Origin of the sequence: Empedobacter stercoris (assembly GCF_020281205.1) — a bacterium.
Taxonomy (GTDB): Bacteria; Bacteroidota; Bacteroidia; order Flavobacteriales; family Weeksellaceae; genus Empedobacter; species Empedobacter stercoris.
The window spans coordinates 1-55,215 of sequence record NZ_JACXZC010000020.1 but is presented as its reverse complement, the minus strand read 5'-3'; the positions used below and the strand labels follow the sequence as shown (position 1 = coordinate 55,215).

At 33.4% G+C, this 55,215-nt stretch carries 47 protein-coding genes and 1 rRNA gene; 13 read left to right on the top strand and 35 right to left on the bottom strand.

What is annotated here, in order from left to right:
- From IF125_RS10085 to IF125_RS10060, 6 genes are all read right to left on the bottom strand, one after another.
- Nucleotides 1-645, bottom strand: a 16S ribosomal RNA gene (locus IF125_RS10085); the annotation flags it as partial.
- Nucleotides 646-1,397: 752 nt separating this feature from the next.
- On the bottom strand, nucleotides 1,398-4,478 hold the full coding sequence (locus IF125_RS10080; protein WP_225542388.1) for a hypothetical protein: 3,081 nt from the start codon (nucleotides 4,476-4,478) through the stop codon (nucleotides 1,398-1,400).
- 20 nt (nucleotides 4,479-4,498) lie between these two features.
- Complete coding sequence (locus IF125_RS10075; protein WP_225542387.1) at nucleotides 4,499-5,188, bottom strand: hypothetical protein; 690 nt, start codon at nucleotides 5,186-5,188, stop codon at nucleotides 4,499-4,501.
- Between the two features lie 156 nt (nucleotides 5,189-5,344).
- Nucleotides 5,345-6,565: a bifunctional folylpolyglutamate synthase/dihydrofolate synthase gene (locus IF125_RS10070; RefSeq protein ID WP_225542386.1), complete on the bottom strand. Its 1,221-nt coding sequence runs from the start codon at nucleotides 6,563-6,565 to the stop codon at nucleotides 5,345-5,347.
- 102 nt (nucleotides 6,566-6,667) lie between these two features.
- Complete coding sequence (gene nhaA / locus IF125_RS10065) at nucleotides 6,668-7,828, bottom strand: Na+/H+ antiporter NhaA (RefSeq protein ID WP_225542385.1); 1,161 nt, start codon at nucleotides 7,826-7,828, stop codon at nucleotides 6,668-6,670.
- Between the two features lie 108 nt (nucleotides 7,829-7,936).
- The gene (locus tag IF125_RS10060) at nucleotides 7,937-8,995 is read right to left on the bottom strand and encodes an anhydro-N-acetylmuramic acid kinase (protein ID WP_225542384.1); all 1,059 of its coding nucleotides are present in this window, start codon (nucleotides 8,993-8,995) and stop codon (nucleotides 7,937-7,939) included.
- Between the two features lie 446 nt (nucleotides 8,996-9,441).
- On the opposite strand from IF125_RS10060, the gene glyA reads away from it, so the two are divergent.
- Nucleotides 9,442-10,716: a serine hydroxymethyltransferase gene (gene glyA, locus IF125_RS10055; RefSeq protein ID WP_171623947.1), complete on the top strand. Its 1,275-nt coding sequence runs from the start codon at nucleotides 9,442-9,444 to the stop codon at nucleotides 10,714-10,716.
- 277 nt (nucleotides 10,717-10,993) lie between these two features.
- Here the strand turns inward: glyA and atpG are convergent, their stop codons facing one another.
- The 8 genes from atpG to IF125_RS10015 all read right to left on the bottom strand — a co-directional run bounded on the left by atpG (nucleotide 10,994) and on the right by IF125_RS10015 (nucleotide 16,755).
- Nucleotides 10,994-11,866 (bottom strand): ATP synthase F1 subunit gamma, encoded by an 873-nt coding sequence (atpG, locus tag IF125_RS10050; RefSeq protein WP_188319249.1) that lies wholly within the window; start codon nucleotides 11,864-11,866, stop codon nucleotides 10,994-10,996.
- Nucleotides 11,867-11,936: 70 nt separating this feature from the next.
- The gene (gene atpA, locus IF125_RS10045) at nucleotides 11,937-13,511 is read right to left on the bottom strand and encodes a F0F1 ATP synthase subunit alpha (RefSeq protein ID WP_171623383.1); all 1,575 of its coding nucleotides are present in this window, start codon (nucleotides 13,509-13,511) and stop codon (nucleotides 11,937-11,939) included.
- Nucleotides 13,512-13,522: 11 nt separating this feature from the next.
- Nucleotides 13,523-14,083 (bottom strand): ATP synthase F1 subunit delta, encoded by a 561-nt coding sequence (gene atpH, locus IF125_RS10040; protein WP_225539663.1) that lies wholly within the window; start codon nucleotides 14,081-14,083, stop codon nucleotides 13,523-13,525.
- Between the two features lie 2 nt (nucleotides 14,084-14,085).
- Nucleotides 14,086-14,580 carry a F0F1 ATP synthase subunit B gene (locus IF125_RS10035; protein WP_171623381.1) on the bottom strand — a complete coding sequence of 165 codons (495 nt, stop codon included), beginning with the start codon at nucleotides 14,578-14,580 and terminating at the stop codon, nucleotides 14,086-14,088.
- 96 nt (nucleotides 14,581-14,676) lie between these two features.
- Nucleotides 14,677-14,886, bottom strand: a complete 210-nt coding sequence (gene atpE / locus IF125_RS10030; RefSeq protein ID WP_013598300.1) for an ATP synthase F0 subunit C — start codon at nucleotides 14,884-14,886, stop codon at nucleotides 14,677-14,679.
- Nucleotides 14,887-14,939: 53 nt separating this feature from the next.
- Nucleotides 14,940-16,076, bottom strand: coding sequence for a F0F1 ATP synthase subunit A (atpB, locus tag IF125_RS10025; RefSeq protein WP_225542383.1), 1,137 nt, complete (start codon nucleotides 16,074-16,076; stop codon nucleotides 14,940-14,942).
- Between the two features lie 78 nt (nucleotides 16,077-16,154).
- A complete protein-coding gene (locus IF125_RS10020) occupies nucleotides 16,155-16,535 on the bottom strand; it encodes a hypothetical protein (RefSeq protein ID WP_225542382.1) in 381 nt (126 codons plus the stop codon).
- 4 nt (nucleotides 16,536-16,539) lie between these two features.
- The gene (locus tag IF125_RS10015; RefSeq protein WP_171623378.1) at nucleotides 16,540-16,755 is read right to left on the bottom strand and encodes an AtpZ/AtpI family protein; all 216 of its coding nucleotides are present in this window, start codon (nucleotides 16,753-16,755) and stop codon (nucleotides 16,540-16,542) included.
- Nucleotides 16,756-16,787: 32 nt separating this feature from the next.
- On the opposite strand from IF125_RS10015, the gene dusB reads away from it, so the two are divergent.
- Nucleotides 16,788-17,786 (top strand): tRNA dihydrouridine synthase DusB, encoded by a 999-nt coding sequence (dusB, locus tag IF125_RS10010; RefSeq protein WP_171623377.1) that lies wholly within the window; start codon nucleotides 16,788-16,790, stop codon nucleotides 17,784-17,786.
- A gap of 58 nt (nucleotides 17,787-17,844) precedes the next feature.
- Here dusB and IF125_RS10005 read toward each other — a convergent pair whose 3' ends face one another.
- The 9 genes from IF125_RS10005 to folE form a co-directional block, all read right to left on the bottom strand.
- Nucleotides 17,845-18,141, bottom strand: a complete 297-nt coding sequence (locus tag IF125_RS10005; RefSeq protein WP_225542381.1) for a hypothetical protein — start codon at nucleotides 18,139-18,141, stop codon at nucleotides 17,845-17,847.
- A gap of 89 nt (nucleotides 18,142-18,230) precedes the next feature.
- Nucleotides 18,231-18,614 (bottom strand): hypothetical protein, encoded by a 384-nt coding sequence (locus IF125_RS10000; protein WP_225539666.1) that lies wholly within the window; start codon nucleotides 18,612-18,614, stop codon nucleotides 18,231-18,233.
- Nucleotides 18,614-19,678: a DUF2891 domain-containing protein gene (locus IF125_RS09995; protein ID WP_225542380.1), complete on the bottom strand. Its 1,065-nt coding sequence runs from the start codon at nucleotides 19,676-19,678 to the stop codon at nucleotides 18,614-18,616. The genes IF125_RS10000 and IF125_RS09995 overlap by 1 nt, the downstream gene beginning before the upstream one ends.
- Nucleotides 19,679-19,699: 21 nt before the next feature.
- A complete protein-coding gene (locus IF125_RS09990) occupies nucleotides 19,700-20,734 on the bottom strand; it encodes an alpha/beta hydrolase (RefSeq protein ID WP_225542379.1) in 1,035 nt (344 codons plus the stop codon).
- 110 nt (nucleotides 20,735-20,844) lie between these two features.
- Nucleotides 20,845-22,809 carry a putative porin gene (locus IF125_RS09985; RefSeq protein WP_225542378.1) on the bottom strand — a complete coding sequence of 655 codons (1,965 nt, stop codon included), beginning with the start codon at nucleotides 22,807-22,809 and terminating at the stop codon, nucleotides 20,845-20,847.
- A 96-nt stretch (nucleotides 22,810-22,905) separates the two neighbouring features.
- The gene (locus IF125_RS09980) at nucleotides 22,906-24,366 is read right to left on the bottom strand and encodes a RagB/SusD family nutrient uptake outer membrane protein (protein WP_225542377.1); all 1,461 of its coding nucleotides are present in this window, start codon (nucleotides 24,364-24,366) and stop codon (nucleotides 22,906-22,908) included.
- Between the two features lie 18 nt (nucleotides 24,367-24,384).
- A complete protein-coding gene (locus IF125_RS09975) occupies nucleotides 24,385-27,531 on the bottom strand; it encodes a SusC/RagA family TonB-linked outer membrane protein (RefSeq protein ID WP_225542376.1) in 3,147 nt (1,048 codons plus the stop codon).
- A 152-nt stretch (nucleotides 27,532-27,683) separates the two neighbouring features.
- Complete coding sequence (gene cysS, locus IF125_RS09970; RefSeq protein WP_171623368.1) at nucleotides 27,684-29,156, bottom strand: cysteine--tRNA ligase; 1,473 nt, start codon at nucleotides 29,154-29,156, stop codon at nucleotides 27,684-27,686.
- Between the two features lie 18 nt (nucleotides 29,157-29,174).
- Nucleotides 29,175-29,852, bottom strand: coding sequence for a GTP cyclohydrolase I FolE (folE, locus tag IF125_RS09965; RefSeq protein ID WP_171623367.1), 678 nt, complete (start codon nucleotides 29,850-29,852; stop codon nucleotides 29,175-29,177).
- Nucleotides 29,853-29,950: 98 nt separating this feature from the next.
- On the opposite strand from folE, the gene hutH reads away from it, so the two are divergent.
- The 3 genes from hutH to IF125_RS09950 all read left to right on the top strand — a co-directional run bounded on the left by hutH (nucleotide 29,951) and on the right by IF125_RS09950 (nucleotide 35,270).
- Nucleotides 29,951-31,498 carry a histidine ammonia-lyase gene (hutH, locus tag IF125_RS09960; RefSeq protein ID WP_394369886.1) on the top strand — a complete coding sequence of 516 codons (1,548 nt, stop codon included), beginning with the start codon at nucleotides 29,951-29,953 and terminating at the stop codon, nucleotides 31,496-31,498.
- A 121-nt stretch (nucleotides 31,499-31,619) separates the two neighbouring features.
- Nucleotides 31,620-33,599 (top strand): urocanate hydratase, encoded by a 1,980-nt coding sequence (locus IF125_RS09955; RefSeq protein ID WP_225542375.1) that lies wholly within the window; start codon nucleotides 31,620-31,622, stop codon nucleotides 33,597-33,599.
- A gap of 6 nt (nucleotides 33,600-33,605) precedes the next feature.
- Nucleotides 33,606-35,270 carry a hypothetical protein gene (locus IF125_RS09950; protein WP_225542374.1) on the top strand — a complete coding sequence of 555 codons (1,665 nt, stop codon included), beginning with the start codon at nucleotides 33,606-33,608 and terminating at the stop codon, nucleotides 35,268-35,270.
- A gap of 251 nt (nucleotides 35,271-35,521) precedes the next feature.
- On the opposite strand, the gene IF125_RS09945 is transcribed toward IF125_RS09950, so the two are convergent.
- Both IF125_RS09945 and IF125_RS09940 read right to left on the bottom strand, forming a co-directional pair.
- Nucleotides 35,522-35,773 (bottom strand): hypothetical protein, encoded by a 252-nt coding sequence (locus tag IF125_RS09945; RefSeq protein ID WP_171623364.1) that lies wholly within the window; start codon nucleotides 35,771-35,773, stop codon nucleotides 35,522-35,524.
- 71 nt (nucleotides 35,774-35,844) lie between these two features.
- Nucleotides 35,845-36,003 (bottom strand): hypothetical protein, encoded by a 159-nt coding sequence (locus tag IF125_RS09940; protein WP_171623363.1) that lies wholly within the window; start codon nucleotides 36,001-36,003, stop codon nucleotides 35,845-35,847.
- Between the two features lie 213 nt (nucleotides 36,004-36,216).
- On the opposite strand from IF125_RS09940, the gene IF125_RS09935 reads away from it, so the two are divergent.
- Both IF125_RS09935 and IF125_RS09930 read left to right on the top strand, forming a co-directional pair.
- Complete coding sequence (locus tag IF125_RS09935) at nucleotides 36,217-37,089, top strand: pirin family protein (RefSeq protein WP_225542373.1); 873 nt, start codon at nucleotides 36,217-36,219, stop codon at nucleotides 37,087-37,089.
- Between the two features lie 24 nt (nucleotides 37,090-37,113).
- Entirely contained in the window at nucleotides 37,114-37,395 is a 282-nt protein-coding gene (locus tag IF125_RS09930; protein ID WP_225539677.1) for a GNAT family N-acetyltransferase, read from the top strand.
- A 44-nt stretch (nucleotides 37,396-37,439) separates the two neighbouring features.
- On the opposite strand, the gene ggt is transcribed toward IF125_RS09930, so the two are convergent.
- The 6 genes from ggt to IF125_RS09900 form a co-directional block, all read right to left on the bottom strand.
- A complete protein-coding gene (ggt, locus tag IF125_RS09925; RefSeq protein WP_225542372.1) occupies nucleotides 37,440-39,107 on the bottom strand; it encodes a gamma-glutamyltransferase in 1,668 nt (555 codons plus the stop codon).
- A 76-nt stretch (nucleotides 39,108-39,183) separates the two neighbouring features.
- Nucleotides 39,184-41,985 (bottom strand): TonB-dependent receptor, encoded by a 2,802-nt coding sequence (locus tag IF125_RS09920; protein ID WP_225542371.1) that lies wholly within the window; start codon nucleotides 41,983-41,985, stop codon nucleotides 39,184-39,186.
- Between the two features lie 240 nt (nucleotides 41,986-42,225).
- A complete protein-coding gene (gene infB, locus IF125_RS09915; protein WP_171623358.1) occupies nucleotides 42,226-45,306 on the bottom strand; it encodes a translation initiation factor IF-2 in 3,081 nt (1,026 codons plus the stop codon).
- A gap of 63 nt (nucleotides 45,307-45,369) precedes the next feature.
- Complete coding sequence (gene nusA, locus IF125_RS09910) at nucleotides 45,370-46,605, bottom strand: transcription termination factor NusA (protein WP_171623357.1); 1,236 nt, start codon at nucleotides 46,603-46,605, stop codon at nucleotides 45,370-45,372.
- A 15-nt stretch (nucleotides 46,606-46,620) separates the two neighbouring features.
- A complete protein-coding gene (rimP, locus tag IF125_RS09905; protein ID WP_225542370.1) occupies nucleotides 46,621-47,082 on the bottom strand; it encodes a ribosome assembly cofactor RimP in 462 nt (153 codons plus the stop codon).
- Between the two features lie 110 nt (nucleotides 47,083-47,192).
- Complete coding sequence (locus IF125_RS09900; protein ID WP_171623355.1) at nucleotides 47,193-47,678, bottom strand: DUF456 domain-containing protein; 486 nt, start codon at nucleotides 47,676-47,678, stop codon at nucleotides 47,193-47,195.
- A 68-nt stretch (nucleotides 47,679-47,746) separates the two neighbouring features.
- Between IF125_RS09900 and IF125_RS09895 the strand changes: the two genes are divergently transcribed.
- The 3 genes from IF125_RS09895 to IF125_RS09885 are packed head-to-tail and all read left to right on the top strand — an operon-like array spanning nucleotide 47,747 to nucleotide 50,524.
- A complete protein-coding gene (locus tag IF125_RS09895; RefSeq protein WP_171623354.1) occupies nucleotides 47,747-49,006 on the top strand; it encodes a mechanosensitive ion channel family protein in 1,260 nt (419 codons plus the stop codon).
- Nucleotides 49,007-49,017: 11 nt separating this feature from the next.
- Entirely contained in the window at nucleotides 49,018-49,743 is a 726-nt protein-coding gene (locus tag IF125_RS09890; protein WP_225542369.1) for a pyridoxine 5'-phosphate synthase, read from the top strand.
- 4 nt (nucleotides 49,744-49,747) lie between these two features.
- Complete coding sequence (locus IF125_RS09885; protein WP_225542368.1) at nucleotides 49,748-50,524, top strand: alpha/beta fold hydrolase; 777 nt, start codon at nucleotides 49,748-49,750, stop codon at nucleotides 50,522-50,524.
- A 97-nt stretch (nucleotides 50,525-50,621) separates the two neighbouring features.
- Here IF125_RS09885 and IF125_RS09880 read toward each other — a convergent pair whose 3' ends face one another.
- Nucleotides 50,622-51,584 (bottom strand): ABC transporter ATP-binding protein, encoded by a 963-nt coding sequence (locus IF125_RS09880; RefSeq protein WP_225542367.1) that lies wholly within the window; start codon nucleotides 51,582-51,584, stop codon nucleotides 50,622-50,624.
- Between the two features lie 145 nt (nucleotides 51,585-51,729).
- Between IF125_RS09880 and IF125_RS09875 the strand changes: the two genes are divergently transcribed.
- From IF125_RS09875 to IF125_RS09865, 3 genes are all read left to right on the top strand, one after another.
- Nucleotides 51,730-52,416 (top strand): YceI family protein, encoded by a 687-nt coding sequence (locus IF125_RS09875; protein WP_225542366.1) that lies wholly within the window; start codon nucleotides 51,730-51,732, stop codon nucleotides 52,414-52,416.
- A 161-nt stretch (nucleotides 52,417-52,577) separates the two neighbouring features.
- Complete coding sequence (locus tag IF125_RS09870) at nucleotides 52,578-53,078, top strand: hypothetical protein (protein WP_171623350.1); 501 nt, start codon at nucleotides 52,578-52,580, stop codon at nucleotides 53,076-53,078.
- Nucleotides 53,079-53,131: 53 nt separating this feature from the next.
- Entirely contained in the window at nucleotides 53,132-53,692 is a 561-nt protein-coding gene (locus IF125_RS09865) for a cytochrome b/b6 domain-containing protein (RefSeq protein WP_188319272.1), read from the top strand.
- Nucleotides 53,693-53,739: 47 nt separating this feature from the next.
- Here IF125_RS09865 and IF125_RS09860 read toward each other — a convergent pair whose 3' ends face one another.
- The 3 genes from IF125_RS09860 to IF125_RS09850 form a co-directional block, all read right to left on the bottom strand.
- Nucleotides 53,740-54,123: a DUF423 domain-containing protein gene (locus tag IF125_RS09860; protein ID WP_171623348.1), complete on the bottom strand. Its 384-nt coding sequence runs from the start codon at nucleotides 54,121-54,123 to the stop codon at nucleotides 53,740-53,742.
- 17 nt (nucleotides 54,124-54,140) lie between these two features.
- Nucleotides 54,141-54,812, bottom strand: coding sequence for a tRNA (adenosine(37)-N6)-threonylcarbamoyltransferase complex dimerization subunit type 1 TsaB (tsaB, locus tag IF125_RS09855; protein ID WP_171623347.1), 672 nt, complete (start codon nucleotides 54,810-54,812; stop codon nucleotides 54,141-54,143).
- Between the two features lie 70 nt (nucleotides 54,813-54,882).
- Entirely contained in the window at nucleotides 54,883-55,143 is a 261-nt protein-coding gene (locus tag IF125_RS09850; RefSeq protein ID WP_225542365.1) for a hypothetical protein, read from the bottom strand.
- Between the last annotated feature and the right edge of the window lie 72 nt (nucleotides 55,144-55,215).

The following is a 55,215-nucleotide window of genomic DNA, read 5'->3' as shown; positions in this document are numbered from 1 at the left end:
CTCAAGACTAACAGTATCAATGGCAGTTTCATAGTTAAGCTATGAGATTTCACCACTGACTGATTAATCCGCCTACGGACCCTTTAAACCCAATAAATCCGGATAACGCTTGCACCCTCCGTATTACCGCGGCTGCTGGCACGGAGTTAGCCGGTGCTTATTCTTCTGGTACCTTCAGCTATCTACTCGTAGATAGGTTTATCCCCAGATAAAAGTAGTTTACAACCCATAAGGCCGTCTTCCTACACGCGGGATGGCTGGATCAGGCTTCCACCCATTGTCCAATATTCCTCACTGCTGCCTCCCGTAGGAGTCTGGTCCGTGTCTCAGTACCAGTGTGGGGGTTCACCCTCTCAGGCCCCCTAAAGATCGTCGACTTGGTGAGCCGTTACCTCACCAACTATCTAATCTTACGCATGCCTATCCTACTGCGATAAATCTTTCAAAATTCCATAATGCTATGAAATCTATTATAAAGTATTAATCCTCCTTTCGAAGGGCTATCCTTTTCAGTAGGGCAAGTTGCATACGCGTTACTCACCCGTGCGCCGGTCTCTAATTCCCGAAAGAATTATACCCCTCGGCTTGCATGTGTTAGGCCTCCCGCTAGCGTTCATCCTGAGCCAGGATCAAACTCTCCATTGTAAATTATTTTGTTTAGTCTATAAGACTTATGTTTTTACAACTTCGAATTTCCTTAAGCTCCATTATTCAAGGATTGACTTCGTTTTATTCGGCTATTTTTTCTTCTGTATATTTTATAATTTCAAATGAACTTCTCATCTTAGCAAAACCTCTCGGTATTTGCGGTTGCAAAGGTAATACTTATTTTTTAACTAACAAATTTTATTTAGAAAATTTTTAAAGTTTTTATTTTAATAAGTCAATTTTACTTTCACTCTCAAACTCCTTTCGGAATCGGTTTGCAAAGGTAATACTTATTTCTAAACTCGCAAATTTATTTTTAAATAAATTTTGTCGATATATAAGTCCCTATGTCAATTTCAATACTACTCGTCTTTCGTATTGAGGTTGCAAATATACGCCTGCATTATTCGTTTTTCCAAACATAATTTACATTTATTTTACATTCTTCTCTTAAGTTACTGGTATGATGAGAAATATTTTTTGAAATGTTTGGATTTAAAACGATAGATCGATAATTTTAGACGGGAAAAGCCCGTTTTTAACGCACAAAATGATTAGACGTTTTGCTTTTCTTGAACAAAAGAAAAGTAAAATGGATACTTTTGAAGGAGCGACTCGGGAGAAATTCTACGAAGTAGAATCTATTCTATATAATAAAGACCACCCAAAATGAATAGTCTTTATTATTAGGAGTTATCAAATTAATTATTCAATCAAATGATTTGACTAATAATACTGTCTAATATTCCTTATTTTAAACGAGTTCTTATCATTGGGTTTGCAATCATATTACAAGCAGCTATTTTTACTTTTAGATACTGTGCATCGCCAAACGTACATTCGCTACGTGTTGACTGAATTTTTAGATATAAAGCATCTCCATAACTAGAATAAGTTTCTGTCAAGGTATATTTAATGATTCCATTTTGATCAGAAATAATTGTTAAGGCAGATCCTGGTATATCCACATAACTATCCACTCCTGCTGTTGTCACTTTATGCGCGAATGACACAATATAACCAGTACAACTATCTAACTTTTGTATAGATAATGGTTGAGATACGCAAATTTTTGCTGCACTACCGTCTGTATTAATGATATTGTCAAACTCTAAATTAGGTACTACAGCCACGTCATAGATATAAGTATACTCTCCAAGCAATTCTACAGCTGCCAGTTTGGTATGGCTAATTTCCACACGATCAAAAGGAACATCTATTGCAGATATAATAATTGCTTTTCTAGAAGGATTACTTCCCAAAAGACCTAATACATTTAAGTCAACAAGGCTAAAATTCTGATTCGTTAACAAATCTCCTACAGGAGCATTTCCCATGTAGCGCTGAATTTTAAAATCAGCAAGCAAGTTCAGATTCAATACTCCGATATTCTGACTACCTATAATGATACGAACCTCATCTCCTGGTCGTGCTACTTGTTTGAATTTTGCTGTAAGTGTTTGTTTATTTAATACGGAAACAGCTGTATTGAATACCGCATATGTATCAAGATTATTATCTACTGCCTGATATGGATATAAGACAGAAGACAAAGAAGGTGCCACCCCTAATCCAGGATCTTCAACACCCCATAATACATCTTGAGCTGTATTGTTTAAAGTTAAGGTAGCCTCAGTATTTCCAGGAATAACAGCTCCTTTTACTACTACATTCGGATCAATTGTACAGCTTCCATTATCCTGTACAGGAACATTTCTGTTGATATATGCTCCGTAAACGTTCATATTATTAGCAACACCTAAAACACTTCCTAGTAATACTCTTACCCCTTGATAATCTGGTTGTGAACCATTTGTAGCAGTAGGTGTAAAAGTATATTCAAAAACATTGTCTCCTACTAATAAATCTAGTAAAGCAGCATCGCCTACTGATTGTAAATTACCTATCGGATTTCCGCTGGCATCTAAACCGATCACTGTAATACCTCCTATTACTTGAGTAAGGCTAAAGTTTTGTCCTATTTTTATCGTAACTGGTGTTCCTCCTGTTACAGGTGCTGCAAATTTCAAATCCTGATAAGTAGTACCAATTCCAACTAAAGACACTATATTAGAAATCGTAGCAAAGCTAGATAGATCACCGTCTCCTGCTTTCGATCGATCATTTATAGCCCCTAGAGGAATTCCTAATAAGGTAACAGTACCCCAATCTGTTGTATTCGTTGCGTGGTATTTTTCATATCTGAAACCACAAGTTGCCTGATCGTAAACATATACCGTTAGCCTTTTTATTACTTCACAGGTTCCTGCATTATTAATTGCTTTTACTGTATAATAATAAGTTCCAAGCTGTGGAAATGAAACAGGTCCATTTACCACATTTCCATTAATATCATAAATTTTGATATTAGCAGCGCTAACATTAGGTAAATTTGTTGTGTATTGTGTAAACGTTAAACTTGCTCCCTGAGCTACACTGTAATTAGATTTTCCTGTTATAAAGTACTGCTCTGTTTGAGTAGCGGTAATATATACATATTGATTTGCACAATATCCTGCTGCAGTAACACCCTTCACTAAGTAAGAACCTGGTTTTACTGCTGTCGGATTTGTAACTTCCACTCCTTGGTAAGTATAATACTTATAAGTATTTGAAGCTGAATAACCCGGTACAATAGTATTTAAATTAAAAGTACCATTCACTGTGCAGACTGTCTGATTTACATCTGGATAAGAATTTACAACAGCAACATCATATACATCTACTGTTTTAGCTATACCTACATTTGCTAAACCTTTTACAGTAACTTTCACTTCATCATAAGATCCGGTTGGTTTATAGCGTACGAGTATTTTCTGTCCCTGATTTACCAACCCCAACAAATCTGCTCCTAAAAAGGCACTGTTTACTTGTTGTGATGAAACCAAAACTCCATTGTTGTAAGCTTCAATAAAAACACCTTCAGCAACACCAACACTTAATAGAGCTGGGTTTGCCATATGCAGCATCACCTGAATATCTTTAGTATTATCAGTTGTTGTTGGTAAAATAAAAGATTGTGAAACACTACCTGCTACAGACAAAACTCCCATACCAATATTAGAGGCGGTTGTAGTACTGTCGTCAATAGCGTTCTGAGCATTTGTAACACCAGTAGTTCCCAAACCAGCAACGCCTAATGTTAATAAATTACTACTCACATCATAATAGGTCATCATATCTATACAATTGGTACTACCCGTAAAATAGAAACCATTGTACACATTAGTACTATTGCTCACCCCTAAAAGTACCGCATTGGTCACATCTTTTAGTACTACTCTGTTATAAGCAGAAGGAGATTTGATACGCATATAATAATTTCCTGCTTTATCCTGTACAATACGCATTCTATCTAATGTATTGCTATAGGTAGTATTGGTCAAAGCAGTTAACAAAGGTGTTGTGGTACTTACACTGGTATTATATAAATCTACCTGCATATAGTGATTTCCTAATACCAGCCCTCCAACAACAGTTGATAATAATTGTCCTAATCCACCACCTAATAAACCGCCAAGCAAATTATTACCTGTAGTTGTTAACCTAAGGTAATATTCTTCTGTCGCAGCTATGGGTGTTGTATAATTAAGTGTCAGATCTCCGGTATAACTACCAATACCTACAGCAACTCCTCCATAGGAGTTTAATTTGGCAAATGTTTCATTTCCATTGAGTGCTTCGGTTGGAGTATCTACGTGACTATTACTGCCCGTAGTATTGTTTGCATACACTTTTATTTGAGCATCAGCTGTATATGTTCCGACTCCTAACAAAAAGACTCCAATCGGAATTGCCTTGCTAAAAAAATTAAATATATTCTTTTTCATTGTTATCAGCTTTAGGTTAATTATTTAACAACGAAAACAATGTTGACAAAAGAATAATCGGTACCTGTACCTATTACATCATAAGTTAAAACGCCGTTAGCATCAATTGATAAATTAGCTAAAGATGTCGTGTCGTAATCTGTAATATAGTAATAAAGATCTGTTGCTGACGGAACATTTGGAATTGTTATAGGAGCACCATCACTTTTAATAAATTTGGGACTTGGTGTATTAACATCCACAGTTCCTCCATCATTATCCATTACAAATGTTTTTCCAGTAAATTGAGCCACATATTCTGCATGCAAATTTCTCTTTAAACCAGTTGCTGTTACAGAAGTATTAATGACAATAGATGGCATATAAAAAAATTGGGTTGAAGCGCTTGTTGATGAAGCTAACTTAACCCAAATTATACCGTTATAATAATAAAAACCTTCTGTATTAATATCTATCGCTGTTCCGGTGTTAGTTCCTGTCGAAACATCATTAACATAAATCATTGTAGATTTTTCAACATCTTTCATTGATTGAGCTCTTTCTCTATCAACTCTCGGAATTAAAACGCCTTGAACGTCTGTAGATGTTCCTGTTGCATTAACTGCTGTCACATCTAAAGTAGCTTTTGGATTCTCTGTTCCAATACCTACTTGTGCATAAGTAAGAGAAGCAAAAACTCCAAATACTATGATAAGTAAACATTTTTTCATAAATTTTTAATTAACTAAATCATTACGAATATAATCTGTTTTACAAACATTTACACGTTTTGTTTAAAAAAAAATGAATAAGATTTTATTAATTTTATTTAAATCAGATGTTAAATGGAAAAATTATTAATTAAAAATTGTTAAAGTATAAAAATGTTATATCACTTCAGCGACAACGAATGTACTCCCTCCAATATAAATCATATCATTCACAGAAGCATTATTTTTGGCTGCAAGCAATGCTTTTTCTACAGAATCGAAAAAATGTTTGTCCTGTATATCTTCTGGAATTATTTGATACAGCTCATCAATATCATATTTCCGTGGAACATTTGGTTGACAAAAATAATAAGTTGCCTTTTTTGGAAAAAACTGAAGAATTGACAAAACATCTTTATCGTTGACAAATCCCAAAACTAAATGCAATTGATTATATGGTTGTTCATTAATTTGTTTCGAAACTTCTGCTAAACCATGGGGATTATGCGCCGTATCAGCTACAATAAGCGGATAATGACCAAGAATATCCCAACGACCACGAAGGTTTGTGTTTTTTACAACATTCAATAATCCATTAGTGATATTATCTGTAGAAATCGTCCACCCTTGTTTTTGTAATTGTTCTATCGCTGCAAGTACAGCCCGTTTATTTTTGATTTGATACGAGCCTTTCAAATCTGAAGTTAAATCTTGAAAATGCTTTTCTTCGGCTAAAATAATTTCTGCATTTCGTTCTTGGGCAACTTTCATAAAAACTGGTTTTGTTTCGGCTGTTGTTTCTCCAATGACAACCGCTGTATTTGGTTTAATAATTCCAGCTTTTTCAAATGCAATTTTATCCAAGGTATCCCCTAAAAACTGTGTATGATCTAACCCAATATTTGTAATAATTGAAAGTTCTGGTAAAATAATATTTGTTGAATCTAAACGTCCTCCTAAACCTGTTTCAATAATTGCAATATCCACTTTTTGTTGAGCAAAATACTCGAAAGCCATTGCAATAGCAATCTCAAAGAAAGATGCTTTTTGATCGATTATTTTTTGTTCGTGTTTATTGACAAAATCCACTACAAATTCTTCTTCTGCCATCACACCATTCACACGAATACGTTCTCTAAAGTCTTTCAGATGTGGAGAAGTGGTTAATCCAGTTTTGAAACCTGCTTCCTGAAAAATAGAAGCCAACATATGAGACGTACTTCCTTTACCATTTGTTCCTGCAATATGTACTGTTTTAAACTTCGTTTGAGGATTTCCTAAATAATTACACAAAGCTGTAATATTAGTCAAATCAGCTTTCATAGCAGAAGCTCCTACACGTTGAAACATGGGTAAATTTGTAAACAACCAATCGATTGTTTCTTGATACGTTCTCATTTATTTAAAATTTTATACGAAGATACAATCTAAGTCAATAAAAAAATCGAATTTCTCTGAAGAAAAATTCGATTCTATTTGTTCTTATTTTGATTGATTTAATTAATCTGAATAATCTTGTTTCGTTGTTAATAAGATTTTTAAAAGTACAAAACCAACTATTGCAGCTGTCAAAGAAGCTACCAAAATCATCAGTTTTGCTTCTTTTACATAGCTTGGATCTTTGAATGCTAACATCGAAACAAAAATCGACATTGTAAATCCAATTCCTCCTAAAATTCCTACACCAAAAACTCGTTTAAAATTGACTGCTGTTGGTAATACACATAATCCTAATTTTACTGCAATCCATGTAAATAAAGTAATTCCAACTGGTTTTCCGACCACTAAACCTAAGAAAATACCTGTAGCTAATGGAACACTAAAATGTGAAAAACCTCCAGCATCTATCGTTATTGCGGTATTTGCTAAAGCAAATAATGGTAATATAACAAATGCTACAGGAATATGTAAAGCATGCTCCATTTTAGCTGAAAGTGATTTAGAATCATCTTTATCAAAAGGAATTGTAAATGCAACCAAAACTCCCGCAATAGTAGCATGAATACCCGAATGCAACATAAACCACCACACAGCAATTCCTCCTATAATATACGGAATCATTGATTTTACTTTCATTTTATTCAGCGCAAAAAGACCGAACAAAATAGCCATTGCAATTCCGAATTGTGTAAAATCTAAAGGCATTTCTGGATTTGGATAAAACAACGCAATCACGATAATTGCACCTAAATCGTCAATTACTGCCAAAGCAGTTAAAAATACTTTTAGGGACATAGGAACACGTTTACCCAGCATCGTAATAATTGCAACAGCAAATGCAATATCAGTTGCCATCGGGATTCCAAAACCATGAATGGTATCTGTACCTTTATTGGTTAAATAAAAAATAAAAGCTGGCATAACCATTCCACCAATTGCTGCAAACACTGGTAAAATCGCCTTTTTAGTATCGGATAATTCTCCTACAAATATTTCTCTTTTCAGTTCTAAACCTATCAAGAAAAAGAATACTGCCATTAATCCATCATTTATCCAATGTTCGAATGAATGTCCAAACATGTCCATCTTCCAAATAGCAACATACGATTTTGTAAACTGTGAATTGGCTAAGAATAAAGAAAATGCTGTACAGAATATCAAAAATATTCCTCCAGACGTTTGGCTATGAAAAAATTTATTAAAAAGTTTAGTAACAATCATTGTATTTTTTTTAGTTCGGTAAAATTAATGAACTCGTTTTTAACTGCCTAATTATAACTTAAGAATTGAACTTTATTTAAAACTAAACTTCCTTTTGATATTATTGCTTTAAATCGCTTCGAAAATAACTCCTGAGCAATGATCTTTACTCGCACCAGTTACAGAAGACAAGCAATTAACTTCGTTCTTAATTCGTTTATATCCAAGAAAAGCAAAGATTAAAGCTTCTTTAAAATCGATTAAATTATCGTTTGGAATGATGATTTCAACATCAGATAAATCTCGTAATCTATTGATAAAAAACACATTTCGTACGCCTCCTCCAGTTATCAACACATTGTTAATATCATAAAAAGAAAAGACTTCTTGAATTTGAAACACGAAGTGCTCTACACAACTTCTCAACTTATCTTGTGTCGAAATAGCATACTTATCAACAATTGTTAAGAACTCTGATTCGATCCATTCGTATCCCAAAGATTTTGGATAAGACAATTGATAAAATGCAAGCTGATTTAACTCTTCAACCAACGCGTGATTTACATTTCCTTGTTGTGCAATTTCTCCATTTTTATCATAATCAACTCCTAATTGATTTGCATAATGATTCAGAACAATATTAATCGGACAAATATCAAACGCAATACGTTGTTGGTTTCTATTCAAGGAAATATTAGAAAAACCTCCTAAATTGAGACAAGCATCATATTGATGAAACAACAATTCGTCACCAATCGGAACCAAAGGCGCACCTTGTCCTCCTAAAACAACATCTTGTGTACGAAAATCACACACTACTTTTTGTTGACAACGAGAAGCTATTGCAGCACCATTTCCGATTTGTAAAGTAAATGATTTCTTCGGTTGATGAAAAATAGTTTGTCCATGCGATGCCACAAAATCCACGTCTTTTATTTCATATTTTTGCATGAACTTTTTTACTTGTTCTCCCAAAAAATAACCAAAATTAACGTCTAATTCACACAAATTCATTGCAGAATATTGGTAAGCCTCGGAGAGATTTTTTCGCCAATCTGCTGTATAATTGATGGTTTCGGCATGTAAAATTTCGAAAGTACCTGCATCATCAAACCGAACGTAGCAGATATCCAAACCATCTAATGATGTTCCAGACATCAAACCAATATAAAAAGTAGCATTTTTCATGAGGTAAATTTAATGAGAGAATTTGATAGTTAATGAGTCTTTAAGAATATTATAGATTAAAAATCTTTTGTTTGGATTTGTTAAACTCCTCCAAAGATTCGGAATAAGAAAAGAATTATCTTATATTTTTTTAGCGCCTTTCTATTGAAAAATCAATTTGAATTCGTTTGAAAAATAAATTATTTTTTAGATTAAAATAAGTAGACTTTATATAAAATCACAACTACTCTTTTCTCAATCTGCGTTAGGGATAGTAGTGGAAATCCTTTTTTGGTGTGGAGCTTGTCTACACACCAAAAAAGATTGCAACGGATAGCCCGCCCGAAGGGAACGCCCAAAATAAATAAAACATAGTGTTGATAATTCTTATTTTATAGCGAAAACATCGTATAGAAATTAGACGATAAAATCTTATATTTGAAACACAATAAATACAAACAAAAAACATGGCACAAGATGTAATCTTTGATTTGATCGAAGAAGAAAAAGAAAGACAATTAAATGGAATTGAACTAATCGCGTCAGAAAACTTTGTTTCTGACAATGTAATGCGTGCGATGGGTTCTGTTTTAACGAACAAATATGCAGAAGGCTACCCAGGAAAGCGTTATTATGGCGGGTGCGAAGTTGTAGATGAAGTAGAAACTATTGCAATAGAACGTTTGAAAGCATTGTTTAATGCAGAATATGCGAACGTACAACCGCACTCTGGTTCTCAGGCAAATGCGGCAGTTTACTTAGCTTGTTTGAAACCTGGAGACAAAATTTTAGGCTTCGATTTATCGCATGGTGGGCACTTAACACATGGTTCTCCCGTTAATTTTTCGGGAATGACTTACCAAACTTCTTTCTACGGTGTAGACAAAGAAACAGGATTGATAGATTACGAAGCAATGGCAGAAACGGCTCGCAAAGAGAAACCTCAAATGATTATTTGTGGTGCATCGGCTTATTCTCGTGATATTGATTACGCAAAATTCCGCGAAGTTGCAGACGAAGTTGGCGCTTTGTTATTAGCAGATATTTCTCACCCAGCAGGTTTGATTGCTCGTGGCATTTTAAACGACCCAATGCCTCACTGTCATATCGTAACAACTACGACACATAAAACGCTAAGAGGCCCAAGAGGTGGCGTAATTATGATGGGAAAAGACTTCGAAAATCCTTGGGGATTAACTACTCCGAAGGGAGAAATTAAAATGATGTCTCAAATTTTGAACGGAGCAGTCTTCCCAGGAACACAAGGAGGTCCTTTGGAGCACGTTATCGCATCAAAAGCAGTTGCTTTCGAAGAAGCGTTATCTGATGGATATATGGACTACATTGTACAAGTTGTGAAGAATGCAAAAGCATTAGCTGCAGCGTTGGTTGCAAAAGGATATAACATTGTTTCGGGCGGAACAGACAATCATTGTATGTTGATTGACCTAAGAAACAAAGGAATTTCTGGTAAACAAGCAGAAAATGCCTTGGTATTGGCAGAGATAACTTGCAACAAAAACATGGTTCCTTTTGATGACAAATCACCTTTCGTAACATCAGGAATTCGTTTAGGTACAGCGGCAGTTACAACACGTGGTCTTGTAGAAGCAGACATGCAAACAGTAGCAGATTTGGTTGACGAAGTGTTAATGAACATCGATAATGAAGAGGTTATTGATAATGTAGCAGATCGTGTAAACGAGTTTATGTCGTCACGTCCATTATTTCAAATGAAGTAATTCACAATTAAATCTAAGCAATTAGATTATAGTAAGCCTTGACATTTGTTCAAGGCTTTTTTTGTTCATATAAAAATGTCCTGACGTTTTAATCAAAACCTAACTACGTTTTTAAAGACCTCTCTAAACCGTATTATTAGGGGTACTAATGATTGAATTAATTACTAAAGAGATTTCGCATAATTTCAGTACAACATGTCAATCAATAATAGTTATAAAAAAAGCAACTTCTTGTAAGAAGTTGCTTTTGTATTTAAAATAAGATAAGTCGTTTGTCTTATGCATTCAACGCTTCTGCCCCACCAACGATCTCTAAGATCTCGTTTGTAATAGCAGCTTGACGCGCTTTGTTGTACTGAATCTTTAATGATTTCTGTAACTCGCTTGCGTTGTCTGTTGCTTTATGCATTGCCGTCATACGTGCTCCGTGCTCAGAAGCATTAGCGTCTAACACAGCTTTGAATAATTGCGTTTTTAACGTTTGAGGAATTAAGTCTTTTAAGATTTCTTCCTTCGAAGGATTGAAGATGTAATCTAACTCTGCTGTATTGTTAGTTTCGTCTTCTTTTTTCTCTAAAACAACTGGTAAGAATTGTTCGTCTTGAACGATTTGTACGGCTGCATTTTGAAATTGGTTATATATGATTCTTATTTGATCATATTGACCTTCTTCAAATTTTGCAACTAAATCATCCGCAATCTCAGCTACATCTGCAAAGTTTAAATTATCCCAAATGCTTGATGCATTTTTATAGATAGTTTGTGTTTTACTAAAAGTATCGTTTGCTTTTTTACCAATTGTTAAAAGCTCTATTTCTTTACCAGCTAATTCACCAGCCAATAAAGCATTTACTTTTTTGATGATGCTCGAGTTGTATCCTCCACATAAACCTCTGTTTGAGTTAATAACGACTAATAGTACTTTATTAACTTCGCGTTCTTCTGTTAATGCACCTCCTACTTCAGCTTCTAAAGTAGAACTTACATTTTGTAAAAGTTCACGTAATTTATCTGCATAGGGACGTAACTGTACAATAGAATCTGTAGCACGTTTTAGTTTTGCAGCAGATACTAATTTCATAGCACTTGTGATCTGCATTGTAGAACCTACAGAAGTAATACGTGTACGTATATCTTTTAAATTTGCCATAATTCTATTTGAGATGAAGGATTAAAAGAAACTTAGAGATCAGAAACCTCTAAGTTTCATTTATATTTTATTAGTACTTAGAAGTAGTTTCAGCTACTACTTTCTTCAATACGTCTGTAATTTCGTCAGTCCATTTACCTAAACGGATAGATGTTAAAGTGTCTGTATATTTGTTTCGCATTAGCTCAACAAAATCAGCTTGCCACTCTTTCACTTTGTTTACTGGAACGTCCTTCAACATACCGTTAGTACCCGCAAAAATAACTGCTACTTGTTCTTCTACTGGAATTGGAGAGTTAACATCTTGTTTTAATAACTCCACGTTACGTTCACCTTTTCCAATTACGTTCATTGTTGCTGCATCTAAATCAGAACCAAATTTCGCGAAAGCTTCTAACTCGCGGTATTGAGCTTGGTCTAATTTCAATGTACCAGATACTTTTTTCATTGGTTTTGTTTGTGCAGAACCACCAACACGAGATACAGAGATACCTACGTTAATCGCTGGACGAACACCAGAGTTGAATAAATCAGACTCTAAGAAAATTTGTCCATCTGTAATCGAAATTACGTTTGTTGGGATATATGCAGAAACGTCACCAGCTTGAGTTTCGATAATTGGTAAAGCAGTTAAAGAACCACCACCTTTTACGATACCTTTCATAGATTCTGGTAAATCATTCATTTGAGATGCGATTGTATCATCTTTAATTACTTTCGCAGCACGCTCTAATAAACGAGAGTGTAAGTAGAAAACGTCTCCAGGGTATGCTTCACGTCCTGGTGGGCGACGTAATAATAAAGACACCTCACGGTAAGCAACTGCTTGTTTAGATAAATCATCATAAACAATTAACGCTGGACGACCAGAGTCACGGAAAAATTCACCGATTGCAGCACCTGCCATTGGCGCATATACTTGCATTGGAGCTGGATCAGATGCATTAGCAGCAACTACTACTGTATATTTGTCTGCACCGTGATCTTGTAATGTTTTCATAATACCAGCAACTGTAGACCCTTTTTGTCCTACTGCAACATAGATACAGAAAACTGTTTCACCTCTATCGTAAAATTCTTTTTGATTTAAGATTGCATCTAAAGCAACAGAAGTTTTACCTGTTTGACGGTCACCAATGATTAACTCACGTTGTCCACGTCCAATTGGAATCATCGAGTCAATAGAAACGATACCTGTTTGTAAAGGCTCGTTTACTGGTTGACGGTAGATAACTCCTGGAGCTTTACGCTCGATAGGCATTTCGTATAATTGTCCTTCGATTGGTCCTTTACCATCGATCGGATTTCCTAACATATCAACAACACGTCCTAACATTCCTTCACCTACGTTAATAGATGCAATCTTGTTTGTACGTTTTACTGTGTCACCTTCTCTAATTCCTTTTGAAGGTCCGAAAAGTACAATACCTACGTTATCTTCTTCAAGGTTTTGTACCATTCCTTCTAACCCGTTTGAGAATTCTACTAATTCTCCGTATTGAGCATTGTCTAACCCGTAAACACGAGCAATACCATCCCCAACAGTTAGAACGGTTCCAACTTCAGCTAATTCAACTGCTGAATCAAAGCTTGAAAGTTGTTGTTTTAATATAGCTGAAACTTCAGCTGGATTTATTTCTGGCATTTCTGAAATATTTAAAATTTAGGAATGTATTCGTTTTTCGAAAAATCTTTTTTAAGCGTAGCTAACTTTGTTTTGATTGAAGAATCTACTTGATTGTTTCCTATTTTTAATACGAAACCACCAATTAAAGATGCATCAATTTTGTTTTCTACTTTTACTTGACTACCTGCTGCTAAAGTTTGTTTTGCTTTTGCAACAATGTTATCAATTGTATGTTGATCTAATTGTACTGCCGAAGTAATTTCAGCTGTTACAATATTATTTGCTTGATCATATAATGTGATAAACTGATCAGCAATTTTAAACAAGATATTTTCTCTACCCTGTCTAACGACTAATGAAATGAATGTTTGAGAAGTTTTTGATAAAGATTTAAAAATCTCACTCAATACGACTTCTTTTTTCTTCGCATCAATCACCGGAGAGTTTAAGAAAATTCTTAAATCTTCATTCTCTTTAATGATTTTGCGAACATCATTCATTTCAGCATACACTTCATTTGTTTGATTTGCTTCAATAGCAAATCCCATCAAACCTTTAGCGTATCTATGTGCTGCTCTGAATCCTGCCATGATTAATTGAATTTTACTTGATCAATAACGTCATTAACTAAAGCTTCTTGTGCAGATTTATCTGACAATTCTTTTGTTAAGATTTTTTCAGCAATTTCAATTGATAACTGTCCAACTTGATTTTTAATATCAGCCATTGCTGATGCTTTTTCGTTTTGGATAGCTGTTTTAGCGTTTTCAATTAATTTGTTAGCTTCTACAGTTGCAGAATTTTTCGCCTCGTTGATGATATTTTCTTTCATTTCACGCGCTTCTTTCAAGATTGCATCACGTTCTGCACGAGCTTCTTTCATGATTTTCTCGTTTTGAGCGTTTAATAAAGCCATCTCTTCTTTCGCTTTTTTAGCTGCGTTTAATGCATCTTCGATAGATTGTTCTCTTTCTTTAACTGCAGATAAAATTGGTTTCCAAGCTAATGATCTTAACAATACTAATAAGATGATAAATACGACCGCAGTCCAAAAAATAAGACCAACTGAAGGTGTAATTAAATCCATTGTGTGTATGTATTAAATTTTATTTTTTACTAATTAATTTTTTAATGAATTAGCTTCAACAACCAACCGTTATTGAAGCTAATTTTAATTCAAATATTATCCGTTACCTAATAACGCAACTACGATACCGAATAAACCTGCACCCTCGATTAAGGCTGCTGCGATAATCATAGCTGTTTGAATTTTTGAAGCCGCTTCTGGTTGTCTAGCGATTCCTTCCATAGCTGATCCACCGATTTTACCGATACCTAAACCAACTCCTAAAACTGCTAAACCAGCTCCGATTGCTGCAATACTTCCTGTCATGATAATTGTATTTAATTATTAAAAAATTATTTTATTGTTTTTTCTATTTATTCTTAATGATGATCGTGTTCTGCTACTGCTGTTCCGATAAATAATGAAACTAACATTGTGAATACGAAAGCTTGTAATGCCGCTACTAATAACTCTAAACAGTAGATAAATAAAGCTAAAGGAATAGAACCTCCTGCCATTGCTTCTGTTTGAAAGATAAAGATTAACGAAATTAACGACATAATGATGATGTGACCTGCTGTAATGTTCGCAAATAAACGAATCATTAAGGCGAAAGGTTTTGTAATAATTCCGATCAACTCAATTGGAGCTAAAATAATTTTTACAGGAACTGGCACACCTGGCATCCATAACATGTGTCCCCAGTAATCTTTGTTTCCTGAGAAATTAATTACAATTAATGCAATTAATGCTAATACAAATGTAACTGCTATATTTCCTGTAACGTTAGCTGCACCTGGTAACAATCCTAATAAATTATTGATCCAGATAAAGAAAAATAACGTTAATAAATAAGGCATAAATTTCGCATATTTTTTCTCTCCAATATTTGGAATCGCTACTTCATCACGCACAAAAATAATGATTGGCTCGATGAATCCTGCGATACCTTTTGGTACCATATTTCCTTTTTTGTAGTTAGATGCTACTGCAGAGAAAACTAAGATTAAAATCACGAAAGAGATTAACATTGACGCTACATTTTTCGTAATAGAAAAATCTAATGGTTTTTCATTATCCAAGTGATACACTCCTTTCTCATCGATATGAGCTTGGATTGTTCCTTGTGCATCTGTTTTATAGATTTTTTCGTGGAAGTTGATGTAGTAATTTCCATTACTTTCAGCAACTGCCTCATTGTGATGAAATTTAGAAGACATGAAAACATGTAAACCATTATCCCATAAAATAACAGGTAATGCAACACCTACACTTTTTTCACCTTCTCCCCATAAATGCCAATCGTGTGCATCTGCAATATGATGCATAATACCAGGCACGGGATTAAACGTAGACTCACCAGATTTCACTTTAGCAGCTTCCTCTTGACTCTTTGCTTGCTCGATTTTAACTAACTCCTCAAACGTTTTTGGAAGATTCTCTTGCGAAGATGCTGCGTGCTGAGCAAATCCGAAATTGAAAAGTAATAAAAACGCTAATAACGCTGAAAATTTCATGTATAATTCCTTTGTTTCTAAATTGCGTGCAAAATTATAGTAAATTAACCACTTACCAAAGTCAAATGCTAAAAATCATTAAACTTTTTTTAACTTTAAATTAATTAAGCGAATAAACACTAAAACTTCGGCAAGCAAAATTACAAAATAACTTATAATTAATTGCACTACATTTGATTTAATTTGCTCATTAACAACAACCAAAGCTAAGACAACTGCCATCTTCGCTATCATCCCTCCCATAAAGGCAAAGCCTACGTATTCGGGAAATTTTATTTTCACAAAACATCCTACTTGAAAAATCATTAAGGTGATTAATCCAATTATCAAATACATTTTGGGAACAATTAGCGGATTTTCGCTAAAATTATAGTGAGTAACAATTGTGTAATGAATCCCACAAAAAATTGCAACCATTACAATAAAAGCAAGTGCTAAAAGAATAAATTTCTTGATCATTTTATTATTTTTTTGGTAATTGCTTCAACATCAAATATAATCCTGCAAAAACACCCAGCAAAGATAAGCCAGCCGTCCATAAAGGCTGCGCTGTTTCGAACTTTTTATCTAAAAAAGTCCCCAACCAAGCAAACAAGGCAATCACAGCTGCCATCTGAATTCCCATAGCAGAAAACTTTAAATATTGATTTACACCTTCGGTCTTTCGATCTTGTTTCATAAGTTTTATGTAATTTTGCAAAAAATTATTTCGTGGTAAAGATAGGAAACATAGAATTACCAGACTTCCCTTTATTGCTTGCACCAATGGAAGATGTAAGTGATCCGCCATTTCGTCGACTATGTAAAATGCATGGTGCAGACTTGATGTATACAGAGTTTATTTCTTCTGAAGGATTGATTCGTGATGCAATAAAAAGTCGTCAAAAATTAGATATTTTTGATTACGAACGTCCAATTGGTATTCAGATATTTGGTGGAGATGAAGAAGCAATGGCCATGTCTGCTAAAATTGTCGAAACCGTACAACCTGATATCGTAGATATTAACTTTGGATGTCCTGTAAAAAAGGTAGTGTGTAAAGGAGCTGGAGCTGGCGTATTAAAAGATATAGATTTGATGGTACGTTTAACAAAATCTGTTGTCGAAAGTACGCATTTACCAGTTACCGTGAAAACTCGTTTGGGTTGGGATTCCGAATCAATTAACATTTACGAAGTTGCAGAACGTTTGCAAGAAACAGGTATCAAAGCATTGTCTATTCATGGTCGTACACGCATGCAAATGTACAAAGGAGAAGCAAATTGGGAACCGATTGCAAAAGTAAAAGCAAACCCAAATATTGAGATTCCGATTTTTGGAAACGGAGATATTGATTCGCCACAAAAAGCAATTGCATACAAAGAAAAATATGGTGTAGATGGTGTGATGATTGGTCGAGCAGCAATTGGTTACCCTTGGATTTTTGAACAAATAAAACACTATCGTGAAACAGGAGAATTGTTAGCAGAACCTACTATTATAGAACGAATGGAAGCTGCAAAAAACCACTTAAATTGGGCAGTTGAATGGAAGGGTGAGCGCACAGGGATTTTAGAAACTCGTATGCATTATACCAATTATTTCAAAGGAATTCCAAATTTCAAACCTTATCGTACAAAATTAGTTACGCATGATAACTTAGTTGATTTGGAAGCAACTTTCAAAGAAATTGAAGAAGAATTTATTCCGAAATTAACGGAAATACAATAAAACCAAAAAATCCACCAATTGCTTGGTGGATTTTTCCATTATAAACTTGAGACTACACTTAATTGCATTTATCTACAAGCATCACTTCTTCAGGATTTAATGTATCAAACTTAATCAATACCACTTCATCTACATCCGCTCTAGAGCGTAATGTAACTTCGTAAACTTCATCATTTACAGGATATTGAATTGTTGCTTTCGGACGTTTAAACGTACCGCTTGTTTCAACCACAACTCCTTGTACACACTTTCCGGTTTTCGTCAATTGATCTTCTAATTGTTCTTTCGAATATTGACTATAACCAAAAGCTATAATGCCTAAAACTGCAAATATGATGTAAAAATATTTTTTCATAAAATTCAATTAATGTTTATTATTTGTATTTGTTTGAAACAAATTTAGAAACAATTCTACTTCTATAAAATCCCTATCATTAGCTAATTCTAGATGTGAATTCCTATACCTCCAGCTTCGCAAATCGGATTTGTATGCCAATCGGCATCATCATCAAAAAGTAGATCAAATTGGTGTTCTTGATAAAATTCCAATTTATCTTCACTATCGGTATAAATAATTTTATCCACGACACCCAATGTAGTCGCATCTGCAATTAAATCTGCATTACGACCTTCCAATTTCGGTTGAATATTCATCTTTAAACAATGCTTTACGTATTGCTCGTTACTTGTCCTAACCGTCATGATCCAGACATCATGTCCTTTTCGAATCATTCGTTGCGCTAACTGAAACAAAACGTCATCTGTCAACGTATCATCGTAATCAAACGCTACTTTCAATTTATAATTTCCGTCCTGATCCTTAAACATTATTTTATTTTTAGTTCTTGTTTTGTTTTCAATGCATAAAGTGCAAAAGTTCCCAACCAATGACTTCCCATGTAATCGTCATTTGAAATATTATTTAATGAATAATTGAGGTGATTTTCTGCAATTTTATTCAACTGTTTTAATTCGGGTAATTTATGTTCAATTTGATACAAAGCTGTTGCACGACTAAAATTTAGTCCATCTAAGTGCACCAAATGACCATCTGTACGATCTGAAACTATTCCAGGATTCAATTCAAAATTCTTTTTAAATAATTGAGGTAAAAAATCTTTTAACCATTTTTTATAGTCCTCTTTTTGTTGAATTTTTGACATAATCAATGCTTCTTCTAAACAAGCAGATAAAAAATCGGAACCACTTGGCTCGAAAGCAATATTGCAACTTTTATCTTTTAAATAAAGACGATTTGCATTATCAGTAATCACTTTTTCGAATGTTTTATCATTCACAGAACGTGCATAATCGATCGCTAAGCTCAAACCAAAAGCTGTGTTATCATGCGTACCTGTACGAATTGGATAAACTAATTTCGGTAAATATTCTTTGTATCGAACAATTATCAAATCACTCAAAGGTTTCAAATTTTTTGCCCAAACTTGCGCATCTTTATCTTGCCAATGATTCAATTCCATTTGCAATTGTAACAACCAAGCCCAACCATAAGTACGCTCAAAATTCTTGTTATTTTTATCATTGAAAAAAGCCATTTCGACCGCAACATTTTCTGCTGTAATCAATTGATTTAACTCATTTCTAACCTGATTATTTTGATCCAATTCAGGAAAATCTTTCATCAATTTCACAATCGACCAAAATCCATGCACAGACGAATGCCAATCAAAACAACCATAAAAAATTGGACGCAATTGCTTTGGCGTTTTAAGATCTGCATCACTTCCCAAAACATTTCCTAATTTATTCGGGTATTCTACAGAAATACAATGCGTTGGTAAATCGAAAATTTTCTTTGCTTGATCTAAATTCAAATCTTGTGCAAAAGCAGTCGTCGTCAATAAAGTTGTTAAATAGAGTATTTTTTTCATCAAAATGTTTTTACCAAATTACTAATTTTTATTCGAGTCCAAGAATTTTTTCAATTCTTCTTTTGCTTGTAAACTTTCAGAAAAAATTTTCACATTTTGTTCAAAAAACTGTTTTGCTAAATCATTTTTCTTTTGTTTTACCAGATAATTTGCAACATTATTGATATACGTTTCTGTTGGTTGAAAAGAATAATTCAATTTTCTAGAAATCGTTTCAAAAGAATCCTTCACCAAATTTGGTTGATTCGGAATCTCTTTAATATTCACACGATAACCATCAAACTGCCAACGCAAATAATCAATCGAGCCAATCATCGGAACCGAACCATGTTCTTCGTCAATATATTGTTTGTAATGATAATTCAATGATTTATTCTTTGATGATTTCAAACGTTCGTCCACCTTTTTTATACTTTGATAATGGTCTCGTAAATGATCTGCATTTTGACTTTCACCAACTTGTGTTATCATCAAGAATCGATTCTCGAAAGAATGATTTTCTAAATTTTGATAAAGATTCAATAATTCTTTGTCATTAAACCAAACACTTGGATCGTGCGCAACATATCCATTGAAAGTTTTGGGATGGTTGTACAAGGTTTTCAACGCAAAATATCCACCTAAAGAATGTCCAATTAACAAACGAAAATCATTCACACGATAATTTTTCTGCATAAAAGGAAACAATTCATTTTGAATAAAATTCAGAAAATTAACATCATTTACATGTGTAAAATCTTTTGTTCGATCACCATTTTTATTCGTAATTCCGACAATGATCGATTCAGACATTTCTGGATAAAATCCCAATTGAAACTTAGAAACTACGCCTGTTAAAAACGTAAAATTAGATTCGGCATCTAACACATAAATCACAGGATAATTTACTTTTTGAAGTTTATTATTATAATACGATTCGGGAAGATTCACCCAAATTTCTCGTTCAGTATTTAAGATTTTGGAATTTATTTTTTGGATTTCAGCAATTGATAATTTCTCTTGAGAAAAACCGATTTGAGAGAAAATCAAACAAAATAAAAGTAGGAATTTTTTCATGTATAAAATTTTTCTAAAAATAACTATTTAGAATTATTCTACACAAATGATTTTAGACAAAAAAAACGACCTCATCTTGAAGTCATTTTTCTATATAATTTGTAATTATTTTAACTGAAAATATTCCATTTCAACCCAAGTTGAAATTTAAAATCTCGGTACGGAACATTTGGTGCGGCAAAATATTCTGGTTCTTTAGTGAAAGAAGCATTGATATGTTCACCACGAATGTAGAAACGCATATTACGAACCTTGAAATTGATAAAAACATCCAAAATAGGATAACCTCCAATCTCTTGAATATTAGTTGGGTCTTGTATGGCAAATTCATTAAGTATCGGGATGTAACGTAATCCATTGTATTTCGTAAAATACGTTGCATTAATACCCGCTTGTAATTGTGCATTTTTATTAAATAATTCTCCTTGCCAATATAACGTTTCACGAATCAAGAAGTCTGGCAAAGGCATAATATTCTCATTCTTGGTTACTTTTTGATATTGAGCTGTCGAAACCAAATTTATTTTTCCGAAACGTAAATGATTTTCACCTTTTATTTTGAAATAATTGATATTATCATTTAGCTGTTTGTAAACTAAATCTGAATCCAGGTACACTTTATTGTCGAGATTGTAAAGAGATGCTTCTACTGTCGTATTTACTTTATCTAATTTTAATTTTGCAAATAAATTTTGAACATTTTCTGTTTCAAACTTGTTTGCGTAATTAAAATCGGCAAAAAAACTTTGATTATAAATGGCATTCACCGATGGAATCTTAGACTGTATAACCGCTCCTGCGCTTAATGTATAACCTTCTATTGGCGTAATATCTAAAACGGCATCCACATTGTAGACACTTTTATAATTATCCGATTGCAGATACTCTACATTTCCGTAAAGTTTTAACTTTTCATTCCAATCAAAATCCACTTTTCCTACAACTCCAAAAAGATTTTCTTTTATTTCTTTAGGATTAATTACATTATAAATTATGTTGTCATCTTCATCCACTTTAGAAAAAATAAAAGGCTCTTCTGAAAACACACGCAAACTCTGTAATTTAACTCCAGCCTCAATTTTCACACGATCGGTCCAAAGAAAACCAGCAGTTGTTGTATTCGACAAATCAGTAAAACTCTTTTTATTTCTGTTGTCAAGTCCTGTTATCAGAGGTGTATCATACAAATCACCATTTGGAGAGGAATCTTCGTATCGATATTTTTGTTTTTCGTAGGAAAACTTGTTCTTTAATTCGATCGGATTATAAAAAGTAGAATCTTTTTCGTTCAACTTTTTTAAAATTCCATACGACGCATTCAACTCAATTCGACGTGCATCAAATTCAGATTTTGCTGTTTGGGAATTTACATCGATATTACGAATATTTGTCTTTCTACGTTCATCTTGTAAAATAAAATCGTAAATATCTTTTATTCCACCGTTTTCATTATTTTTCAAATTCTGCGCTGCATAATTCCACCACAACTTGAAACGTTCTGATTTTGTTTTATAATTTGATGAAAATACGAATGTATTATTCTGTGCCTTTTCGTGTTTATAACGGCCTTCAGAAATTAAACCTCGGTAATGAAAAGTGTAGTTAAATTGTTTGTTGATATTGTGCGAAAATGTGGAAGACAAAAAGTTTCCTTCTTTGACACCATTTTCGTAAATAAACTCAGTATAAGGCGTTTTGACATCGTAATATTTGATCTCATTCGCATAATAATAGTTATACTTTTTACCCGTAGGCAACATCGATGGATTGAAAGGTGAATTTTGATATTCTAAATCCACAACAACACCTCCAACATTAGGATAAAATAATTTCCCAAACGCATCCTGCTTTATAAAGTTTTGGTTGTAATAGTTTTTGATATGCAATGTTGTATCAATAACTTCTGGCTTTCTGCCATTTGTCCAAAATTTATAATCGTCGATTTTAGTTTTAAAATACGTTATAGAATCATTCCCTGACGATCCTTTTAAAGGTTTTAAACTTTTTATCGAATCTTCTTGAGCTTGTGCTATCACAGCTCCCAATAAAAATAAACCAATGATTGTTTTTTTCATCCTGTTGAATAAATCCTTACAAAAGTAATCTAAAATTGAGAGATACAAAAAAACCCACTTATTTCTAAGTGGGATAATGTTATAAAAAATTTAGAATTAATTTCCCCAAAGAGGATGTTGTGTCATGTTTGTATTTAATAATCTTGACGATAAAGATATTGGATAAACAAAATATCTACTATCAGCAGGTATAGAGCATTTATCTCCAAGACAATTTGTCTTTTTATCAAAACCTAAATTATTACGTTTCAAATCGAAAAAACGATGTCCTTCTGCAACAAATTCTTTCTGAGCATCTAACAAAATAGCTGTTAAAGCGTCTCCTGAATAAGGTTGTGCTTTTCGTTCTGCTGCATGTTCGTTTAACATAGCCAAAGCTCCAGCATTATCTCCTTTTTTCGCCATCGCTTCCATGATAACATACTTCGCTTCTGTCATACGAAAGACTTTGATATTTCCATACCAATTCCCTCCCACACTACGAGGATATTTTCTTGTCCACACACCTTTTGGAGTATCTTGATCAGGACCTGATGCATTGATTAGAGCTACACGTGAATCATCGTCATCTTTATTTGGTGTATCTACTCCGTCAAATAGCTCATACACCCATTCACGAATTAATAAGCCTTTGTGAGTTCCTTGATTAGAATAAAATGTTGCAGGATGTGCATTAATCTGTAATGAATATCCAGATTTTTGCTCTATTTCATAAATAGTTTCTGGTTGTTCTTCTGATTTTGCTTCAGTTGTTCCTGTAAAGTAATCATATAACTTATCATTCGTAATGACTTCAAAATTACTTGGAGAGTTCTCTAATACTTCAGTTGCATACTGTATTGCTTTATCATAATCACCAGAAGCTCCTCTTGTCAAATAAACTTTAGATAAAATCAGCCTACCTGCAGTTGGAGAAAGAAATGTTTTTGAAACTCTTGAACCTGGATTCATTTCACTAATTCCTTCTGTTAAATCTTTGATAATTTGATCATAATTTTGTGCAACTGTAGCTCTTGCTGGGTTTACATTAGGCGTTGTATATTTTTCTAACATCAAAGGAACACCATATTCTTGGTATTGACCTGATGTAGGATTTGATGAAAACAACTGAACCAAATAAAAATAGGCTAATCCTCTTGCTATTTTTGCTTCTCCTTTGAAACTTTTTACGACTGCTGTTTCAGGTAAGTTTTCGTCATAAATAACAAAATTTGCTTTTTGTATCACATCATACAGAGATCTAAATGGGCCAAATCCACTATCGCCTGACCACCCCATACTTTGTTGAGTTTGATAATAACCACTTTCCAATATATTACTTGCAAATACATTATCAGAAATTATGTCTGCATTAATTAATAATCCTGCTCCAAATAAAGATTCAGAGGCTAATGAATTATAAATATTATTCGTTGCCCATAACATCTCCTCTTCTGTTTTTAAATCTCCTGTATAGATTTCGATGATTGTAGGCTCTATATCTAATTTGTCTTCGCTACAAGAACTTAGTCCCATTATGGCTGTTGTTACAAGTAAGCTTAATATAATTTTTTTCATAATTTTTTTGTAAGAATGTTAAAAATCTAATGATACTCCTAAAGAAATAGACTTCATAATAGGTGATGTATAGTCATATAGACCTTTTCCTCCTGCTCCTCCATAAGCATTAGAGTTTGATTCTGGGTCAAAATCTAAATCTTTATCGAATGCATACATCCACAGGTTAACTCCTTTTGCATAAATTGTTAAATTATCTACTCCTGTACTTTTCTTGAATAAGTCATTAAACCTATACGAGAATTTCACTTCTTTCAAACGAATATGATCTCCTTTTCTCACCCAACGATCAGAAAGCAATTCAGTTCCATTCCCTTGTCCTGCAATTGGCTTAGGATTTTTAGCGTTTCGATTATCTGGTGTCCAAGCATCGTATAATGCAGATTTAATTTGGTTATTCCCCATTTTAGATCCGTCACTTAAGATAAAGTTTTGCCACATATTGTGTACATAGAAATCAAATTGTCCTGTGAAAAATACCGAAAGCGTAAATCCCTTATAAGAAAAATCATTTTTGATACTTGCTAAATACTTAGGAAATCCAGATTTTCCTAACCAAACGCTTTTTGCTGCTGTTCTATCAGTAGTCGTTGCTGTTTTTGTTCCGTCAGTCCACCACATTCCTGCTCCAGTTTCTGGATCTACTCCAGCCCATAATGGCACATAATATTCTCCATACTCATGCCCTTCACTTAACGCTCTAATTCCATTTCCTGAAATTCTTTGAACTGCTTCCGGATTATCCGGGAATAATTTTACTACTTTATTACGATTATATGCAAACGTTCCAAAAATATCCCATTTGAATTCTTTATTAATTGGTTTTGCATTGATTGTAGATTCAATTCCTTTATTAGATATCTCCCCTACATTTGTTCTATAAAAACTTGGATATCCTACTGGTTCAACAAGTGTCTTATCATAAATTGCAGAAATTGTTCGTTTGTTATATACGTCTAATGTAATATCAAACATATTTAATAAACTGAAATCTACTCCAATATTTAATTGTTTACTTACTTCCCATTTTAAATCTGGATTACCAATTTCTGTTAATCCTATAGTAGGATTTGTTCCATATCCTGTAGAATTTACAGCTTGTAAAAAGTATGTATTATATTGCCTTCCCCAACTATCTGCATAAGGTATATTCCCTATTTCACCATAGTTTCCACGTAGTTTTAATTTAGATAAAACTCGACCGTTTCCAAAGAATGCTTCTCTTGAAATATCCCAACTACCACCAGCAGACCAGAAAATACCACTTTGTTCATTCTTTCCTAAAGTAGAGTTAGCATCTCTTCTTAATTGCCCAGAAAATGTATATTTACCATCTAATGTATAATTCAATCGTCCGAAGTACGATATTTGCGTCCATCTGTATGGTTCAGATTCTCCTGCAGAAATACCTTTTGGATTCCCCCCAAATGTCAAATAAGGTAATGGTCTTGTTAAACCTACTACTCTTGCCCACTCTTGTGTATATTCGTGTTCTTGGTACTCCATTCCTACCCACGCTTGCAAATCATGTCTGTCGTTAAAAACTTTTCTGTAACTTACAGAGTTCTGCCAATTCCAATCGTAAGCATTTGTGTGTGCAACTGTAACTATACCTCCTGGTAAACCATTTGGAAGATCAGGATTAACTCCTGGTGCAATTTCTTGATTTTTACCATCTGCAATAGAAGGATCCCAATATTGTTTTTCTTTAATTTTTTGGTTTTGGATACCAAACATCGAAAAGAAATACAAGTTTTTTGCTAAGGTATATTCTGCATTAATCGAAGCTAAATACGTTTGAATATTTCCTTGTACAAAATCTATATTTTGAATCGCCACAGGATTAAATCCTGAATTCCCTGCTCCTAAATGTGTTTGGTTATAACTTCCATCCGCATTATAGATCGGATAAATAGGTAAAATAGAAAACTGTGTTGTCCATGGATTACGATATGCTCCTCCATCATCAAATGTATGTCTTCTTACATTAGAATAATTCAGGTTAAGTCCTAAAGTCAACTTATCATTAATTTTATGATCTAAAGCTGAATTTATACTTAGACGATCAAATTTTGAATTTATAATCAGTGATTTATTATCATAGTATGATCCTCCAATACGGAAAGATGTATTTTCACTACCTCCTGTAGCTGAGAAATTATAAGTGTTAACCATCGCTTGGTTACGTTGTATAGCTTTTCTCCAATCAGTATCCGTAACGCCATCATAATTATATTGAGATTTTGTTACAAATTCCCTTGCTGCATCCATTGTAGGATAAACAAGATTTCCATTTTTATCTTTTGCCTCTGTATTGAAATAAGATAATGCTGCCCATTCCATAAACTCGGCAGAGTTCATAAACTCTTGTTCATTATAAGCTATCGATTGTACACCCGTATCACTTGATATATTAAATCGTGTTTTCTGATTGTATCGTCCTTTTTTAGTTGTAATCACGATTACTCCATTTGCTCCACGCGCTCCATATAGAGCAGTTGCCGAAGCATCTTTAAGAACCATCACATTTTCAACAGCATTTGGATCAATTGCAGCCAAAGGATTCCATGACTCCATTATCCCTGCATTATCTGTTCCTTTTCCTACAACAATACCATCAATTACATACAATGGATTTGGTGATCCAATAAGCGAGCCTACTCCACGAATTGTAATAATATTAGTAGAACCTGGATCTCCTGAATTAGATGAAAATGTTAATCCAGCAACACGTCCATTTAAGACTTCATCAATTGAAGCTGTAGGAGCTAATTCAAAATCCTCTTTCTTTACAATATCATAAGCACCAATTTTTTGTGCAGCATCCATTTTGATCCCACCAACTAAATTTACGGTACCTAATTCGATATTTTCAGATGCTTTTGAAGCGAATTTCACATCACCAAGCATTGTTGAAGTAACTTTAATTATCTTTTCTTCTCCCATAGAATCGATAATCTTCAATGTATCTCCTACTTTCGCGTCTACATTAAAATTTCCATCTCCATCTGTATAGACAGAAGCTCCTGTTCTTGTAACAATCACCTCTGCTTCTTCCATTGGAAATCCATTCGAGTCTTTTAAGACTCCTTTAACTTGAGCATAAGCCAAACCTCCTATCAAAAACATTGATAGAATGCCCAAAGAAGTAAATCTTCTCCTCATATTGTGTTAATTTTTAGTGCTAATTATTACAAATATGATAAATAAATATTTACAATGCAAATATTTTGTTAAAATTATTTAAAATTTACACAAAAAAAACCACTTATCTCTAAGTGGTTATATATTAGTAAATAATAAATTATTCTACTTTATCAAAAAGAATAAGTAGTGCCTTCTGCTCCATCTTTTAGTTGAATTCCTAAATCACTTAATTGATCACGAATTTGATCAGATAAAGCCCAATTTTTATCTACACGTGCTTGATTACGCATTTCGATTAGCATTTTTACAACACCATCTAATTTATCAGAACTTTCATTAACAGCTTCAGTATCTAAACCTAAAACATCATGAACAAAACCATTCATAATCGCTTTCAAGCGTTCTAAATCTTCTGTTGTAATATTTTCGAAGCTATCTTTGATCGAGTTGATCATTTTCACGGCATCAAATAAATGAGCGATCATAATTGGCGTGTTGAAATCATCATCCATTGCAGTATATAATTTCGCTTCCAACTCATCAATGTTAACAGTAGATATTTTTTTTGGTGTAATATTTTCTAACGTTTTTAAGGCTTCAACCAAACGGTTATACCCTTTTTCCGAAGCCAACATCGCTTCATTCGAAATATCTAACACACTGCGGTAATGCGCTTGTAAAAAACAAAAACGAACGACACTTGGATGAAACGCTTTTTCGAAAAAGTTATTTTCGCCATTTACCAATTGCATTGGCAAGATGTAATTTCCTGTCGATTTACTCATACGTTGTCCATTCATCGTCAACATATTAGCGTGCATCCAATATTTTACTGGTTCGTGGCCATTAGAACCTTTTGCTTGTGCAATTTCACATTCGTGGTGAGGGAATTTAAGATCCATTCCTCCTCCATGAATATCGAAAAAGTCACCAAGATATTTTGTACTCATCACTGTACATTCTAAGTGCCAACCCGGAAAACCATCTCCCCAAGGCGAAGCCCAACGCATAATGTGAGCAGGCGAAGCATTTTTCCAAAGTGCAAAATCTACTGGATTTTTCTTCTCTCCTTGTCCGTCTAAATCTCTTGTGTTATTGATTAACTCTTCGATATTACGGTTACTTAACTCACCATAATTAAGTCCTTTTTTGTTGTATGCTTCTACATCAAAATAAACTGATCCGTTTACCTCGTAAGCTAAACCTAAATCGATTAATTTTTCTGTTAAAGCAATTTGTTCTAAAATATGTCCTGTTGCTGTAGGTTCGATTGTTGGAGGTAGTAAATTAAATTTTTCTAAAACTTGATGAAAATCTACCGTGTACTTTTGTACGATTTCCATTGGTTCTAATTTCTCTAATTTTGATTGTTTTACAAAACGATCATTTTCTACATTTCCGTCATCTGTTAAATGTCCCGCATCAGTAATATTACGAACGTAACGCACTTTGTAACCCAAAAATTTTAGGTAACGATAAATCATATCAAACGACATAAATGTACGTACATTTCCTAAATGCACATTACTGTAAACCGTTGGACCACAAACATACATTCCAACATTATCTTGATTGATTGGTTCGAATGTTTCTTTCTGTCCCGTTAAGGAATTATGTAATTTTAATTGATTTTCTTTTACCATTTTATAGGATTTATAGTTTTAAACATTGAAAGGAGTTTTCATTCCGATATACGAAATAAACTCTTTTCTTAATTGCTCACTTTCTTTAAAAGCTCCACCAAATTCAGCTGTTACTGTACTTGATTCGATATCTTTGATTCCGCGCGAATTGACACACAAATGTTTCGCATCAATAATACATGCGACATCGTCTGTCCCCAAAGCATCTTGCATCGCTTTCACAATTTGCATTGTCAAACGCTCTTGTACTTGTGGACGTTTTGCATAATATTCTACAATACGATTCATTTTAGACAAACCGATTACTTTCCCTTTCGAGATGTAACCAACATGTGCACGACCAACGATTGGTAAAAAGTGATGTTCGCAAGTCGAATAAACCACGATATCCTTTTCAACCAGCATTTGATTGTAGTTATATTTATTTTCGAAAGTTGACATTCCAGGCTTACGCTCTGGTAATAAACCACCAAAAATCTCTTTTACGAACATTTTCGCAACACGTTTTGGCGTTCCTTTCAAACTATCATCTGTTAAATCTAAGCCTAAAGTTTCCATGATATTACGGAAATCCGCTTCAATCTTTTCCACTTTTTCTTCAGCAGACAACTCAAATGCATCAGCTCTCAAAGGCGTTTCTAAGTTTGCTGACATATGGTCGTCCCCCATTTCGTCATGAAGATGTTTATCACACATTACATAAAAATTTCTGCAAATTTATAAAAGTTAGTCATATAAAACCTTATCAAACCTCAATTATTCAATTGAAATGATTTCTATCTTTTATCAAATCAATGAAAAGATTATCTTTGATGTATCACAAAATCGAAAAAATGATCAAGAAAACTTACGGTATTGATTTTCTTTCGTTCGAGGATTACAAAGGAATCAAAGAAGGAAATATCGAAATTGAGCTTAACGAAGCAAGTAAAGAACAAATCTTAAAATCTCAACAAAACGTTGCTAAAATAGTTGCTTCTGGACAAACAGTTTATGGAATAAACACTGGTTTTGGACCTCTTTGCGACACAAAAATCTCTGAAGCAGAAACGCGTCAACTTCAACACAATCTATTAATCAGTCATGCAGTTGGTGTGGGAAATCCGATTAAGAAAGAAATTTCTAAAACCATGTTAATTGCAAAAGCACATGCTTTATCAAAAGGCTATTCAGGTGTGACTTTAGATGTGGTGGAACGAATTTTAGTAATGGTTGAAAAAGACATTATTCCAGTTGTTCCAGAAAAAGGATCTGTTGGTGCATCTGGAGATTTAGCTCCTTTATCACATTTATTTTTACCCTTAATCGGCGAAGGAAAAGTTTGGGATGGCGATACAATTGTTTCGACAAAAGAAGCTTTAGCCAAACATCATCTACAACCATTAAACTTATCCGCAAAAGAAGGTTTAGGATTAATCAATGGAACACAATTCATCTTATCTCATGCCTTACACGGATTAGAGAAATTTGAATATTTATTGAATTTAGCTGACGTCGCAGGCGCTTTATCATTAGAAGCTTACGAAGGTTCGCCTCGTCCATTCGAAGAAGAATTACACCAAGTTCGCCCATTCAAAGGAACATTGTTGGTTGCAGAACGTATGAGAAATTTATTAAAAGGTTCTGAAATCGCTTTCTCTCATGTAGAATGTGGTCGTGTACAAGATCCCTATTCGTTGCGTTGCATGCCACAAGTTCATGGCGCATCACGAAATGCATTTTTCCATTTACAAGAATTAGCTGAAATCGAATTAAATTCTGTTACGGATAATCCAATCGTTGTTTCGGATGAAGAAGCTATTTCAGGTGGAAACTTTCACGGACAACCATTAGCAATGGTGTTAGATTATGCGACAATTGCAGCCTCTGAATTAGGAAATATTTCGGATCGTCGTCAATATTTATTAATCGAAGGAAAATATGGATTACCAAAGTTATTAACAGAAAGTTCTGGGTTAAATTCTGGATTTATGATTCCTCAATACACTTCTGCCGCGCTTTGTACAGAAAACAAAACGTTGTGTTTCCCTGCATCTGCTGATAGTATTCCAACATCTTTGGGACAAGAAGATCACGTTTCAATGGGAAGTATTTCTGGACGAAAATTCAACCAAGTTTTAGATAATGTAGAACGTATTTTAGCAATCGAATTAATGTACGCTTGTCAAGGTTTAGAATTTAGAAGACCTCGTAAAACAAGTGCTTTCTTAGAAGAAGTTTTTGCAAAAGTTCGTTCAGTTTGTCCAAAATTAGAAGACGATCGTTTGATTGGAGATGATATCAATACTATTATCGATTTGTTACAAACAGAAGATTTCAAGAAATTGATTTTAAGTTTCTAAATCATTCTTTTTCATCCAGATTCTGTCGAAGGATATATTTTTAATAATATGAAAAAAAGATTCCTCGACAAACTCAAAATGACAAAAAAACGTTCAGAATAAAAATATAAAAACACAAAAAATGACTTTTCAAGAACAAATAAAACAAGGTATTCCTTCTATTTTACCTCAAAAAAAAGACAGAGATCCCAATGTAAGTCACGCTCCAAAGCGTAAAGAAATATTATCAGAGGACGAAAAAAAATTAGCACTTAAAAATGCTTTACGTTATTTCGATCCTATTCATCATGCTGAATTAATTCCAGAATTTAAACAAGAATTAGAAGATTTTGGTCGAATTTACATGTATCGTTTGATGCCTGATTATAAAATTTTTGCACGTCCAATTACAGATTATCCAGGAAATTCGGAACAAGCAAAAGCAATTCAATTAATGATTCAAAACAACTTGGATCATGCAGTTGCACAACACCCAGAAGAATTGATTACTTACGGAGGAAATGGTGCTGTTTTTCAGAACTGGGCACAATATCTGTTAACAATGAAATATTTGTCTGAAATGACAGACGAACAAACATTGGTCATGTATTCTGGTCATCCAATGGGATTGTTTCCTTCACACAAAAATGCGCCTCGTGTTGTCGTTACGAATGGAATGGTCATTCCTAATTATTCGCAACCTGATGATTGGGAAAAAATGAATACATTAGGCGTTTCTCAATACGGACAAATGACGGCAGGAAGTTACATGTATATTGGTCCGCAAGGAATTGTACATGGAACAACGATTACTGTTTTGAATGGTTGTCGTAAAATTGATGATAAAGGAACAGCAGGAAAATTATTTGTTACGGCTGGTTTAGGCGGAATGTCTGGAGCTCAACCAAAAGCAGGAAATATTGCAGGAGTGGTATCTGTTACTGCAGAAGTTAATCCTGCTGCAACCTACAAACGTCATGAACAAGGTTGGGTAGATGAAGTGATTGCTGACTTGGATGAATTAGTAACTCGTGTAAAAAAAGCTAAAGCAGATAAAGAAGTTGTTTCGATTGCTTATGATGGAAATATCGTTGATGTTTGGGAAAAATTTGACCAAGAAAACGTTTATATTGATTTAGGATCAGATCAAACTTCTTTGCATAATCCTTGGGCTGGTGGTTATTATCCGGTTGGATTAACATTAGAAGAATCAAATCAAATGATGGCCGAAAACCCAGAGTTATTCAAAGAAAAAGTCCAAGAATCTCTTCGTCGTCATGCTGCTGCGGTTAATAAACATACTGCAAAAGGAACGTATTTTTTTGATTATGGAAATGCCTTTTTATTAGAAGCTTCTCGTGCTGGAGCGGATGTTATGGCAGAAAACGGAATCGATTTCAAATATCCTTCGTATGTACAAGATATTATGGGTCCAATGTGTTTCGATTACGGATTTGGACCATTCCGTTGGGTCTGTACTTCTGGAAAACCAGAAGATTTACTAAAAACCGACGAAATCGCTTGTCAAGTTTTAGAAAAGATTATGCAACATTCTCCTGCTGAAATTCAACAACAGATGCAAGATAATATTACGTGGATAAAAGGTGCGCAAGAAAATAAATTGGTTGTTGGATCGCAAGCTCGAATTTTATATGCAGATGCAGAAGGACGAATCAAAATTGCGAAAGCCTTTAACGATGCAATTGCGAAAGGCGAAATAGAGCCAGTTGTTTTAGGTCGTGATCATCATGATGTTTCGGGTACAGATTCTCCTTTTCGCGAAACGTCTAACATTTATGATGGTTCAAAATTTACAGCTGATATGGCGATTCATAATGTTATTGGGGATAGTTTCCGTGGCGCAACTTGGGTTTCTATTCACAACGGTGGTGGCGTTGGTTGGGGCGAAGTAATCAACGGTGGTTTTGGAATGCTGTTAGATGGATCTTCAGATGCTGAAAACCGTTTAAAATCAATGTTACATTGGGATGTGAACAATGGAATTGCTCGACGTTCTTGGGCAAGAAATGACGAAGCTATTTTTGCGATTAAACGCGCTATGGAAGAAGAACCTTTGCTAAAGGTTACACTTCCTAATATGGTTGATGAAAATTTATTATAAAAGCTTATGAATACTATTGAAAATTTACTCAAATTAATTTCTTCTCAAAACAAAAGAGATATTAAAAAACTCGAAATTAGAGAATTAGAAGAAGAAAAAAAAGGGAACTTTATTGCTTTTGTAGATGACCAGTCGAATAGTTACGATGTAAATATAGTAATCAAAAATAAAGAAGTTACTTCCCATTCTTGTGATTGTGGAAGTAACGAATCTTGGTGTATTCATCAAAAAAAAATGCTAGAAGAAATCGTAAAACTTACCTCTTTAAAACCTGTTAAAAAAACTCGCATAAAAAAAGAAAAAGAGAGCGAAACTTTACTTAAACTAATTGAAGAAGAAGATTTAAGAAAATGGTTACTTGATTTTTTTAATACAAATAGAGAAGCTGAACAATATTTCATGTTATCATTTTCTCAAAAACAAAAAGAGTATTCTCTTGATGAAGTAGAACAATTAATAAAAGATACAATAACCTCAATAATAGGTAAAAAAAGGAAAGTAGAAATATCCGAAGTAAAAAAGATAATCGATTTACTACAAATTGCTCTTGAACCTGTATTTGCTTATATAGATTGCATTATTAAGACGACAGAAATCGCAAAACCACTAATTATAAGAATATGTGATTTATTACTTTCTTTTCATTTTAACTCGGGTACAACAAGTAAAAGATTAGAAAAATATGTTTACGCTATTATAGAAAAATATGCTTTTAGGATCAATAAAATAGCAGTAGAAGAACAATGGAAAAACGTTGTACTTGATCATTGGAGCAACTTCCTTAATATGGATAATATAACTGTAAATGATTTTGAAATAAATAAAGAAATATATTGTCAAGCGACTACAGAGAGAAAAAAAATTATCGGACAACACCTTCTAAATTACCTAAAAAAATGGCATAAGGAAAATATAAATTATAACATAGAGATTCAGACATTCTTTCTACAAATCATGATAGAGACAGAGTTGTTTACAGAAATAAAAGATTATTTCAAACCATCAATTTATCAAAATGACTATAATTTAATGATTTTAGAAGAACTAATGAAAACTGACCATATTGCTGTAGAAGCTTATTGTAAAGATATTATTTCAAACAATTCTAAAGAAAAATACAACTACCCTTATTACAATATTCTAGAAAAACTTTATAAACAGACAAATGATTTGCCTAAATATACAGAAATAAAACTTTTAAAATTCCCTTACAATCCATCATTAGAAGATTTTCTTTTTATAAAAAATCATTTAAATGAAGAAGAAAAGTTTAAAAAATTCAGAACGAAAACACTTACTAATCTTGAAGGAAATTTTTACGAATCAGATGATTGTATTGATTTATATTTTAAGATATTAGATACTGAAAAGGAGTATAAAAAAATGATCGATGTAATAAGTAATTATGTTCCAGCTGAAATAATTTTATGTTATTTTGATCAACTCTTTTTATTTAACAAAAATACCTTCTTAATAAATTTACTTAAACGTTTAGCTTATCTCTACAGTTATTCTTCTCAAAAAGATATGGAACTTGATTTAATCAATAAAATTAAAAAATCATACGGCGATATACTTATTAAAAAATATTTAGATTTTTTAATTAATAGCGATAATTTTATAAAAATTAGAATTCAGAATAATGAATTTATAGAAAAACTACTTGACTAATTTATTTGTTTAATTGTGATCTCATAGACCTGAAATAAACAGTTGAATAAAATTCTGATGCTGAAAACAGTTTAAAATCAATATACATTGGGATGTGAATGAAACGATGAAGCTATCTTTTCGACAAAACGTGCCATGGAAGAAGAGCCTTTGCTAAAGGTTACACTTCCTAATATGGTTGATGAGAATTTATTATATATAACTAAACCCACCTCAATTGAGGTGGGCTTTATACTTCTATAAAAAGAATATTAAGAATGTATAGCAACAACAGTAGCTACTGCAGCTCTTACACAATCTTCGATATATGTTTTGATTGCATCACGATCCTCAACATTTATTTTACTGTCTTGATAAGCTTTTTCAACATCATTTTTCAAATCAGTAATTTTCTTTTCAGATTTCTCTATTTCTTTTGCGTCTTTTACATTAATACGATCAATCAACGCTTTACCCAAATCACTTGCTAATTTTTTAGCTTTATCATTTAACAATGCAGGCATCGGAATTTTAGCAACAGCAGCATTTGCGGCAGCAATATCTGTATAAATAACTGTTGCAATATCTGATTTTACTACAGCTTTGTCGCAACTTGATTTGCTTCGTTTGCATCATACGCTTTGTCTAAAGCTTTCTGTGACTCTTTTTGCGCTTTTTCTTGAGGTGTTTCATTTTTACAAGATCCTAATGTAACTAATACAAATACACCTAAAACTATTGAATTTTTTTTCATTTTTATTTATTTTGTTAGATAGATACAACCAAATATAAAAAAACAATAATTAGACAAACATCGTTCATCTATATTTTAGAACTATTTAAATTTAACAGATCATACAAACCATTGATATATGTTAACTTATTCAATTAAAACTTCTTACCCTACATCAATACAATCAATACATTGGAATTGTAAATTTGTATAAGAAAATAAAAAAACATCATTATGAACACAAAAAATATAGAAGCGGTTATCGCTCCAAGAGAGCCTCATTTCGTAGGAGATGGATTTAGAGTTCATAACTTTATTCCGAGCGGTTATCATTTAGACATGAGAAGAATGGATCCTTTTATTATGTTGGATTACAATTCAAAATTTGATTTTCCTGCAACGGACAAACCAAAAGGTGTTGGTGTACATCCGCATCGTGGTTTCGAAACCGTAACAATCGCTTATCAAGGAAGTGTTTCTCATCATGACAGTGCTGGCGGAGGTGGAACAATTCACCAAGGCGATGTACAATGGATGACAGCTGCGTCAGGAGTTTTACACAAAGAATATCATGCAGAAGAGTTTTACAAAAAAGGAGGAATTTTTCAAATGGTTCAATTATGGGTAAATCTCCCTGCAAAGGATAAAATGAGTGCGCCTAAATATCAAGCCATTGCACACAAAGATATTCCAACTGTTGAAGTTGAAAATGGATTTGTAGAAGTTATAGCTGGTAAATATAACCAAGCAAAAGGTGCTGCATCTACTTTTTCTCCTGTTCATATGTTGAATGCAAAATTAAATGAAGGTGGAAAAGCGAATTTTAATTTTCCAGCACATTACAATACGATCTTATTAGTTATAGAAGGAGAAGTAAAAGTGAATAATCAAGAAATTGTTCCAACAGATCATTTGTTATTGTTTACTAATGAAGGAGAAGATTTTACAATCGAAGCGACTGAAAGTAGTGTGGTACTTATTTTGAGTGGAGAACCTCTAAATGAGCCAATCGCATCATACGGTCCATTTGTAATGAATACACAAGAACAAATTCGTGAAGCATTTGACGATTACAATCACGGTAAATTTGGTACATTAGAAGATTAAATATTCAACTTAAAAATATATTAGATGGAAATTAAACAAATTGATGATAAAAAAAATGGTGCTTTTGTCGTTTTAGATGGCGATAAAAAAGCTGGGGAAATGGCTTATGTTTGGGCTGGAGATGATAAAATTATCATCGATCATACAGAGGTTGATGAAGCTTATGGCGGACAAGGTATTGGTAAAAAAGCTTTTTTAGCTTTAGTCGATTGGGTGAAAAAAGAAAATATCAAAGTAATTCCTTTATGTCCTTTTGCAAAAGCACAATTTGAAAAAAATCCTGATACTAGAGAGGTTTTGTCTTAATTTAAATAAGGCTATTCAAAATTTGAATAGCCTTATTTGATTTTTTAATATCCTATTGCTTTATCATCTCCGCGTGGATCTGCGCCTGCTTGGTATGTCCCGTCAGTATTAACTAATATTCCATCTACTCGCCCATAAGGTTTACGTTCTTTCAAAACATAACCTTTTTGTTTTAACGATTCGCGAACGTTTTCTGAAATTGCATTTGGTTCATAATCGATTTGATCTGGTAACCATTGATGATGAAACCGTGGTGCAGCAACAGCTTCTTGCATTGTCATTCCGAAATCAACAACATTTATAATTGCTTGAAAAACCGAAGTAATAATCGTAGAACCTCCAGGTGTTCCCACAACCATAAACAATTTACCATCTTTTTCTAAAATAGAAGGCGTCATCGAGCTTAACATTCTTTTCGAAGGTTCAATTGCATTTGCTTTTCCTCCAACTAAACCATATAAATTTGGTGTTCCAGGTTTTACAGAAAAATCATCCATCTCATCATTCAACAAAAATCCAGCACCTTCCACAACCACCAAAGAACCATACGAATTGTTTAAGGTTGTTGTGACAGAAGCGGCGTTTCCTTCTTTGTCAACAATTACATAATGCGTAGTTTCCATCGATTCTTTTCCAAATATTTCTCCCGCTTTGATTGCTGAACTTGGTGTTGCTTTATCAAACGAAAAATCTTTCATTCGATTTACATTATAACTTTTATCTAACAATTGTTTTTGCGGAACTTTTATAAAATCAGGATCACCTAAATGTTCTGCACGATCTGCATAAACACGACGCTCTGCTTCTACCATCACTTGCATTGTAGAATCTGCTTGAAATCCCCATTTATGAATAGGATAATCTTCGATAGATTGAAACAACGAAACCAATGCAATTCCTCCACTTGATGGCGGCGGCATCGAAATCACTTTAAGACCTTTATAATTTCCAGAAACTGGCGTTCTCCAAACCGATTGATATTGTTTTAAATCTTCGTGTGAAATAATTCCATTTCCCCGTTTCATTTCTTTTACAATTAAATCAGCCGTTTTTCCTTCATAAAAACCAGCGCGACCTTTTTGTTGAATCAGTTTTAATGTATTTGCTAATTCTTTTTGAACCAATAGATCTCCTTCTTTCCAAGAAGCTTTTGCAGTTAAAGCATTTATTTTTGAATTATATTTAACAAAATCGTCATACTTATTTGTCAATTCACTTGCTTGTTGCTTCGTAATTTTAAATCCTTTTTGAGCCAAATTAATTGCAGGTTGTACTAATTCTTTCCAATTCAATTTTCCATATTTTTCATGTGCCTTTACCATTCCATCTACTGTACCTGGAACGCCTACTGCAAATTGTCCATACAAACTAAGATCAGTAATTGCATTTCCTTCTTTATCCCAATACATATCTTCAGTAGCTTTCAAAGGTGCTTTTTCACGATAATCTAATGCATCCGTTTTTCCTTTTGCATCACGATAAACTAAAAATCCACCGCCACCAATATTTCCTGCATTTGGATAAACAACTGCCAAAGCGAACTGTACTGCAACAGAAGCGTCAATTGCATTTCCACCTTTTTTCAGAATTTCAACTCCAACTTTTGAAGCTTCGGGATGAGCCGTTACAACAGCTCCATTTTTATAAGATTCTTGCGCATTCAACTGAATAATAGCGAAGAATGAAACTATAATAAATGATATTTTTTTCATAAAATCGATTTAAACAAAAATACCAAACCTCTATCAATTACGACAAAGATTTGGTAAAACATATAAACTATTTAAATTATAAACTTAATGATAAACGAGCGAAGGCAAAACGTCCTCCAGTTCCGAATTGTTGTCCGGTACGTGAATACACGAAATATCCTGCTCCTCTATTTCCTCCAATTTTCGTTTCATCAGGATAGATATCAAACAAATTATTTGCACCAATAGTTAACGAAATATTTTTGTTGAATGCATAGCCAAAACTCAAATCAGTTACGACTTTTGCACTATATGTTTGTGCATCTTCAATTGTATTTGTTGCGGCGTCTACTTCCCCAAAATATACATTACGTAAATACACATTCCATTTATCAAGCGAATAATTCAATGATAAATTAACTTTTGTACGAGGAACTGCAGATTCTAAATATGTACGACTTGAACGATCAAAATAAGTAGATTCTTTTCCTCTTAGTAATTCAGAGGCATGCACTTCTCCCACCACATTTGTTTTGCTAAATGTGGCTGATAGATCTCCTCGTAATTTTCCTAAACCCAAACGATCTTGATACGTTAAAACAATATCTACCCCTCTTGTTTCTGTATCAATTGCATTTGCAAAAAAGCGTGCAGAAGTGGCGTTTGCTTGTTGTAACAATTCATAAATTTCTTTGTCTTGAGCAGAAGCTGAAGAAGAATTACTTCCAGTAAAAGCACCTGTATAAATTACGCGATCATCAATTCTAATAAAATATCCATCAACACTTAATTTAAACTTACCCCAATTCGCCGTAACTCCAGCCGAAATACTTTTTGATTTTTCTTCATTCAATTGTGGTATTCCTAATAATTTCGCAGCGCGACTATCATTTGTAAATGTTCCAGAATTTGAAATAGTACCATCTAAAAATAAACTTGATGTTGCACTAAAATATAGTTGATGTAATGATGGTGCTCTGAATCCAGTACTCGCTGCAGCTCTTAATACATACTCTCCTAATTTGTATCGTGTTGATATTTTTCCATTTAACGTCGAACCAAAATCTGAATAATTTTCATAACGAAGTGCAGCTGCTACTAAAAAGTCTTTTGTAAAATTGAACTCTGTATCCAAATATGTGGCTATAGAATGGCGATTTACATTCACTTCATTCGCTGGTAAAAAGCCAGGAAATGCTTGAGCTCCTCCTGCTAAAGGTGTTCCATTCGAAGCAAATAATGTATTGATATTTCCATTAAAATCTGGAATATAAATTGGAATACCGTTTCCATCCTCACCAATCTGTCTTACTTTTCCGTAGTTTGCATATGATGCTTCTTCACCTCCTACAATTTGATAATTTTCGTAACGGAATTCACCTCCAAATGCAACATTAATTCCGGCTAAAGCATTATCAAAAAAACGTGTAAAATCTAAATTAGTTGTATTTTGAGTAAAGCGATATCCCCCCGCTTCGAAAGATGTTGGAGACGAATCTATCATCGATGCATTTACTGTATTCTTTACCCCAAAGTCGATCGTATTATTTCCATATGTATTCGAAAAATCGACTTTCCACTCGCTAATTTCACTACGAATTCCTGCTGCTAAAGAACGATCATAATTATTCGTTTCAATCAAAGGCAAATATCCATTCGGAAAAATAGAAGCTACTGTTTGATGTAACTGTGCAGGTTGACGACGAAAAGCAGCCGATTCACCTGAACGGTAATTTAGACCTCCAAAAGCATAAATTTCGGTTTTATCTGAAACGGGAAAAAGTGAATTAATAAACACTGCTCCCCCTTCATTTTTTGATTGTCCAATACGTGAAACATAATCTGCACGTGTTTCACCACGACGTGCTAATTCTTCATCTGTAATATCAATACCCGTAGGAGTTGGGTATAAATCTGGGCGATTATAGTCAGAAAAAATTGTTCCTGTAAATTCCTTTTGACGATTAAATGGCTGACGATTGTCGTACGAACCAGCAACATTTACAAATCCACCTTTTTCACCAACTTTTACTCCATAATTAACATTCGCTTGAAATGTTTCACCATCAAAATTATCTTCAGCATTTTTCGAAAGATTTCCTCCGTACGAAATAGAGGCACGTAATTTATCCATCGAATCTTCTAATACAATATTGATCACACCAGCTATTGCATCAGAGCCATATTGAGCAGCCGCTCCATCGCGAAGAATCTCTATTCGTTTGATTGCAGAAGTTGGAATGGCATTTAGATCTGTTCCGACAGAACCTTTTCCAAATGATCCGTTGATGTTAACCAAAGATGTTGTATGACGACGTTTTCCATTAATTAAAACTAAAACCTGATCAGGTCCTAAACCTCTTAAAGATGCAGGATCAATATGATCTGTACCATCAGAAATAACTTGTGTATTTGAGCTAAAAGAAGGTGCAACATAGTTCAAGATTTGGTTTAAAGAAACTTGTCCCACATCTTTTGTCACCTCTTTGATATCGATCACATCGATTGGTGTTGACGAGTCTAATTGCGTGCGTCCTGTACTACGAGAACCAACCAATACAACTTCACTAAGGTCTGTTTCTGAATGAATAGGTTCTATAAAGAAATCCAACAAAACTTCATTCTCATCTATCACATTAATCGTTTGCGATACACTTGGTTCTCCTATTTTATTTACAATGATTTCGTATTTACCAGGTTCGAGAACGAATTGATATAAACCATTTGCATCTGTTGTTGTTGAAATATTCGTTCCTTTTACATTTACAGTTGCATGATCAATAGGTCCATTTATATCCTCAACTATACCTGAGACTTTTGTTTGGGCAAATAAAAATGTTCCTCCGAATAATGTAGTAAAAAAAAATATTTTTTTGAGCGAGTTGATTTTCTTGTTCATTTTCTATCATTTTAAAGTCTAGCTAATTTATAGACTTTATAGATTATAAAACAAATGTTTCTTAAATAAAATAAAAGAAAACTTAAATTAACTGTTAAACACAAATATTATTCTAAAAACATAGCGTATTACAGAATATTATTCTACTAAAATTAAAGAGTTAGAATAGTTAAATAAATTTAATGCATAAAAAAGGAGCTCTAATTGAGCTCCTTTTTAAGATTATTTCTAAAAAATTGATTATTTCAATTTCTTTTTAACTTCTACAGTTTCGTATGCTTCGATGATATCATTTACTTGAATATCATTAAAGTTTTTAATGTTAAGACCACATTCGTAACCTTTGTTCACTTCTTTCACGTCATCTTTGAAACGTTTCAATGAAGCTAATTCACCATCATGAATTACAACACCATCGCGGATAATACGAACTTTAGAGCTTCTATAAACTTTACCGTCCAATACCATACATCCTGCAATTGTACCAACTTTCGTTACTTTGAATGTTTCACGAACTTCAATATTACCCGTTACTTGCTCTTTCAACTCTGGAGATAACATACCTTCCATTGCTTCTTTAATCTCTTCGATAGCAGCATAGATAATAGAATAAGTTCTGATTTCTACTTCTTCTTTATCAGCAATTTCACGAGCAGATACACCTGGGCGAACATTAAATCCGATAATAATTGCATCAGAAGCAGATGCTAACAATACGTCAGATTCTGTAATTTGTCCAACACCTTTATGTAAGATGTTAACAATAATCTCCTCTGTAGAAAGTTTTTGTAATGAGTCTGTTAATGCTTCAACAGAACCATCCACATCTCCTTTCAAGATAATATTTAATTCTTTAAAGTCTCCTAAAGCAATACGACGTCCAATCTCATCAAGTGTGATGTGTTTTTGTGTACGAATAGTTTGCTCACGTTGTAATTGATCTCTACGAGATGCAATTTGTTTCGCTTCGCGTTCATCTTCGTAAACTTTAAACTTATCACCTGCTGTAGGTGCACCTGCCAAACCTAAGATTGTAACTGGCGTTGATGGACCGGCAACTTTAACGTTATTTCCTCGTTCATCTAATAATGCACGAACTTTACCATGGTGAGATCCTGCTAAAACATAATCACCAATGTGTAATGTACCCGTTTGTACAATTATAGTCGAAACATATCCACGTCCTTTATCTAATGCAGCTTCTACAACTGTACCAGATGCTTTACGTTTTGGATTTGCTTTAAGATCTAATACTTCGGCTTCTAATAAAACTTTTTCTAATAAATCATCAACTCCTAAACCAGATTTAGCTGAAATCTCTTGAGATTGATAAGTACCACCCCAATCTTCAACTAATAAGTTCATTTGAGCTAATTGCTCTTTTACTTTTTCTGGATTAGCTGCTGGTTTATCAACCTTATTGATTGCGAATACCATTGGTACTCCTGCTGCTTGTGCGTGAGAAATTGCTTCACGTGTTTGTGGCATGATTTGGTCATCGGCAGCAATCACAATAATTGCAATATCCGTTACTTGTGCACCACGAGCACGCATCGCTGTAAAGGCTTCGTGACCTGGTGTATCTAAAAATGCTACACGTTTACCACTTGGTAATGTTACGTTGTACGCACCAATATGTTGTGTAATACCTCCTGACTCACCAGCAATTACGTTTGCTTTACGAACATAATCTAATAAAGATGTTTTACCGTGGTCAACGTGTCCCATAACAGTTACGATTGGCGCACGAGTTACTAAATCTTCTTCATTATCGATTTCTTCTTCTTCCGTTGAGATTTCTTCTTCAGCATTAGCAAATTCTGCTTCGAATCCGAAATCATCAGCAACTAACTGAATTGTATCAGCTTCAAGACGTTGGTTCATGGTAACCATGATACCTAAAGACATACATGCTGAAATAACTTCTGTAACAGAAACATCCATTAACGAAGCTAATTCGTTAACCGTTACAAATTCTGTTACATGTAAAGTTTTGTCCATGTCCATTGCTTCTTGCTCTTGCTCAGCAAACTCACGACGTTCTTTACGTTTATCTCTTCTGTGTTTAGCCCCTTTAGATCCTTTTCCTTTATTCGTAAGTTTATCTAAAGTGTCTTTAATTTGTTTTTTAACATCTTCGTCAGAAAGTTCTACTTGAGGAACTCTTGGTCCTCGGTTATTACCTCCTCTAAAGTTTCCACCTCCTTGACGGTTTCCACCTTGACCTTGGCGATTTCCACCTCCTTGTCCACCTTGGCGATTTCCACCTCCTTGTCCTTGACGGTTGTTATTATTTCCTCCTCCGTGGTTGTTGTTTCCACCTTGGCGGTTGTTATTGTTTCCACCTCCGTGGTTGTTATTTCCACCTTGGCGATTGTTATTATTCCCTCCGTTTTCACCAGCTTTTGCTACATCTTCTGGTTTAACGTTTTTCTGGATACGTTTGCGCTTTTTCTTGTCAGCAGCGTTATTAGCACCTTTCTGATTCCCCTTTTTATCGTCAGATTTTTTCTTATCAAATTTAGATAAGTCAATCTTTGCACCTGTAAAATTAGGTCCATCTAGTTTTGTGTAGACAGTTTCAATTTTTTGAGGTTCTACTGCTGCTACGTCTTCAATTTCTTCTTTCTTCACTTCAGGCTTCGCTTCCGTTTTTACTTCAGGCTTTTTAACCTCTTCCACCTTTTTAGGTTCTTCTTTCTTCACCTCTTTTTTAACTTCCGCTTTCGGTGCTTCCGCCTTTTTAGGTTCTGCTTGCTCTTTTTTAGGAGCTGGAGAATCTTGCTTTTTAGGTTTACCTGTATTATTTATTTTATCAAGATCAATCACTTTAATCACTTTTGGACCTTTAGTTTCCTCTCTTGATTCAGTTTTCTTTTCAGCTTTTGGAGCTTCTTCTTTCTTGATTTCTTCTTTTTTCACTTCTTCCTTCACCTGAGGTTTTACCTCTTTGGCTTTCGGTTTTAAAGCATCTAAGTCTATTTTACCAACAGTCTTTGGCCCTTCCAATTCAACCTTAGTCGTTTCGATCATTTCAGGTTTCTTTTCAACTGGTTTTTCAGTAGCAGCTTTTGCTTCTGCTTCTTTCTTTTCAGCTGCTTTGATTTCTGAAATTTTGTTAATGACTACTTCACCGGAAGCTTGCTTTTGTTTAGCATCAGATCGGAATTCATTAACTAAAATATCGTAAGTTGGCACATCGATTTTAGAGTTCGGATTTTTCTCTACAGTTTTACCTTTCCCTTCTAAAAAGTCAACAGCTCTATCTATTGATATATTTAATTCTTTTAATACTTTACTTAATCTTATTGTTTCCGACATATGAAGCTAATCTCTTATTTTATTGTTTGCAAATGTATGAATTGTTTATGACTTGAGTATGAATTAATCTTCAAACTCTTCTTTTAACACACGAATAACGTCTAAGATTGTCTCTTCTTCTAAATCCGTACGTTTGATTAAGTCATCCACATCTTGTTCTAAGATACTTTTGGCTGTATCTAAGCCGATAGCACTAAATGCTTCGATTACCCATGCATCGATTTCGTCTGAAAATTCTGATAATTCTACGTCTTCGTCTTGGGCTCCTTCTCTGAAAATATCAATTTCCATTCCAACTAACTTAGAAGCTAAACGAACATTGTACCCCCCTTTACCAATTGCTTTCGAAACTTCGTCTGCATTTACATAAACTAAGGCTTTGTTTGTTTCTTCGTTAATTTCGATATTTGAAATTTTAGCTGGGCTTAAAGCTCGTTGAATGTATAAACTTTGGTTGTTTGTGTAGTTGATTACGTCGATATTCTCATTACGTAATTCGCGTACGATTGAATGGATACGAGATCCTTTCATTCCAACACAAGCTCCTACTGGATCGATACGATCATCATAAGATTCTACTGCTACTTTTGCTTTATCTCCAGGGATACGAACTACATTTTTGATGGTAATTAATCCGTCTAAAATTTCTGGAATTTCTTGTTCAAATAATTTCTCTAAGAATTTTGGTGATGTTCTTGATAAAATAATTTGAGGTTTTGCTCCTCTTAATTTTACATCATCTACAACAGCACGTAATGTATCTCCTTTTCTGAAAAAATCTGATGGTATTTGATTTTCTTTTGGTAAAATCATTTCGTTTTGCTCGTCATCCATGATAATCACTTGTTTGTGACGTACATAGTGGATTTCTCCCGTAACTACTTCTCCGATTAAACCTTTAAATTTTTCGTATAAATTAGAATTATCATGCTCCATTACTTTAGAAACCAATGTTTGGCGCAAAGTTAAAATAGCACGACGTCCTAATGCTTCGATCGGAATTTTTTCCGATACTTCTTCACCTACTTCAAAATCTGGCTCAATTTTACGCGCTTCAGACAATTCGATATCTGTTGCATCGTCTTCAGAGAAACCGTCTTCTACAACGATACGGTTATGCCAAATCTCTAAGTCTCCTTTATCAGGATTTACAATAATATCAAAGTTATCATCTGTACCATATTTTTTTTTCAAAACACTTTTCAATGTTTCTTCTAAGATGGCCATTAGCGTGATACGATCGATATTCTTATCGTCTTTAAAATCTCCAAAAGATTCGATTAATGCAAGATTGTCCATTAAACTTTATTTTTTTTAAAAGGTGACTTTTATTATCGCTTTCTTAATGTCAGCGTAATTTATTTTTTCTTCGTGTTCTACTGTAATTTTTCCTTTTCCTAATGGCTTCGGCTCGCGTGCTTCCCAAAAAACTGTAACACCTTCATCATCGGCCTCTACAATTTCACCTTCTATCACTTTATCATTTAATGTAGCTTCTAATGTTCGACCTACATTTTTTGCAAATTGACGTGGCATTGTTAATTCACTACCTACTCCAGGAGAAGAAACTTCCAACGCAAAATCACACTCTTCTCTATCAAGATTGTGTTCTACATGTCGGCTTATTCTTACAATTTCTTCGACTGAAAGACCTTCGTCTCCATCTGCTAAAATAATAATCTTATCATCTGGAGTGATTTTCCAATCGATTAGAAACAATGACGGATTCTCCGCGATTGCTTCATCTATTAGCTGTTTTACTTTATTTGAATCCATATACAACGAAAAAGAGAGCTATAACCAGCCCTCCTCCATTTATTTCTTTAAATTCACTGCAAATATAGGTCATTTTTTTTTATTGACCTAATTTCAATCATTTAATCTATTTAATTCATGAGTTGATAAACGAATATTCCAATAAAAATTAAAGTCAATATCACGTCATACCCCGTCGTTAAAATAAAGCCTGTAAATGAACCAAATGCAGATTTTAAAGCAGATTTCGGGTTTGAGGCACTCAAAATTAATTCAGCCAATAGAGCTCCCAAAAAGGGTCCAATGATAAAACCTACCGGAGGAAAAAATAATCCGACAATTAACCCAACAACAGAACCCCAAATGCCATACTTCGTTCCGCCGAGTTTTTTGGTCATATAAATGGGTAATAAATAATCTAAAACAGCACCGATCAAAACAAATGAACCTGCAATAATTATTGTTCCCCAACCAAAGCTACAATCTCCACTAAATTTAAACACTAATAATCCTACCAATGCCAAAGGGGCTCCTGGTAATACTGGTAAAACTGTTCCAACTAACCCAACAACCAATAAAATTCCACTGATAAGATTTAGTATACTATCGTTATCCATATTTTTCAGTATTTTTTAAAACTGTAAATTTGCAAAATAAATTCTATTACAAATTCAATTAACAGCTTATGCAAGATAAATCTTTTTACGAAGAAATTTCTGATGGTGTAAAATATTTTTTCAATCAATACTTCAAAATTGATCTGTCTGAAAACCTGTTCACTTTTTTGGAAGTTGTCATCTGGATCGCAATCTTATTTATATTAGATTTTATTCTGAGAGCGATTATTCTTCCTATTCTTAGAAAGATAAAAAACTTCACCGAAAACGATTGGATGATATTTTTGTACAGAAATAAAGTTTTTATTTCGCTTATTCATCTTATTCCCATCAGTTTTGCAATGAGCATGAACCAAATTTTATTTAAAGATGATGGGAATATATTTGTTATTATTCAACGCATTACAGAATTAATATCTTTAATTGTTTTCACACAACTTATTTTTAGAGTAATTAACGCAACAATTGATGTGTACAACGTAGAAAATAGTTATACCACTGTTGGGGTAAGAACTTTTGGTCAGATGATGAAATTTATGATCACATTTTTTTCAATTATCTCTGGAATAATGATTTTGTTTACGGTAGACAAAAACACAATTATTACTGTACTCGGAGCCTTAACTGCAGCTGTATTATTAATTTTTCGTGATGCTATTTTTGGTTTCGTTTCTGGTTTACAAATTTCTTATTCTAAAATTGTAAAAGTTGGTGATTGGATTACAATTTCGAAAGGTGATATTGAAGGTATTGTAAAAGAAATTAACATCAACTTGGTAAAGATTGAAAAGTTTGATAAATCGATTGCGACTGTACCAACAGTGGATTTAGTTTCCTCTCAGGTAACCAATCATATGCCTATGATGGCAACAGGTACGCGCCAAATAAAACGTTCAATTTCATTTAATGTTAATTCGTTTCAATTTTGCAATGAAGATATGTTAAACCGTTTCGAAGATATTGCTTTAATTCACCAATATATTCAACAAAAAAGACATGAAATTTCGATTTACAATCAAAATATCGAAAATTCTGATCTTGATATCAATGGTAAAAACTTAACCAATATTGGTGTATTTCGCATCTATGTTGACTGTTATTTGAAGAGTTTAAAAACTGTATCACAAAAGGACCCAATCATCGTCAAACAATTACCTGTTTCGCCACTTGGAATGCCTTTGGAAATTGGTTGTTTTACGACTTCAGCAAATAATTTAGAATTCGAACGAATTCAATCCGACATTTTCGACCATTTATTAACAGCTTGTCGTAAATTTGACTTGGAAATTATGCAAAGCTTTTCGCTTTCTGACTTTAAAAAATTATAATATAAAAAATCATGACTAAATTAAGTGTTAACATAAATAAAATTGCTACTATTCGTAATGCGCGTGGTGGAAATACGCCAAATCTTGTAGAAGCGGCAATTAAAATTCAAGAATTTGGTGGACAAGGTATTACGATTCATCCTCGTCCCGATGAGCGTCATATTCGTTACCAAGATGTCTATGATTTAAAACCTGTGATCACTACAGAATTTAATATCGAAGGAAAACCAATTGATAGTTTTATGGAATTGGTTTTAAATTCGAAACCAGAACAAGTTACCTTAGTTCCTGATGCAGAAGATGCAATCACTTCTAATGCTGGTTGGGACACAATCAAACATTTTGATTATTTGACAGATGTCATTAAAACGTTTAAAGATGCTGGAATCAGAACCTCTATTTTCTTAGATCCAAATCCTGCATTAATTGAAAGTGCTGCTAAAACTGGTGCAGATCGAATCGAATTGTATACAGAAGAATTTGCTACACAATATGGGTTAGGAAATCTTGAAGCGATTAATCCATACAAAGAAACCGCAAAATTAGCGATAGAAAATGGATTGGCTGTAAATGCGGGTCACGATTTGAGCTTAGATAACATCGAATTTTTTATTCGTGAAATTCCTCAAATTACAGAAGTTTCAATTGGTCATGCACTAATTTCAGAAGCTTTGTATTTAGGTTTAGAGAATACCATTCAAGCATATTTACGTAAAATTGAAGTAGCAAATTTGTAGAAAAATGACAGAAATCTTACACAGTAAAATTGTTGGTTTTGGTGAAAAACATTTGTTGATTTTTCATGGTTTATTCGGACAATTGGACAATTGGAGTACATTGGGAAAACAATTTGGAGAGCATTTTACAACTCATCTAATTGATTTGCGCAATCATGGACGTAGTTTTCATAGCGAAGATTCGTCTTTAGCTGCCATGACGCAAGATGTTGTGAATTACATGGAGGCTCATTCTATCGAAAAAGCTCATTTATTGGGACATTCTTTGGGTGGACGAATTGTTATCGATTTTGCTATGATTCATCAAAATAGATTAGATTATTTAATTGTCGCTGATATGGCTCCAAAAGCTTATCAACCTCATCATAATGCAATTTTTAAAGCCTTGAAATCTGTCGATTTTGATCAAGTTGAAACACGAAAAGATGTAGAAAAAACATTGGAACAATATATTCCAGAAATGGGTGTCCGTCAGTTTTTATTAAAAAACGTTTACCATGCTGATAATGGTCAATACGCATTTCGTTTCAATTTAGACGTTTTGGATAATTTTTACCAAGAAATGATTGGAACAGATTTATTAAAAGGTGAATTTGATGGACCAACTTTATTTTTGGGCGGCGCAAAATCAAATTACATTATGCCAGAAGATGAAATGATCATTTGCGAACGTTTTCCGAATGCAGAAATCAAGAAAATTGCAAATGCAGGACATTGGTTACACGCAGAGAATCCGAAAGATTTTACAACAGAAGTTTTAAATTTCTTATTGGATAAATAGTAATAGAAAAGCGAAATTCGATGTAGGGTTTCGCTTTTTTTTTAAATAAACTTAGTAAGTCATTCTAAACCTGTCGAAGCGCAAAATCACATCAAATTTAAATCCCTCTAAACTTTTCTACATCAAACTTTATCAAATCATTTGATTGAAGTTTTTGATTAGAAAAAGTCAACAATTCTAAATTTTGATAAGCAAAACGAATTAAATAATCTCGTCCTTGAAATTTAGATGAAATCACTTTTCCTTCGAAATTTCCATTAGCTGAAATAACAATTTCTTCGGGATAAACAACAACCGTAGAAGAGGAATCTATTCCCAAATCTTGCGAACGCTTTAACAGATTCACATAACCAAAAAGCTTGGCAACATATTCTGTTTTCGGAAATTCGCGCACGTTTTCTACCTCATTAAACTGAATCATTTTTCCGTTCTGTAAAACTAAAATTTTATCCGACGTATAAAATGCATCATTCAAATCGTGTGTTGTAAAAATGACAGTAATTTGATGCTCTTTACACCAATCCATTATTTTTTCGCGAATGCTAAGTTTTAAGGTTTGATCTAAATTAGAGAAAGGTTCGTCTAATAACAAAATCTCAGGTTGTTGCGCCAAAGCTCTTGCAATAGAAACACGTTGTCGTTGACCACCACTTAATTTATTGGGTAAAATATGTTTAAACTCTAACATTTCAACCACCTTTAAGGCTTCATCAATTTGTTGTTGTTTCAATTCTAAATCAAAATTGCTTAAATGTTTCCCTACATTTTCACCGGCCGTAACAAAATCTAATAAATCATAATCTTGCGCTACATATTTCATCATTTTATGACCTGGAATGATATTATAAGCTGGACCACGCAACTTTTTTTTATTATATTTAATTTCGCCTTTATCAAAATCAAACAAGCCATAAATCAACTTCAGTAAGGTCGATTTTCCACTTCCACTTTCACCAATAATACTAATCACTTCCCCTTTATTAACCTCGAAATTAATATCATCTATTACTTGCTCTTCGAAATCTGGATAATTGAAACTGAGTTGCTTTATGTTTAGCACGATTAAATAAATTTTCTTATTTTTGGCTAAGGTATTTAGAATTATTCAATATTAAATAAATGTTTAATTATTTACTTTATTGATATAAGTCAATACAAACAATCAATTTATATTATAATTTTGTATAAAATTTAAAATAAGCGATATGAAAAAATTATTTTTAGGATTAGCTGTTGTTTCTGCTGTTGTTTTAACATCTTGTGGAGGAAATACTGAAACTAAAGTTGCTACAGAAGCACAAGAAGGAGCTACTGCATCTGAAGGAGCTGCAGAGTTTGCTGTTGACACGACTACGTCTATTGTAAACTGGAAAGGCGGTAAAACTTTTGATGATATCAACAAACCAGAAGAAGGTCACTACGGAATCGTAAAATTAAAAGAAGGAACTGTTAATGTAAATAACGGTGTTTTAGAATCAGGTAAATTTGTTGCTGATTTTACTTCTTTCGAATCTAAAGATTTAGACGCTGATGCTGAAAGCAAAGGAAAATTAGATGGTCACTTAAAATCTCCTGATTTCTTAGACGTTGAGAAATTCCCAACTGCAACTTTCGAAATTACAGAAGTAAAAGCAATTGAAGGAGGTGATTACAATTCAGAAATTTCTGGAAACTTAGATTTCCGTGGAGTTCCTAAAAATGTTACTTTCAAAGCTAATGTAACTGTTGATGCAGATGGTGTTACAATCAAATCTGAAGAGTTCGGAATCAACCGTAAAGACTTCGGAATTACTTTCGTTGGTGGAGCTGGATCTATCATCAAAGACGAAGTTTTATTACAAGTAGATTTATCTGCTAAAGCTACTGCTGCAACAGAAGAAGCTGCAAAATAATCGGATTAAAAGTCAATCATTATTATAAAAGTCACCTATCCAAAATAGGTGACTTTTTTAGTTAATCACAGAAAATAAAAATTTCTTAACTATTTTTTGTGAAAATTAAATGAACTTAATTATATTCGTACTCATAATTAATAACATACATTAACAAAACAATGAAAACAATTAAGTTCTTCCATCCGGATGAAACATTTAATTATAATATTGAAAAATCTTTATGTAAAGTGGTTTTTCAAGGAAATAAAAAATGTTTGTTGGTAGAAATACATTCCACTGATGACTTAGAACATGTAGAAGGAGATTCGTTACAAAATGATTTTCCACAACTTTCTCTATTTATCGATGATTTCCCTTTAGATGTAGAATCTGTAGAAGAATTAAATGGTAAAAAAGTATCTATTCCTTATGGATTCGCCGAGGAAGAAGACGAAGAAGGTGAAATCGTAGAAGTTTATTACACCTCACTAAATGTTTCAGAAGAAGATTTTGAAACTGTTAATAACGACTTAGCATTTAGTGTAAATGAAAAAGGGGTTTTGACACTTAACTGGAAAGGTGAAGTGCAAGATTTCACAGAAGAATCTGATGGAGATATTCCATTTGAAATTAATTGTTCATTCGAAGAATTCGATTTTAAAGAAGATGATTACGAATAAGTACCATACCAAAACCTCTCAAATTTGAGAGGTTTTTTTAATCATTATAAATTATGAAAAAGTATACATTAGTACACCGGTTCTTACATTGGACAATAGGAATTGGTATGCTGATATTATTTATCACTGGCTTTCTACGTATGGAGTGGATGAGTAAAAAGAAGCTCTCTTCACTTATTGTGCAAGAAACATCTAAAGAAGGGGTAAGTCTTTCGGAAGCTACCTTAAAAACGATTGGTAAAAATTCTTTAGAACCAATGTGGGAATGGCATGAGCTGTTTGCCTACATCATTTTAGGACTGTTTGTTCTACGAATTGTATATATGGTAGTAAAAGGAATTCGTTTTCCAAATCCATTTAAACATTCAGCTCCTAAAGAAAAATTTCAAGGATTGATCTATCTAATTTTTTATGGATTAGTGTTGATGAATCTCGTTACAGGTTTTTACTTAATGTGGGGAGACGGAACGTACAAAGAACAAATGGAAGAATTACACAAAACTGGAATCTATTGGTTTCCTATTTTCTTCCTGATACATCTTGCAGGAATTGTTTATGACGAAATCAGTAAAAAATCTGGTATTGTATCGAAAATGATTAATGGAAATGATTAATAATAAAAAAGGCGCTTCGTAGAAGCGCCTTTTATCTATAAATTATATTATCTTCCTTTCATAAAAATCCAAGCTAATAATCCCCAACCGATAATCATAAAAAGACCTCCAAGTGGTGTAATTGGCCCTAAAAATTTAAGATTTGCATTCCAATAATCTGCAAACGATAACAAGTAGATACTTCCTGAAAAAACAAATGTTCCGGCAATTAAACACCAAGCTGCAGAGCGTTCTAAACCACTGTTAAACTGGAAATACATTCCGACAGCTAACAACACAATTGCATGATAAATTTGGTAACGTACACCAACTTCAAAACTTGCTAATTTTTCAGCAGGTAAAAACTTTTTGAATGCATGAGCACCAAAAGCACCTAATATAACTGCAGTCATTCCATATAATGATGCAATTGTCAACACAAGATTTTTCATAATTATCTCTTTTATATTTATTCAGATTTCTTTTTTCCAGCCACAAAATCTTTCAGATAATAAGGCTCAAAATATGCAACATCTTCAAATGATTTTTGAGTAAATTTTTCTTCCGAAACACGAATCATATCCTTTGCAGATGGAAAAGCTTGCACAAAAGTAGCGTTTAAATGCGACAATATTTCTTGACATTTTTCTGCTCCATCACCAACAAAAATAATTTTCTTTCCTTTCAACTCTTCAAAAGAAGTATCGTCAATTACTTTTGCTTCGGTTTCTGTTAATTGATTCCCTTTTCTATCAAACAAAGCGGTATACACTTCCATTCGTCTTGCATCAATCATTGGAATAATATAATCCACCTCTTGGTTAAGTTGTGATTCAGCTAAAATTTGCAATGAATTAATTGCCATCAACGGAATATCAGAACCATATGCAAATCCTTTGGCAGACGAAACACCAATTCGTAATCCGGTATAAGAGCCTGGACCTTTTGACACACAAACAGCGTCGATATCTTTCCAATTTATTTCCGCACCTTGTACACACCAATCTACAAACTGATTCAGTTTTTCGCCATGTGCATAGTTTTCTTCATTTTCTTCAACCAGACAAAGTTGAACGCCATCTTTAGCAATCGAAACTGAACAATTTTTTGTTGAAGTTTCTAAATTTAAGATTGTTGCCATGCTGCAAAGATACATCACGAAAATTAGATGATTTGTGTTTGATAAGATGATTTTCTATTGGAAATGGAGATTAATCCTGATAATTTTCTACGAAATGATAAAAATAGTCATTCAACTTATCATAAATAATTAAGTTATAATAAGGATATTTACCAATGGAATAATATTCTAATTCTTCTTTATTATCAAAATCTATAAAAAAAACCAATTGTTTATATATTTCAGGAAATTTAATTTTAATAAAATTTAGTTTCTCTACTATCATTTCATTATTAGTGCTTAATATTTCTTTATTTGAAATATCTAGATGTGTAGTTTCTAAATTGGCCATGTTCAAGTTATAAGTGCAACTGGCCAAGTAGATTTTAGTTTTTCGATAGGGCTAATATAGCCAAACTTTCTT

Coding starts and splice junctions, on each gene's coding strand:
- IF125_RS09875 (WP_225542366.1), top strand. CDS start 51,730: ATGAAAAAATTATTTTTAGGATTAGCTGTTGTTTCTGCTGTTGTTTTA.
- nusA (WP_171623357.1), bottom strand. CDS start 46,605: ATGGACAATCTTGCATTAATCGAATCTTTTGGAGATTTTAAAGACGAT.
- nhaA (WP_225542385.1), bottom strand. CDS start 7,828: ATGATTGTTACTAAACTTTTTAATAAATTTTTTCATAGCCAAACGTCT.
- IF125_RS09940 (WP_171623363.1), bottom strand. CDS start 36,003: ATGAAAAAAAATTCAATAGTTTTAGGTGTATTTGTATTAGTTACATTA.
- IF125_RS10080 (WP_225542388.1), bottom strand. CDS start 4,478: ATGAAAAAGAATATATTTAATTTTTTTAGCAAGGCAATTCCGATTGGA.
- IF125_RS10035 (WP_171623381.1), bottom strand. CDS start 14,580: ATGGATTTAATTACACCTTCAGTTGGTCTTATTTTTTGGACTGCGGTC.
- IF125_RS09930 (WP_225539677.1), top strand. CDS start 37,114: ATGGAAATTAAACAAATTGATGATAAAAAAAATGGTGCTTTTGTCGTT.
- atpE (WP_013598300.1), bottom strand. CDS start 14,886: ATGACAGGAAGTATTGCAGCAATCGGAGCTGGTTTAGCAGTTTTAGGA.
- IF125_RS10000 (WP_225539666.1), bottom strand. CDS start 18,614: ATGTTTAAGGATCAGGACGGAAATTATAAATTGAAAGTAGCGTTTGAT.
- atpG (WP_188319249.1), bottom strand. CDS start 11,866: ATGGCAAATTTAAAAGATATACGTACACGTATTACTTCTGTAGGTTCT.
- IF125_RS10015 (WP_171623378.1), bottom strand. CDS start 16,755: ATGAAACAAGATCGAAAGACCGAAGGTGTAAATCAATATTTAAAGTTT.
- infB (WP_171623358.1), bottom strand. CDS start 45,306: ATGTCGGAAACAATAAGATTAAGTAAAGTATTAAAAGAATTAAATATA.
- IF125_RS09890 (WP_225542369.1), top strand. CDS start 49,018: ATGACTAAATTAAGTGTTAACATAAATAAAATTGCTACTATTCGTAAT.
- IF125_RS09935 (WP_225542373.1), top strand. CDS start 36,217: ATGAACACAAAAAATATAGAAGCGGTTATCGCTCCAAGAGAGCCTCAT.
- IF125_RS09885 (WP_225542368.1), top strand. CDS start 49,748: ATGACAGAAATCTTACACAGTAAAATTGTTGGTTTTGGTGAAAAACAT.
- ggt (WP_225542372.1), bottom strand. CDS start 39,107: ATGAAAAAAATATCATTTATTATAGTTTCATTCTTCGCTATTATTCAG.
- IF125_RS09985 (WP_225542378.1), bottom strand. CDS start 22,809: ATGAAAAAAACAATCATTGGTTTATTTTTATTGGGAGCTGTGATAGCA.
- folE (WP_171623367.1), bottom strand. CDS start 29,852: ATGTGTGATAAACATCTTCATGACGAAATGGGGGACGACCATATGTCA.
- atpB (WP_225542383.1), bottom strand. CDS start 16,076: ATGAAATTTTCAGCGTTATTAGCGTTTTTATTACTTTTCAATTTCGGA.
- IF125_RS09995 (WP_225542380.1), bottom strand. CDS start 19,678: ATGAAAAAAATACTCTATTTAACAACTTTATTGACGACGACTGCTTTT.
- IF125_RS09860 (WP_171623348.1), bottom strand. CDS start 54,123: ATGAAAAATCTTGTGTTGACAATTGCATCATTATATGGAATGACTGCA.
- IF125_RS10020 (WP_225542382.1), bottom strand. CDS start 16,535: ATGATCAAGAAATTTATTCTTTTAGCACTTGCTTTTATTGTAATGGTT.
- IF125_RS09870 (WP_171623350.1), top strand. CDS start 52,578: ATGAAAACAATTAAGTTCTTCCATCCGGATGAAACATTTAATTATAAT.
- IF125_RS09980 (WP_225542377.1), bottom strand. CDS start 24,366: ATGAAAAAAATTATATTAAGCTTACTTGTAACAACAGCCATAATGGGA.
- IF125_RS09895 (WP_171623354.1), top strand. CDS start 47,747: ATGCAAGATAAATCTTTTTACGAAGAAATTTCTGATGGTGTAAAATAT.
- rimP (WP_225542370.1), bottom strand. CDS start 47,082: ATGGATTCAAATAAAGTAAAACAGCTAATAGATGAAGCAATCGCGGAG.
- IF125_RS09865 (WP_188319272.1), top strand. CDS start 53,132: ATGAAAAAGTATACATTAGTACACCGGTTCTTACATTGGACAATAGGA.
- atpH (WP_225539663.1), bottom strand. CDS start 14,083: ATGGCAGGATTCAGAGCAGCACATAGATACGCTAAAGGTTTGATGGGA.
- IF125_RS09950 (WP_225542374.1), top strand. CDS start 33,606: ATGAATACTATTGAAAATTTACTCAAATTAATTTCTTCTCAAAACAAA.
- atpA (WP_171623383.1), bottom strand. CDS start 13,511: ATGCCAGAAATAAATCCAGCTGAAGTTTCAGCTATATTAAAACAACAA.
- hutH (WP_394369886.1), top strand. CDS start 29,951: ATGAAAAGATTATCTTTGATGTATCACAAAATCGAAAAAATGATCAAG.
- tsaB (WP_171623347.1), bottom strand. CDS start 54,812: ATGGCAACAATCTTAAATTTAGAAACTTCAACAAAAAATTGTTCAGTT.
- IF125_RS09850 (WP_225542365.1), bottom strand. CDS start 55,143: ATGGCCAATTTAGAAACTACACATCTAGATATTTCAAATAAAGAAATA.
- cysS (WP_171623368.1), bottom strand. CDS start 29,156: ATGGTAAAAGAAAATCAATTAAAATTACATAATTCCTTAACGGGACAG.
- IF125_RS10070 (WP_225542386.1), bottom strand. CDS start 6,565: ATGAGAACGTATCAAGAAACAATCGATTGGTTGTTTACAAATTTACCC.
- IF125_RS10060 (WP_225542384.1), bottom strand. CDS start 8,995: ATGAAAAATGCTACTTTTTATATTGGTTTGATGTCTGGAACATCATTA.
- IF125_RS09900 (WP_171623355.1), bottom strand. CDS start 47,678: ATGGATAACGATAGTATACTAAATCTTATCAGTGGAATTTTATTGGTT.
- IF125_RS10075 (WP_225542387.1), bottom strand. CDS start 5,188: ATGAAAAAATGTTTACTTATCATAGTATTTGGAGTTTTTGCTTCTCTT.
- IF125_RS09975 (WP_225542376.1), bottom strand. CDS start 27,531: ATGAGGAGAAGATTTACTTCTTTGGGCATTCTATCAATGTTTTTGATA.
- IF125_RS09990 (WP_225542379.1), bottom strand. CDS start 20,734: ATGAAAAAATTCCTACTTTTATTTTGTTTGATTTTCTCTCAAATCGGT.
- IF125_RS10005 (WP_225542381.1), bottom strand. CDS start 18,141: ATGAAAAAATATTTTTACATCATATTTGCAGTTTTAGGCATTATAGCT.
- IF125_RS09920 (WP_225542371.1), bottom strand. CDS start 41,985: ATGAACAAGAAAATCAACTCGCTCAAAAAAATATTTTTTTTTACTACA.
- IF125_RS09945 (WP_171623364.1), bottom strand. CDS start 35,773: ATGCCTGCATTGTTAAATGATAAAGCTAAAAAATTAGCAAGTGATTTG.
- IF125_RS09955 (WP_225542375.1), top strand. CDS start 31,620: ATGACTTTTCAAGAACAAATAAAACAAGGTATTCCTTCTATTTTACCT.
- glyA (WP_171623947.1), top strand. CDS start 9,442: ATGGCACAAGATGTAATCTTTGATTTGATCGAAGAAGAAAAAGAAAGA.